The following is a 55,659-nucleotide window of genomic DNA, read 5'->3' as shown; positions in this document are numbered from 1 at the left end:
ACGGCCTGAGCAGGATCTCCAGGCGCTCCGGGCGAAATTGTTCGGCTGATCCATTGCGTTCGCTCGTCCTGGGCGAAGTCGCGGCAACGACTTTGTTCAGGCGGCTGCCTTCTGCCGCCTGAATAGGGCGCGGTCTTCCGGGCCGAAGCCCCAGCGCCAGATGACGAAGCCATAGACGCCAAGGATCGTGGCGACGCCGAAGACCAGTTCGACCCATTCATATTCGCGCGGCAAGGCGACGAAGGCCGCTCCAACGATACAGGCAACGCCACAAGCGCTGAGCAGCGGCCAGCGCCAGGCATTCACCTTCGCGCCCAGCAGATGCGAAAGAAGCCGCGCCTTGACCAGCGCGCCCGCGCCCAGCGCGATGCTGAGCGCCAGCGCGGGGGCCGCCGCAATCGCCATTGGCGACAGGCCGAAGCGCCGCGCCAGCAGGATGAGCCCGAAACTGAGCGCCGCCTGCAGACCGATCATGCACAGCGAGATCATGAGATTGCGATGGCGTGCGATGTAGACCAGCGCGGATTCGCTGACGACCGCCGTGGCGGCGACGACTTCGGCCAGCAACAGGAAGGCGAGTGCGCCGGTGCCGCCCACGAAATGCGGGCCGACCAAGCCCATGACCGCTTCGCCGGGGATGCCGAGCGCGAGGGCGATGCCCGCTTGCGCGGCGATGATCCAAAAGCCGACCTGGCTGACCTGCTTAGCAATCGCCGTCAGATTGCCTTCCGCCAGGTTGCGCGTGATGACAGGGCCAAGGATAGGGTCAAAGCTGGTCTTGAGCTTTTGCGGCAGGGAGGCGACCTGCTGCGCGACATAATAGATGCCCACAACCGCCGGGCTGACGAACAGGCCCAGAATAGCGAGGTCCAACCGGCGCGACCCCCATTCAACGCCATCGGCTGCGGCGAGCGGCAGGTTGCGGCGGGCAAGACGCCAGAGCCTGCCGCCGTCGGGCCGCCAGCCATAGGGTATGCCATAGTGGCGGGTCATCGGAATGATCGAGGCAATGAGGGCCGCGACCATCGACAGGACATAGGACAAGATGAGCCCGTCCCGTGTCGAATAAAATGAAAAGGCAAAGGCGCCGATGCTGATCGCCCAGGGCTCTATGATCGACCGCGCACGGACCGTCGCGCCGATGTCGAAACGGTAGGCGCAGGCAGCCAGCGCCACATCGGACCCAGCCACCGCGATGACGATCAGCGCGAGCAGTCGATCAAGGCCGTTGATGCCGCTGTTGGGAAACATCGCCTGCGGAAAAGCGACCAGCAGGACGCTGCCGAAAAGCGCGGCTATCATGGTGACCAGCATCGCGTCGGTGACGACATGATTGTGCGGACGTTCGGTCTGCGACAGCGCGCCCGCAAGGCCGCGCTTCAGCCCTAATGTCGCCAGTTGTGCAACGAACTCCACCACCAGCACGGCGTAGGCGAAGCGGCCCAGCGCGTCCGCCCCATACCAGCGGCCGGCGATGAACAGGAACGGCAGTCGCGCGGCAAGGCGCAGGAGGAAACCAAACACATTGGTCCGACCGCCCTTGGCCAGGGCTGCAATATCGTCCTGTTGCGAGGAGGAAGCCTGCTCAGCCGGCAAAATATTTGGGTCCCCCTGTCGCATCATCTTTCGTGCCGAATGGTAAACAATAAAGGATGCAAGGGCGACGGAATTATTCCGGCCGTAACGGGCGGGCGAGCAGAGCGTCGATGACCTGACCAAGCGGCGCTGCATCTTCGAGCAGGGCGCAGACCGCTTCGACCACTGGCATTTCAACCATGGCGGCGCGCGCCGCGTCACGCAGGACCGGTGCGGTGAAAGCGCCTTCGGCCACGGTGCGGCGGTTGGCGAGCAGTTCGGCGGCCGGACGCCCCTCCCCCAGCCCCTTGCCGAGCGAGAAGTTGCGAGAATTGGTCGAGGAGCAGGTAAGAACGAGGTCGCCAAGGCCCGAAAGCCCCGACAGCGTTTCAGCGCGCGCTCCCCGCGCAAGACCAAAGCGCGTCATTTCGGCAAAGCCCCGGCTGATGAGCGAGGCGCGGGCGTTGAGGCCAAGGCCTGCGCCCTCCGCGACACCGCAGGCAATCGCCAGGACATTCTTCACCGCGCCGCCAATTTCCGCGCCGACCACATCGTCGGACAGATAGGGGCGGAAGGCAGGCCGGGCGATGCGCGCGGCGATCTGGCGTCCAAGGTCAGCGTCTGCGCAGGCCAGGGTGATGGCAGTCGGCAAGCCCCTGGCCACTTCATGCGCGAAAGTTGGGCCTGAAAGGACCGCGATGGGGGATTTTGGCTGGGCCTGCTGCGCCACTTCCGACATCAGCAGGCTTGTCCCGGCCTCGATCCCCTTTGAGCACAGGATGAGCGGAAGGCCCGAGGGGAGACCCGCCACGACAGCCCGCAGATGCTGGGCGGGGCTGACGATCAGCAGCAGGTCGCGATCTGCCATTTCCGCCATGTCGCCGGTGGCGCGGACCGCAGGGCTTAGCGGGATGCCGGGAAGATAGAGCGGGTTGAGGCGATCGCGATTGATCGCGTCCACCACTTCGGGTTCGAGCGCCCACAGGAGGACATCGTCGCCCTGTGACGAAAGGGTTTGCGCCAGCGCGGTTCCCCATGCGCCAGCTCCGATAACGCCCGCCTTCATGCCTTTACACTCTTCATGCCTTGACCCCGGCGCCGCGCGCCTTTTCCGCGTCCGGATCGAGCGGCCAGCGCGGCCGGGCCGGGACAGTCAGATCGTCCACCAATCCCGCCGCATATCGCTCCGCCCCCGCCCAGGCGATCATGGCCGCATTGTCGGTGCAAAGCCAGAGCGGCGGCGCTACGAAGGGCAGGTCATATTTCGCGGCCAGCGACTGAAGCGCGGCTCGGATGGACTGGTTCGCGGCCACGCCGCCAGCGACGACCAGCGCCGTCACTCCCTGATGGCTGGATAGCTGCTTTTCCGTGCGGTCGACCAGGCAGTCGATGACGGCCTGCTGGAAGCTGGCGGCGATATCTTCGGTCGAATATTGGCCGGACTGCGCCGCACGCATGACGGCACTCTTGAGCCCCGCGAAGGAAAAATGGGGTTCCGCTGTGCCCACCAGAGGCCGGGGCAAAGGCACCGCCTTTGCATTCCCCTTCGCCGCCGCCTGTTCCACCGCCGGTCCACCGGGATAGCCAAGGCCGAGCAGCTTCGCCGTCTTGTCAAACGCCTCACCGGAGGCGTCGTCGATGGTGGTGGCGAGGCGGGCGTAGTCGCCGGGGCCACGAACGTGCAGCAGCTGGCAATGGCCGCCGGAAACCAGCAGCAGCAGATAAGGAAATTGCAGCGTTGGATCAGCCAGGCGCGGCGACAGCGCATGTCCTTCAAGATGATTGACGGCAATTAGCGGCTTGTTGGCGGCATGGGCCAAGGCCTTGCCCGTGACCAAGCCGACCATCACGCCGCCGATCAGCCCCGGACCCGCCGTGGCAGCAATGACATCGACCTGATCCAGCGTCAGATTGGCGTCGGCCAGCGCCGCTTCGACCAAGGGAGCAAGCGCCTCCACATGGGCGCGGGCGGCGATTTCGGGAACGACCCCGCCATAGGGGCGATGTGCTTCCTCCTGCGTGGCCAGGCGGTGCGCAAGTATTTTGCCCTCCGCCGTCACGAGCGCCGCTGCGGTTTCGTCGCAGCTCGATTCCAGGCCGAGGATGATCGTCATTGTTGCTTCCATCTAATGCCCACGGCCATTAGAGCAAGCGGCATATGACAACGCCTTCTTCCCTGCCTGATCGTCCGCTCCGCCTCGGTACGCGGGGTTCACCCCTTGCCCTTGCCCAGGCGCGCATGACGGCAGAGGCGCTGTGCGCCCGCCACGGCTGGGACGGGGATGCGATCCAGACGGTGATCGTCCAGACCAGCGGCGACCGCATCCAGGACCGCGCGCTTGCCGAGATCGGGGGCAAGGCGCTGTGGACGAAAGAGCTGGATCGCGCATTGCTGGCTGGCGAGATCGACTTCGCCGTCCATAGCATGAAGGATGTGGAAACCATCAGGCCGCATGAAATCCGGATAGCGGCGATGTTGCCGCGAGCGGATGTGCGGGACCGGCTGGTGGGCGCGGACAGCTTCGCCGCTCTGCCAGCCAATCCAGTGGTGGGATCAAGTTCGCCGCGCCGCGCCGCGCAGGTCAAGCGGTTGCGCCCCGACGCTCAGGTGGTGCTGTTCAGAGGCAATGTCGCGACCCGGCTGGCCAAGCTGGCGGCGGGGGAAGTCCATGCCACCTTGCTGGCGGCGGCGGGACTGGACCGGCTCGGTCAGGGCGACGTGGGGACCGGCATACCGTTCGACGTCATGCTGCCGGCACCCTCGCAAGGCGCTGTGGGGATCGAGGCGCTGGCCGACAATGCACCGATTCTGGCGATGCTGGCGGCAATCAATGACATCGACACGTTCGATTGCGTGATGGCGGAGCGGGCTGTGCTCAAGGGATTAGGGGGCACCTGCCATTCGCCGATTGCGGCGTGGGGGCGGCTGGAGGGTGGGAAAATCCGCCTGTCGGCCGAGATATTGAGTGCCGATGGACAGGAGCGGGTTAGCGACATCTGCGAGATTGCGCGCGGCGATACCAGCGCGGCCGAAACGATGGGGCGTGCGTTGCTGGATGGCGCCAGTGCGGAGCTGCGCGCCCTGTTCGAGGGGTGAGGCCAGTCATCATCCTGAGACCCGAGCCGGGGGCGAGCGAAAGCGCGGCGCGTGCAAGGCGGCTGGGCCTGCTTCCCCGCCTCTGTCCTCTGTTCGAGGCGCATCCGATCGACTGGGAAGCACCCCTGCGCGAGGACTTCGACGCGCTGTTGATGACCAGCGCACAGGCAGCGAGGCTGGGAGGCGCGCAACTCGCCCGCTATCACGGCCTGCCTGCCTATGCGGTGGGAAGCGCCACGGCGCGGGCGATGGCGGAAGCGGGTTTTCAAAACATCGTGCATGGCGATCTGGATGGCAGCGCCATTGCTACCCGGATCGCGGCGGACGGACACCGCCGCCTGCTGCATCTGGGCGGCACGACCGTAACGCCGATCGCGCAAGGCCCCCTCAGCATTCAGCGGGTGCCGGTATACACGATCGGCGAAAAGGCGGAGGCTGGGTTGCATGCGCTTCTCGAACCTGGCGCGGTGCTGCTGGTCCATTCGCCACGGGCCGGGCGCAGGCTGGCCGCCCTCATCGATCCGCTACAGCGGCGAGACCTGCACATCATCGCCATCAGCCCGGCTGCGCTCGCAGCCTGCGGGCAGGGATGGGCGAGCGACAAAGCGCCCGACCGGCCCGATGATGAGAGGATGCTGGCCCTCGCCGTCCGATTGTGCGAATGATCCGCCAAGATGGAAGAAAAGTCTCCGATGAGCGAAGAAGGCGGCGCGACAGGCGTCACGGCAATGCCGCCTGCATCCCCCCGTGGACGAAGCCCATGGCTGATGCCCGCCCTGCTCCTGCTCGCTTTTGCTATCGGTGTCGTGCTGACGGTATTGGCGGTGCCCTATGTGCAGGGACGGTGGAGCCGCGATGCGCGGCAGTCCGTTGTAACGGCCGATCCTTATTTGCGGCCTGGCGTCGCCATGAGGCCGTTGGCTACCGACACGGCCAAGATGCTGGATGACCGCGTAGTTCAGCTGGAGCAAAGGCTTAACCGCATCACCGTGGAAGCGCAGGCAGCGTCTGGCAATGCCGCACGGGCGGAAAGCCTGCTGGTGGCGTTCGCCGCGCGCCGCGCGCTCGATAGCGGCGCGCCGCTCGGCTATGTCGAGGGGCAATTGCGGCTGCGTTTTGGCCAGGCACAGCCGCGTGCGGTCGCAACGATCATCAATGCGGCAAGGGAACCCGTGACGCTGGCCGACCTGCGGGGCGGACTTGCCAACATCGCCGACCAGTTGACGACCCCCGGGCCGCAGACAAGCTGGTGGGAGGCATTTGAACATGAAGCGCGCGAGCTACTGACGATTCGCCGCGCATCGACGCCTTCACCCAGACCGCAGCTGGCGATGGATCGCGCGCTCCGATACATCGATGGAGGCCGGGTGAGCGCAGCGCTGACCGAAGTCGAGCAAATGCCGGGGCGCGCAGCCGCGGACCGATGGATGCAATATGCCCGCCGCTATCTGGAGGCGCGCCGCGCGCTTGACCTTATCGAGACGGCCGCGATCCTGGAACCGCGTCAGTTGCGCGCTGTCGATGGTGCGGCTGTAAGCCAGACGTCCCCACTGGCGCCCTGAAAACTGTCATAATCGACCAATGGTTGGCTCAGATGAGCGAAACCATTGGACGCGTTGAGCATTTGTCATGAGAATGTCATCTTTCGCCCATCGGGCCAGGGAGACTTATTTCTCGTGCCGCCATATGCCGATTCGATCACCAGCTTCTGGAAAGGACGCCTAGCCGCCGGGCCACGCGCGCCTGAACTGCCGCCGGTGAAGCATTTGTTGGCCAATGCCTCCATGCCCTTCGACCTGGCGCGCAGCCGGGCGCAGGCCGTTTCGCTGGCGAGAGCGATTCGGGGTGATGGCCGGCAAGTTCTTCTGATCCCCGGTCTTCTGGCGTCGGAACAGCGGATGGAGCCTTTGCGCGCTATATTGCAGGCGGCGGGCTTTGAAGCGCATGGTTGGGGAATGGGCCGCAATCTGGGGCCTCGTGCCGACAGCCTTGAAAAGATCGACCGGCGCGTGGATGAAATCCGGCGCGGCAGCGGCAAGCCAGTGACCTTGGTCGGTTGGAGCCTGGGCGGCCTGTTCGCGAGAGAATATGCCAAAATCGCGAGCAACAAGGTCGGTGGCGTCGTCACCATGGGGACGCCCTTTTCCGGTGATGTGCGCGCCAATCATGCGTGGCGGCTCTATCAGTTGGTAGCGGGCCATCCGGTCGATTGCCCACCCTTCGCCTGCAACCGCGAAATGAAGCCGCCAGTGCCGACTATCGCGCTTTGGTCACGCCGCGACGGCGTCATCCTGCCCGCATGCGCCATGGGACGCGCAGGAGAGCGCGACCGGGCGATAGAAGTCGATTGCACCCATATGGGCTTTGCCGTTGCGCCGGAAGGCATATTGGCCGTGGGCAAAGCGCTGGAGCGGCTGCGGGACTGACTATCCGGCCATACCCGCGATGGTTTCATCCCCGGTCAGGCGAGGCGCTCAAGCGCTTCCTCCCTGCCGATCAGGGGCAGCAGCTGGCTCATGTCGGGGCCATGATCCAATCCCGTGAGCGCGCGCCTTAGCGGAAGGAAGAGTTGCTTGCCCTTGCGCCCTGTCTGATCCTTCAGGCCGCCGGTCAGCGTGCGCCAGATATCCGCGTCGAAGGAAAGGTCCAGCAGCATTTCATGTGCGGCGGCAAGGAAGGCGCGATCTTCCTGCTCGGGTTCGGGCGCTTCGATCGGCCCGGTAACGATGCGCCACCAGTCGGCCGCTTGCGCAACCGTTTCCAGATTCGGGCGGATCGCTTCCCACCCGGCCTCGTCCATTCCCTCAGGAAGGCGGCCGGTTACGGCACGATAGGGCAGCATATGGACGATCTTCTGGTTCAGCGCTGCAAGCTCTGCTTCATCGAAGCGGGCGGGCGCGCGTCCGAAATGCGCAAAATCGAAACTGTCGATCAGCGGTTGCAGCTCGGTGACGGGTTCGATCGGCATCGATGTGCCCAGGCGAGCGAGAAGCGCTATAAGCGCGATGGGTTCAAGACCAGCCTCCCGGAAATGGGCCACGCCCAGCGAACCCAATCGCTTGGACAGCTTTCCTTCGCTGCCGGTCAGCAGGGCCTCATGGGCGAAGTGAGGCAGGGGCGCACCGAGGGCAGCGAACATCTGGATCTGCGTCGCGGTGTTGGACACATGGTCCTCGCCCCGCAGCACATGGGTGACCGCCATGTCTATATCGTCGATCACCGAAGGAAGCATATAGAGCCAGCTGCCATCGGCGCGGCGGATCACCGGATCGGACAGCAGCTTGGGATCGAAACGCTGATCGCCGCGAATGAGATCGGTCCAGGCGATGGGCTGGCCATGGTCGAGCTTGAAACGCCAATGGGGCTTGCGGCCTTCGGCTTCATAAGCAGCGATCTGGTCCGGCGTCAGGGACAGCGCAGCACGGTCATAGACCGGCGGCAGGCCACGACCGAGCAGCACCTTGCGGCGCAGATCCAGTTCCTGGCTGGTTTCATAGGCCGGGTAGACACGGCCCGATGCTTTGAGGCGCTCAAACTTCTCTTCGTAAAGGGCGAAGCGGTCGGACTGCTTCTCCTCACCGTCCCAGTGCAAGCCAAGCCAGCCAAGGTCGGCCTTGATCGCGTCGGCATATTCGGGACGCGACCGTTCAAGGTCCGTGTCATCGAGCCGCAGAAGAAATCGGCCGCCGCTTTTTCTTGCCCACAGCCAGTTATGGAGCGCGGCGCGGATATTGCCGACGTGCAGATTGCCGGTAGGCGACGGAGCAAAGCGGGTGATGACGGTCATTTTACAGCGTTCTGAAAGCGTTGGTGATCGGGTAACGGCGGTCGCGACCGAAATTGCGGATGCCGAGCTTCACGCCGGGAGGCGACTGGCGGCGTTTATACTCCGCGACATAGAGCAGACGCTCGATCCGGGCGACGGTGTCGCGGTCGAAGCCGCGGGCAACGAGTTGCTCGACGGAAAGCTCTTCCTCCACCAGGCCGTACAGGATTGGGTCCAGCACCTCATAGGGGGGCAGGCTGTCCTCATCCTTCTGATCATCGCGCAGTTCCGCGCTGGGCGGCTTTGTGATGACACGATCGGGCATCACTGGCCCTGTCGGCCCGAACGCCTCGCCCAGCGAGGGGACATTTTCGTTCCGCCAGCGGCTGAGGTCGAAGACGGTCGTCTTGTAGGCGTCCTTCAGCACGGAATAGCCGCCCGCCATGTCGCCATAGATGGTGGCATAGCCAACCGACATCTCGCTCTTGTTGCCGGTCGTCAGCAGCATGTGGCCGAATTTGTTGGAAAGGCCCATCAGCGTGACACCCCGGATGCGGGACTGGAGATTTTCCTCGGTCAGGTCGCGCTGCCGCCCTTCAAAGGCTGGACCGAGCATTGCGTCGAAGGCGGCGACGGCAGGCTCGATCGGGATGGTGTCATAGCGCACGCCCAGCAGCCGGGCGCATTCGACGGCGTCGTCCAGGCTTTCCTGGCTGGTGAAGCGGGATGGCATCATGACGCACCAGACGCGATCCGCGCCCAGCGCATCGACGGCGACCGCCGCCGAAAGGGCCGAATCGATACCGCCCGACAGGCCGAGCACCACCCCGGGAAAGCCATTGCGGTTCACATAATCGCGCAGACCCAGCACCATGGCGTTGTAGATGTCGGCCGGACGAGCGTCGAGCGCGTGCTGGTCACCGGGGATGCAGACCCATTGGCCGTCCCACTTTTCCCATTGGGTGAGGACGAGTGCTTCCTCCCAATCGGGCAGCTGGTGGGCGATGCTGCGGTCTGCGCCCATGACGAAGGAAGCGCCGTCGAATACCAGTTCGTCCTGGCCGCCGACGCGGTTCAGATATACGAGCGGCAGGCCGGTTTCACGTACGCGGGTGCCAGCGACTGCATTGATCCGGCGGTCGTCCTTGTCGATTTCAAACGGGCTGCCATTGGGGCTGATGAGGATTTCCGCGCCTTCGGCCCGCAGATGAGCGGTGACGAAGGGGAACCAAATATCTTCGCAGATGGGGACGCCGATCTTCACGCCCCGGAATTCGATCGGCGCGGGAAGCGGGCCGGGCGCGAAGAGACGCTTTTCGTCGAACGTCCCATAATTGGGCAGTTCGCGCTTCTGCCGGATGGCCGTTACTGCGCCGTTGTCCAGCAGGGCGACGACGTTGAACAGGACACCCTGCGACGCGACGACCGTGCCGACCAGCATCGCGGGGCCGCCGTCCGCCGTGGCCTGGGCGAGCCGGTCCAGCTCGTAATTGGCGCGGTCGACCAGAGCGGGCTTCAGCACCAGATCCTCGGGCGGATAGCCGATCAGTTGCAATTCGGGATAGACGATAAGGTCCGCGCCCGCAGCCCTGCTCCGCCATTCCAGCATCGCATCGGCATTGGCGGCAAGGTCGCCCACCGATTGCGTCATCTGGGCAAGGGCGATCACAAGTTTGTCGTTCATGGGCAGGCGCCCTAGAGCATTTTACCGCAGGGAGCAAAAGCGCCTTTCCACGAAGGAGATGCGCCGCTAAAGGGGCCGCGTTTCACACAGCGTCATTAATTCGTCACGGGGGGTTTGGCCATGAAACTCATGACCGGCAATTCCAACAAGCCGCTTGCGGCCGCGATTGCAGACTATATCGAGATCCCCCTGACCGATGCGAGCGTCCGCCGCTTCGCGGATGAGGAAGTTTTCGTTGAAATTCACGAGAATGTCCGGGGCGAGGACGTGTTCGTGATCCAATCGACGGCCTATCCCACCAACGACAATCTGATGGAATTGCTGATCATGATCGATGCGCTCAAGCGCGCGTCGGCCAAGCGAATCACTGCGGTTGTTCCCTATTTCGGCTATGCCCGTCAGGACCGGAAGCCCGGCCCCCGTACGCCGATCTCGGCCAAGCTGGTGGCCAACCTCATCACCACGGCGGGCGCCAATCGCGTGCTGTCGGTCGATCTGCACGCTGGCCAGATCCAGGGCTTTTTCGACATTCCCACCGACAATCTGTTCGGCGCGCCGGTCATGTCGGCGGACATCCAGGCACGCTTTGGCGACAAGAATCTGATGGTCGTGTCGCCGGACGTCGGCGGCGTGGTGCGCGCCCGTGCGCTGGCCAAGCGGCTGGACAACGCCCCCCTTGCTATCGTCGACAAGCGCCGCGAGCGGGCGGGCGAATCGGAAGTCATGAACATCATCGGCGATGTGAAGGGCCGTTTTTGCGTACTGATCGACGACATCGTCGATTCGGCGGGTACGCTGTGCAACGCGGCCAGCGCGCTGAAAGCCGCGGGTGCCGAGGAAGTGGTCGCTTATGTCAGCCATGGCGTGCTGTCGGGCGGCGCGGTGGCGCGCGTCGAGGCGTCGGAGCTGAAGGAACTGGTCATCACCGATTCGATCCAGGGCACCGATGCGGTGTGCAATGCCAAGAGCATCCGCCACCTGCCGATCGCACCGCTGCTGGGCGAGGCGATCAAGCGCATTGCTGACGAAAGCTCGGTTTCCAGCCTGTTCGACTGAATGGAAAGTTGCGCCGCGCGACTTTTAGGAAGCGCCCGGCAGCAACAGTATCGGCAGGCAGAACATCAGGATCAGCGCGCCCACAATGCGTTGACCTCGGGAAATGCCGAGCGGCTTGTCCTGCCAGAGCATTGGGCAGGCGAGCAGCGCCAGCAGGAACAGCATGTTCGACAGGCTGAACGATCCAGACATGGGCATGTCCTGCCGCAGCGCCAGAGCGCCCAGCAAAGCAGCGAAACTCAATATCCAGCCGATCAGCGCCACATCATGCCCCCTTGGATGAACGGAAGGCTAAGGGCATGATCTTGCGGAAGGCTTAAGCGCCGCCCGCCCAGGGATCGTAGGTGCCAAAGCTCCAGACATTGCCTTCGGGATCGAGCGCTTCATATCCCCGGCCGGGGTAACCCGGATTGTCATGCGGCTCGCTCACCACTACCGCGCCTTCATTGCGGGCGTGGAGGCAATGGGCGTCGGCATCCGGGACAACGACATAGATGCAAGCCGTGACACCGCCCAGTTCGCGCGGGGTCGTCCAGCTGTAAAGCGATTCTTCTTCGCCGTCGCGGGCGCTGCCCAGCATCACCATGCCGTCCCCCAGCGTCAGTTCGGCATGATGGATGATGCGCGGGTCGGCATCATCCTCATAGGATGCGCGCAGCTCGAAACCGAATGCGTCGCACAAAAAGCGTATGGCGCCAGGCGCATCGGCATAGCGCAGGCCAGGGATCACAGGCGAACCGGGCATCTTTCCCTCCTTCAAGCACGAGGAATCGGCTTGGCACAGCCTAGCGCGAGAGCCGCTTTACCGCTAGGCGGGGAGCCATGACGACCCGCGACGACCTGACCCTTGCCCATCGCCTCGCCGACGCCGCCGCAATGGCAATCCGGCCGTTTTTCCGTGCGCGCTACGATATGGAGTTCAAGTCCGACAAGTCACCGGTGACGGAAGCCGACCGCGCCGCCGAAGCGGCAATCCGGGCAATATTGGAGAAAGAGCGCCCGCAGGACGGAATTATCGGTGAGGAATATGGGGCAACGCGCGAGGATGCGGAGCGCGTGTGGATCCTCGATCCGATCGATGGGACGCGCAGCTTCATCGCGGGCCGGCCGATCTTCGGCACGCTCATTGCACTCACCCAGGCCGGATGGCCGACGATCGGCATCATAGACCAGCCGATCGCACAGGAGCGCTGGGCGGGCATGATGGGCCAACCGACGACCTTCAACGGACAGCCGGTGACGACCCGCGCCTGCAGGTCGCTGGAGGAAGCGATCGTCGCGAGTACGGGGCCGCAATATTTCCCCGGCTGCACGGGCGAGCATTTCTCCCGGCTTGCGGGGCAGTGCCGCGACACGGTGTGGGGCGGCGACTGCTATAATTACGGACTGATCGCATCGGGCCATGTCGATATCGTGATCGAGGCAGGGCTGAAGCTGCATGACATCGCCGCGCTGGTGCCGGTGGTCGAAGGTGCAGGCGGGCGCATGTGCGACTGGACGGGCGACCCGATCACCGCCGACAGCGACGGGCGCGTGATCGCGCTGGGCGATCCGGCACGGCTGGAAGATGTGCTGGAGGGCCTTGCCGACGAACATCATGACCACTGAGGTTTTCGCCCGGACAGCTTAGAAAATCCCCAGGAACTTCTTCTTCTGCGCCTTCTTCTCCGTGGCGTTCGACTTTCCTGATTCGTCCTTTGCGGTGGTGCCACGTCCTACGTCATCCCGAGGCTCGCCGCCCTTGGTACGCTGGGCAGCAGCCGTTGCGCCAGCGAGGACAGGTCCACAGGCAGCGCTTTTGGCATCACCCACATCCACGAAAGCAAGCACGGCGGCCAGCGGACTGGCAGCAACACCCAGCGCAGCCGCCGCGCCGCCCCTCGCCATCAATTCGGGACTGATGATGTCGATGCTGGGACGGGCGAAATAGCCGTTGATTCCGACCGGCGACTGCCCCGAGAAAAGGCTGAACTTCTTGCCATCGGCGCGGAAGGCCAGGTCCAGCCTTTCGTTGCGGAACGAAAAGCCGCCCCGGCCCAGCATCACATTCTTCCTGGTGTCGATAATGATAGGATCGGCGGCGGCGATCCCGTTTCGAACGGTGAAGGCGATGAGGCCGCAATTGATCTGCACTGGTTCCTTCAGCTTTTTTTCGAACATCTTCGTGATGAAGGTGCCGATATCAAGTTCGGACAGCTGCACATTGCGCGCCCACATGGTGCCAGCAGGCAGGATCACCGCGATGCGACCATCGGATGCGGCCAGCGAATCATGGACCGTGTCGCCCCGTCCAGTCAGCTGGGCGCGGGCCTTGATGATACCGGTCGTGCCCGATTGCTCCACGCCCCAGCGGCCCAGCAGCGTCCCCATGGGCGTCGGCGACAGGCGGATATCATAGCGCGTTCGCACCGGGCTGGTCCGCGCATTGATTTCTATGTCGGAACTCACATGGCCCCCCGACATGTCGAAGGTGAGAGGAGACAGCGTCAGCAGGCTCCGTTCCAGCGCAACGGTCAGCTCGACATTGGAAATCGGTACATTGGGCGCGCGAATGCGGCGCACATCATAACGGACATTGGCATCGAAATTCCGCAGCGCGTCTGCGCGCAGCTTTGCGTCAGGCAGGATGCGTGGAGCGCCGCCCACATTTTCGATCGCGCCGTCCGCTCCCTTCGCCTCCAGGCGTTCCGGGTCATAACCGATAAAAGGCCCCACATCGACGATGTCCAGCGTCCGGGTGGTAAGGTCCGCCTTAATATGCAGCCGGTTGTCGGGCCGCGATATGGTCATGTGACCCGCCAGATCGCTGTCGCCGAACCGGCCCTTCAGATGGGTAAAACGCCATGCGTCCCCCTGCCTGGTAAGCGCGGAGGTGAAGCGATAGGCGCGGGTTTCGGGAATGGCGACACCCAGAAAGTCGAACAGCAGCGCAAGATTGGGACCATGGGTCAAAAGGCGCAGGTCGGCTCCCTCGATCTCCGTAGCACCGGGCAGCGTCCCGCTGACCTCCAGCACGGTCGCGCCGGATTGGGCATGGAGAGCGAGGCTGTTCTTTCCCCCGGTCACGGTCTCATTAGGCGACAAAAGGCCACCGCGCAGGGTGAAGGGGCGGCCCCGCATCGTCCCGTCGCCTGAAAAGCGGATGTCGCTGGCAATACGCGTGTCCTGCGCCTTCACCGTTTCAAAGCCTATGTCGGTGGCGAGCAGCATGCGCGGGTCGCGATAGCGTATCGTGGTTCCGGCAAGCAGCGCACGGCGCACCAGTGGCAGGTCGAGCGGCTCGCCTTTCTTTCCCGGATCGCCAAAGGTCCAGCTGTTGCTCTTGCCATCGCGCGACCATTCAAGGTCAGCCGCGGCATTGCGCAGCTCAAGCCAGTGGATGCGATATTGGTCGCCGAAGACAAGGCTCAAAGGCGCGATGCGCGTATCGATCAGGTCGGCGTGAAAGAAGTCCGGGCGGCTGGCCCAGGGCGTGTTGGCGATCGCCATCTTTTCCGCGCGAAACTTGATGGTGAGAGGCGCGAAATAAAGCTGAAAGTCACCCTCAACATCGACCGTCCGTTCCAGCCTGCTGGTAAGGAAGCGTTCGAACGGATGTTTGAGGAACCGGCCCTTGGTAACGAAGAGGATCAGCCAGAGGAGAAAGAGGGCAGCGATGATATAGCCGATAATGCGCACGGGCAGCGGAACCTTGCGCCAGCGCGCACGCACCTGCGACCGGTAATGGCCCAAACCTCCCGACCAGCTGGGTGCCGGAGGAGCTTCTGTGGCAGGGCTGCCCAGCCGGGAGGGATCGGCGTCGGCCATGGCGCAACAACGCGGTCCCGCTGTTTTGGGTCCGAATCACCTTGCCTTGGACGGCGCATCCGATTATGGGCGCCCCTTCGCGATATTTGGAAGGACCGCCCGGCTAACTAGGGCTGCCGGGGCTGTCCGTAATCGTCGCGCTGAAAAAGGAGACGAAAATGCCCAAGCTCAAGACCAAGAGCGGTGTGAAGAAGCGCTTCAAGTTCACCGCTTCCGGCAAGGTCAAGCACGGCGTCGCTGGCAAGCGTCACCGCCTGATCAGCCACAATTCGAAATATATCCGCCAGAACCGCGGCACTTCCGTGCTGTCGGATTCCGATGTCGCTCACGTGCGCCTCTGGGCGCCCTACGGCCTGAAGTAAGGAGTAGAGGCACATGGCACGCGTAAAACGTGGTACGACCACCAAGGCGAAGCATAAGCGGCTTCTGCAACAGGCGAAGGGCTATTATGGCCGTCGCAAGAATACGATCCGCATCGCTCGCCAGGCCGTCGAAAAGGCCGGGCAGTACGCTTATCGCGATCGCAAGGTCAAGAAGCGGTCCTTCCGTGGCCTGTGGATTCAGCGCATCAACGCTGGCGTCCGCGCCGAGGGCCTGACCTATTCGCAGTTCATGCATGGCCTGAAGCTGGCCGGCGTCGATCTGGACCGCAAGGTTCTGGCCGACATCGCAATGCATGAAGGTGAAGCGTTCAGCGCCATCATCGCCCAAGCGAAGGCAGCGCTGCCCGCGGCCTGAGCCGGATCGGTCGCAAGACCGTCCAAAGGGGCGCCGAGGCAGATGCCTTCGGCGCCCTTTTTGTTTGCAGGCAACGCCCCTGCCCCCTCGCGAAAGGAGCAAGCCCATGTCGCTGCACATCTGGTGGCTCTATGCCACCGCAGTATTGCTGATCTCGGCCACGCCTGGCCCGAACATGCTGCATGTGATGACGCAGAGCATCGCCTACGGTCCTCGCAAGGCGCTGGCGACCATGGCGGGGCTTATGAGCGCGGTGCTGCTTTGCCTCGTCGCGTCGGCCCTGGGCCTGGGTGCACTGTTGAAGACATCGCCCCTACTGTTCGACGGCCTGCGCTATGCGGGCGTCGCTTATCTCATCTGGCTGGGCATCAAAGCCTGGCGCTCGCCGGTGACGCAGGGCACGGATGGTGGAGCGGCCCGTTCCCTGCGGGCCAGCAAGCTCTATGGCACGGCGCTGCTGACAGGGCTTTCCAATCCCAAGCTGATCATCTTTGCGGCGGCGCTGTTCCCCCAGTTCATCGACACGGCGCGGCCTTTCGGTATTCAGCTGGCGATACTGGTGGCGACCTTTGTCGTGATCGAAAGCTTCTGGTACGGCGCCTATGCGCTGGGCGGCCTGAAGCTCAAGCGCTGGCTGGAGCCGGCGAACCGGCAAAGGCTGTTCAACCGGGGCACCGGCCTGCTGTTTGTCGGTTTTGGAGGCGCGCTGCTGGGCGCGCGGGCCTGACCCTTTCCTTGCGCGGCGCACCCGGCTAAGGCGCGCACATATTGCGCCTTCGCGGGAATGACGAAGAATCATGAATGAAATCGCCAATCTGAAAGCCGGCCTGATCGCTGACATCGCTGCCGCCCACACGCTCGAGGCGGTGGAGGCTCTGCGCGTCGGCGCACTGGGGAAGAACGGGGTCGTGACCGGCCTGTTAAAAACCCTTGGCCCCATGAGCCCGGATGAGCGGTTGGAAAAAGGCCCGCCGATCCAGGATCTGCGTGAAAGCGTAACGGCGGCGCTGGCGGAGAAGAAGGCTGCGCTGGAGCAGGCGGCGCTCGACGCCAGGCTTGCGGCAGAGAAGATCGACATGACACTGCCCGCTGAGATCGGTCCGCAAGGATCGGTGCATCCCGTGTCGCAGGTCATGGACGAATTGGCGGAGATTTTCGCGGATCTCGGTTTCTCCGTAGCGACAGGGCCGGAGATCGAGGACGACTGGCACAATTTTACGGCGCTCAACATTCCCGAAACGCATCCGGCGCGGGCGATGCACGACACTTTCTACTTCCCCGATGGCGAAGACGGAAAACGGATGCTGCTGCGCACCCATACCTCGCCAGTACAGATCCGCACGATGATGAACGGTGAGCCGCCGATCCGCATCATTGCGCCGGGGCGGGTTTACCGGTCGGATTCCGACGCGACCCACACGCCCATGTTCCACCAGATCGAAGGGCTGGTGATCGACAAGGGCATCACGCTGGGCCACCTCAAATGGACGCTGGAAACCTTCCTCAAGGCCTTCTTCGAGCGCGACGATATCGAGCTGCGCCTGCGGCCCAGCTATTTCCCCTTCACCGAACCCTCGGTCGAAGTCGATGTCGGCTATACGCTGGTGAGCGGCCAGCGCGTGATTGGCGGCGACGGCGATGCGCCGGGCGGCGGCTGGCTGGAGGTGCTCGGCAGCGGCATGGTCAATCGCCGCGTGATCGAGGCGTGCGGGCTGGACCCGGACGAGTGGCAGGGCTTTGCCTTCGGCACCGGCGTCGATCGGCTCGCCATGCTGAAATATGGAATGAACGACTTGCGCGCTTTCTTTGACGGCGACCTGCGCTGGCTGAAACATTATGGCTTCTCCGCGCTCGACGTACCCACGCTGAGCGGAGGAGTGGGCGCATGAAATTCACGCTAAGCTGGCTCAAGACGCATCTGACCACAGATGCCGACCTGCCTACGATCCTGAAGGGCCTGACCAACATCGGCCTGGAAGTCGAGGGCGTGGAAAATCCCGCGGAAAAGCTCGCCCCCTTCCGCATCGCCAAGGTGTTGACGGCCGATCCGCACCCGCAAGCGGACAAGTTGCAGGTGTTGACCGTGGATGCCGGCGACGGCGCGCTTCAGGTCGTGTGCGGCGCGCCCAACGCCCGCGCGGGACTGGTGGGCGTATTCGGAACTGAAGGCGCGGTGGTGCCGGTCAACGGCATGGTCCTCAAGAAGACGGCCATCAGGGGCGTCGAATCCAACGGCATGATGTGTTCGTTCCGCGAGCTGGAACTGGGCGAGGATCATGACGGGATCATCGAACTGGCTCCCGACGCACCTGTGGGACAGGTCTATGCAGTCTGGGCCGGGCTGGACGACCCGGTCATTGACGTGTCGATCACGCCGAACAGGCAGGATTGCATGGGCGTGCGCGGGATCGCGCGGGATCTGGCAGCGGCTGGGTTGGGGACTCTCAATCCTATCATCGTGCCTGCTATCGAGGGTACGGGCGCCGGGCCTGATGTGCGGATCGAGGACGCAGACGGCTGCCCGGCTTTCTTTGCCCGGACCGTCAAGGGCGTGAGGAACGGCGCATCGCCGGAATGGATGGCGAAGCGACTGACGGCAATTGGGCAGAAGCCGATCAGCACGCTGGTCGATATCACCAACTATATCATGATCGACCTTGGACGCCCGCTGCATGTCTATGATCTGGCCACGCTGAAAGGCCCCCTGACCGCACGCCGGGGAAAGCCGGGCGAAGAGGTGCTGGCGCTTAATGGCAAGACCTACACCGTTGACGAGACGATGACCGTCATCGCCGATGACGAGGCGGTGCACGACATTGGCGGCATCATGGGCGGCGAACATTCGGGCGCCACGGAAGGCACCACCGATGTGCTGATCGAATGCGCCTATTTCACGCCGGAGCGGATCGCGGTCACGGGGCAGAAGCTGGCGCTGACCAGCGATGCGCGCGGCCGGTTCGAGCGGGGGGTCGATCCGGCTTTCCTGGATGATGGCCTGTCTATCGCCACCTACCTGGTGACGGAACTGTGCGGCGGCGCGCCGAGCGAGGCTACGCGGGCAGGAAGCCCGCCCGTCGCCGACAAGATCGTGATCTATGAACCGAGCCAATGCTTCGCGCTGGCGGGCGTCGATGTCGCGGAAGACGAGCAGCGCCAGATTCTGGAAAGCCTGGGCTTCGGCGTCGAAGGCAATGACGCGACCTTCAGCTATGAAGATGGCATGCCGGTGACGACACCCGCGAACTGGACGGTGAAAGTGCCAAGCTGGCGTCGCGATGTCGATGGCTGGCCCGACCTGGTCGAAGAAGTGGTTCGCATCGTCGGGCTGGACCAGGTGCCTTCCACCCCCCTGCCTCGCGCACCCGGCGTCGCGAAGGCGACCGCCACGAGCGAACAGCTGGTCGAGCGCCGGGTACGGCGAACGGCGGCAGCGCGGGGTCTGGCCGAAGCGATCAACTGGTCGTTCATTTCCGAAAAGGAAGCCGCTGCGGTCGGCGGTGGCGACTGGACGCTGGCCAATCCGATTTCCGAGGACCTGAAGGTCATGCGGCCATCGCTGCTGCCCGGCTTGTTGTCGGCAGCGCGGCGGAACATGGACCGGGGAGCGGCTTCGGTAAGACTGTTCGAGCTGGGACGGCGCTACTTCACCAGCAAGGAGCGGGCGACCGCGAGCTTCGTGCTGGCGGGCGAAAAGGTGGCGCGGGGCTGGCAGACAGGCAAGGCCCAGCCCTTCTCCGCCTATGACGCCAAGGCCGAAGTGATTGCCCTGCTGGCGGCGGCGGGCGCACCCGTGGCAAACCTGCAAAGCTTTGGCGAGGCTTCCGCTGCCTATCATCCGGGGCAGTCGGGCACTTTGCGGTTGGGCCCCAAGACAGTGCTTGCCGAGTTCGGCGTGCTGCATCCTTCGCTTGCTAAGCAATTCGGACTGACCGGCGCAGTGGTTGCCGGAGAGATCTTCCTCGACGCGATCCCGGCCAAGCGGGCCAGCGGGTTCATGCGCGCGCCCTATTCACCGCCCGCGTTGCAGGCCGTAAAGCGCGATTTCGCCTTTGTAGTGGATGACGCAGTAGAGGCGGATGCGCTGGTGCGCGCGGTCAGGAACGCGGACAAGAAGGCGATCGTCGATGCACGACTGTTCGACGTTTTCGCTGGACCCGGCGTGGACGAAGGCAGGAAGAGCCTGGCTGTCGAGGTTAGTTTGCAGCCGGGCGAGAAGAGCTTCAGCCAGGAAGAGCTGGACGCGATCAGCGCGAACATCGTGAAGGCGGCCGAAAAGCTGGGCGGAACGCTGCGGGCGTAAATCCTTGCAGCGATACAGGGGGAAGCCCGAGTGGACGAGTTTGTAACCATCGCTTCGGACGGGCTGACCGCCAGCATCAATCCGCTGGGCGCGGAATTGTGGTCGCTCAAGGACGCGCAGGGCCACCAGCTCATGACCGACGCCGATCCTCGCTGGTGGACCGGGCATGCGCCCCTGCTCTTCCCCTTTGTCGGGCGGTCGCGCGGGGACGTTTACCGGCTCGACGGTCATGAGTATCCGATGCCGCAGCACGGCTTTGCGCGCCGCATGGCCTTTGCGCAGATCGAGCATCTCCCTGGATCGGTCATCTTCCGGCTCGAAGCCGATGCGGCAACGCGCGCTGTCTATCCTTTCGACTTTCGGCTGGACATGCAGTTCGCGGCCGCCGGTAGCACATTGATGATGACGGCGACGGTCATGAATCGGGGCGAGGCGGACCTGCCCTTTTCCTTCGGCTACCATCCCGCCTTTGCCTGGCCGCTCCCCTATGGCGGGGAAGCGGAGGCGCATCGGGTCGAGTTCGATAAGGCGGAACCCGCGCCGATCCGCAAGGTGGGTGACGAGCCGGGGCTGATCGCGCGGGAGAGCGGAGCGTCACCGGTTGATGGCAACATCCTCGTGCCGACCCACGCAATGTTCGAAGGGGACGCGCTGATCTGGGACAGGCTGGAAAGTCACAGCCTGCTGTGGGGGGTGCCGGGGCGAACGCGGTTGAAGATCGACTTTCCCGACACGCCCTGGCTGGGCCTGTGGCAAAAGCCGGGCGCGCGCTACCTTTGCGTTGAGCCTTGGGCGGGCATGGCGGACCTTGTGGGCTTCGAAGGCGACGTTTGGGCCAAGCAGGGCATCATGCGATTGCTGCCGGGGGATGAACGGCGGTTCCGCATGGACGTGACGCTGGTGGACTGAACGCGCCTGAACCGGCGCGGCTGGCGAATCCTTTGAAAATCGCTATAGGGGCCGGCCATGACCATCCCATCCCGCCGTACCTTCGCGATCATCTCCCATCCTGACGCCGGCAAGACGACGCTGACCGAAAAGCTGCTGCTGGAAGGCGGTGCGATCCACCTCGCGGGCGAGGTAAAGGCGCGTGGAGCGAACCGGCGCGCGCGGTCGGACTGGATGAAGATCGAGCAGCAGCGCGGCATTTCCGTGACCAGCTCGGTCATGACCTTCGAGCGCGACGGAATTACCTTCAACCTGCTGGATACGCCGGGGCACGAGGATTTTTCGGAAGACACCTATCGCACGCTGACGGCGGTCGATTCGGCGGTCATGGTGATCGATGCCGCCAAGGGCATCGAACCGCAGACCCGCAAGCTGTTCGAAGTCTGCCGCCTGCGCAACGTGCCGATCATCACCTTCATCAACAAGGTCGACCGGGAAGGGCGCGACACGTTCGCGCTGCTGGACGAAGTCGCCGACGCGCTGGCGCTCGATGTATGCCCGATGAGCTGGCCGGTGGGCATGGGCGGCACGTTCGAGGGTATTTACGACTTTGCCAGGAACCGGCTGCGCCAACCTTCCGGTGCGAGCAAGGAGTTTGAGGGCAAGGAAGTCGTAGTCGAAGGCATCCATGACGATGCGCTGGCCGAGCATGTATCGCCGCAGGGTCTGGAGAAGCTGCGGGAAGAGGCGGAGCTTGCCGTTGGCGGCTATGCCGATTTCGACCTTGCCGCCTATCGGCACGGTGACCTGACCCCGGTCTACTTCGGATCGGCGCTCAAGCTGTTTGGCGTGACCGAGTTGATCGACGCGCTCGCCGCCCATGCGCCGCCGCCTCGCGCGCAGCCAGCCGAGCCTGCGCCGATCGAACCTGAGAATAGCGAAGTCACCGGCTTCATCTTCAAGGTGCAGGCGAACATGGACCCGCAGCATCGCGACCGTATCGCCTTCATGCGCCTTTGTTCCGGCAAGTTCCGGCGCGGCATGAAGCTGACGCCGTCGGGCAGCGGCAAGCCGATCGCCGTGCATTCGCCGATCCTGTTCTTTGCGCAGGATCGCGAAATTGCTGATGAGGCGTTTCCGGGCGACATCATTGGCATTCCCAATCACGGAACGCTGCGCGTAGGCGATACGCTGTCCGAAAAGGCCGGCGTGCGCTTTACCGGCCTGCCGAACTTCGCGCCGGAAATATTGCGGCGCGTGGCGTTGAAAGACCCGACCAAGACCAAGCAGTTGCGCAAGGCGCTGGACGACCTGTCGGAAGAAGGCGTGATCCAGGTCTTCTATCCCGAGATTGGCAGCAGCTGGGTGGTCGGCGTCGTCGGCCAGTTGCAGCTGGACGTTCTTATTTCGCGGCTGGAGGCCGAGTATAAGGTTGCGGCGGGGCTTGAGGCTTCACCCTTCGATACCGCGCGCTGGATTTCGGGGGATGAGGCGGCGGTCAAGGAGCTGGTGTCGTTCAACGGCGCCAATATGGCCAGGGACCGCGACGGCAACCTTGTCTTCATGGCCAAGAGCGCTTGGGACGTGACCTATCAGCAGGAACGGCATCCAAAGGTCAAGTTCAGCGCCACCAGAGAACGTTGAGTCATTGGCGGCGTTAAGATGACCGCCATCCTCTACAGCTTTCGCCGCTGCCCCTATGCCATGCGGGCGCGAATGGCGCTGATCGTCAGCGGGCAGCAGGTGGAGTTGCGCGAAATCCTGTTGCGCGACAAGCCTGATTCGATGCTCGCCATGTCGCCCAAAGGCACTGTGCCGGTGCTGGCGCTGTCCGGCGGAGAAGTGATCGACGAGAGCCTGGACATCATGCGCTGGGCGCTTCGCCTGCATGATCCCGAGGGCTGGCTAGAGGGGGATGATGCCGCGCTGATCGCGGCCAATGATGGATCGTTCAAGCAGCATCTCGACCGTTACAAATATGCGGCGCGCTATGGGTCCGACCCGCTGGAACATCGCGCGGCCGGGATGGCGTGGCTAGGCGAACTGGAAGTGCAGCTGGAGAGCCGTGCGTTTCTGTGTGGCATAGGAAGAACTTTGGCGGACATGGCGATCTTCCCCTTTGTCCGGCAGTTTGCGGCCGCTGACCAGGCGTGGTTTGACGCGCAACCCGTGCCACGGGTGCAGGCCTGGCTGCGGGGACTGATCGGATCGGCGCTGTTTGACCGGGCCATGACGCGCAGGGCTGCATGGCGATCCGGCGATGCGGCGGTCTTTTTGTAAGGGCCTCTCGCCTAACGGCGCAGGAGGAACACAGCGTGTTCGGCGAACAGGTTCGCGTTCGCGTGGGTGGTTTCCTTATCACCCTTCAAAAACCATTGGCCATCGATCGTCCAGCCGCGCTCTTTCACCAGAGCGCGGAAATCATCGACGGTCACATGGTGGATGTTGAGCGTGTCGTACCATGTGTCGGGGAGCAACCGTGTCACCGGCATGCGACCGCCCCACAGCAGCGACAGCCGACCGCGCCAATGGGCGAAATTGGGGAAGGATACGAATGCCTGACGGCCGATCCGCAGCAGTTCCTCAACCACCAGATCGGGTCGGCGGGTAGTCTGGAGCGTCTGGCTGAGGATTGCATAGTCGAAGCTGGCGTCGGGATAATAGGCAAGGTCGGTGTCGGCGTCGCCCTGCACCACTGACAGGCCGCGGCCAACGGCGGCGGCGACATTATCGCCGTCGATCTCCAACCCGCGCGCATCAACCTGCTTGGCATCACGCAGTGCAGCCATCAGCGCGCCGTCGCCACAGCCTACGTCCAGCACGCGCGCGCCGGGCGTGACGGTGCGGGCGATGAGCGCGAGGTCGGGGCGCAGCGCCTCACTCATGCGCGACCGCCTTTCAGGAAGCCGTCCACAACGCGGTTCAGTTCCGGGCATTCCAGCAGGAAGGCGTCATGGCCGAAGGGGCTGGACAGCTCGACAAAGCTCGCCTGCGCCCCGCTGGCGTTGAGCGCATGGACGATGATCCGCGATTCCGCCGTGGGATAGAGCCAGTCGGTGTCGAAGCTGACCAGGCAGAAGCGTGCCCTGGACGGTGCGAACGCAGTGGCGAGGCTGCCACCATGATCCTCCGCAATGTCATAATAATCCATGGCGCGGGTGATATAGAGATAGGAGTTGGCGTCGAACCGCTCGACAAAACTCAAACCCTGATGACGCAGATAGCTTTCGACCTGAAAATCGGCGTCGAAGCCGAAGGTCTTTGCGTCCCGCCCCTGAAGGCGGCGGCCGAATTTTTCGGTGAGACCGGCTTCGGACAGATAGGTGATGTGCGCGGCCATGCGCGCGACGGCCAGGCCTGCGCTCGGTACCTGCGCGTCGGCATAATAGTCGCCGCCGCGCCAGTTGGGATCGGCCATGATCGCCTGCCGCCCGACTTCGTGAAAGGCGATGTTCTGCGCGCTGTGGCGGGCCGTCGATGCGATCACGATGCAGCTTTCGACGCGATCGGGAAAGATGGTCGGCCAGCTCAAAGCCTGCATGCCACCCATGGAGCCGCCAATGACGGCCGTCAGACGATCGACGCCCAGATGATCGAGCAGCAGCGCCTGCGCCCGCACCATATCCGCGATGGTCAGCACCGGGAAACGCATCGCATAGGGCTCGCCGGTTGCGGGATCCGGGCTGGCGGGTCCGCTGGACCCCATGCAGCTGCCGATGACGTTGGCGCAGATGATGAAGTGCCGCGCGGGATCGACGGGCTTGCCATCCCCCACCATGCGCCACCACCAGCCGGGCTTGCCGGTTACGGGATGATCGGACGCCACATATTGGTCGCCGGTCAGCGCGTGGCAGATGAGGATGACGTTGGACTTGTCCTCATTCATCCGGCCATAGGTTTCGTAGGCGATATCCACCGGCGCAAGTGCCGCGCCGCTGTCCAGCCGCAGGGGGCCGGTCAGGCGGACCTGACGGCGGAGGCCGAAACGGCTGTCATCGGATAGTGGGGCGCTGGCCATGGTGGATGGGGGCTAGGACCGTGGACGAAGGCTGTCAATCGGTGGAAAGTCGGCTGGAACGGGGCAATGACCCTGACCCGGACCATTCCGGCGCTATGGGCCGCTATTCCCGGACATCCAGTCCGCACGCGAGCCGCTGGTGACACCCCTCGTGTAGCGGCGCTTTGCCTTTGGCGCGGATGGCGCTAAAGCCCGGCCCATGACGAAACCTGCTCCCAAGGAATGGATCCTCGGCATTTCGCCCTATGTGCCGGGCAAGGCGGCAGCCGATGACGGTCGCCCGCTGATCAAGCTCAGCGCCAATGAAAACCCCCTTGGCACAGGCGAAGCGGCGCGCGCGGCGCTGGTCGCGGCTACCGCGGACCTTGCCACCTATCCCGATCCGGGCGCGGCGAAAATGCGCGAGGCGATTGCAGCGGTCCATGGGCTGGACCCGGCGCGGGTAATCTACGGCACCGGGTCGGATGAGTTGCTTCACATCGCCGCGAGCGCCTATGCCGGGCCGGGGGACGAAATCCTTTACGTCCATTACGGCTTTTCGGTCTATGACATCGCGGCGCGGCGCGTGGGCGCAACGCCGGTGATCGCGCCGGACAAGGATTATGCGACCGATGTGGACGCCCTGCTCGCCTGCGTGACAGACAGGACGAAGGTCGTCTTCCTCGCTAATCCCAACAATCCCACCGGCACGATGACGCTGCGCGCGGAGATTGCGCGGCTGCACGCGGCGCTGCGACCCGATATCCTGTTCGTACTGGATCAGGCCTACGCCGAATATCTGGACGCGGACGAGGATGATGGCGGACTGGAACTGGCGAAGACCGCCGCCAATGTCCTGGTCACCCGGACTTTTTCAAAAATATATGGACTTGCGGCGGAACGGATCGGCTGGGGCTATGCCAGTGCGGAGATCATCGACGCGCTGCACCGCATCCGCGCGCCATTCAACGTCACCACGGCGGGCCAGGCGGCGGCCATCGCGGCGGTGAAGGACCAGGCATGGGTGGAGGCCAGCCGGACCCATAACCGCCAGTGGCGGCAATGGCTGGCCGATGAGGTGGCTTCGCTGTCCAACCACGGGCTGCGCGCAGTGCCGAGCAAGGCGAACTTCATTCTCATTCTGTTCGATGGAAAGCTGTCGGCCGAAACGGCGATGAAGGGATTGTGGGACGAAGGCTTCGCAACGCGCTGGCTGCCGGGGCAAGGCTTGCCCAACGGTCTGCGCATCACCATCGGCACCGAGGAACAGGTGCGCGCGGTTGCGGCGAAGCTGCGCGCGATGGCGGAGGCTGCCTGAATCATGCTGCCCTTTTCCCGCGTCACCATCATCGGCCTCGGCCTGATCGGATCCTCGCTGGCGAGGGCGATCCGCGAATATATGCCGACCGTGCAGGTCACGGGGCATGACGCCGATCCACGCGTACGGGAAATCGCACGCGCGATCGACCTGTGCGACGATGTGACCGACACAGCCGGGGCCAGCGTAACCGACGCCGATCTGGTGGTGCTTTGCGTGCCCGTGCGGGCGATGGGCGTGGCAGCGGCGGAGATCGCCGACGACCTGCCAGTCGAGGCGATCGTCAGCGACGTCGGATCGTGCAAGGCCGATGTGCTCGCGCAGTTGACGGCGGCACTGCCGGGCCGGACGATCATCCCCGCACATCCGGTCGCCGGGACAGAAAATAGCGGGCCGGAGGCGGGCTTTGCCAGCCTGTTCCAGGGGCGCTGGTGCATCGTCACGCCGCCCGCCGATGCCGATCCGGCAGCGGTCGCGCGGGTTTCGGAACTGTGGCACCGGGTGGGCGCGGACGTGGAGACCATGGACCCGCAGCATCACGATCTGGTACTCGCGGTGACCAGCCACCTGCCCCACCTGATCGCCTACACCATCGTCGGCACGGCGAGCGATCTGGAGGATGTGACCCAGTCGGAGGTCATCAAATATTCCGCAGGCGGCTTCCGCGACTTCACCCGCATCGCCGCGTCCGATCCGACCATGTGGCGCGACGTTTTCCTGGCGAACAAGGAAGCGGTGCTGGAGATGCTGCAACGCTTTTCGGAGGATTTGTCCGCGCTGCAACGGGCGATCCGCTGGAATGATGGCGACACGCTGTTCAACCTGTTCACCCGCACCCGTGCTATTCGCCGGTCGATCATCGAACAGGGGCAGGATGATCCCAAGCCGGACTTCGGGCGGAGCCACTGATTTTTCGCGCGGTGACGCGAGGGGCAATGTCCAGCGGATCTGGGGCCTGCGCCTGCGAACTTACATATCTGCGTCTTCGCGTCTCTGCGTGGCCTCCGAAGGAACCGTCGGGTTGAGCGCGTTGATCGCCGCATGAACGCGCGCTTCGGCCTCCCGGCGGTCAAGGCCGGTAGGGACGATTTCGCCGACCTTGTAGGTGATGGTGCCCGGCCGCTTCATGAACTTGCCGCGCGGCGACAGGCGGCCGCTGTCGATCGCGATCGGCACCACAGGCATGCCGAGCAGCGAATAAAGACCTGCAAAGCCCGCGCGTAGCGGCGGCGCTTCACCGTGCGGGACGCGCGTGCCTTCAGGGAAGAGGCAGACAGCCCGCCCCTGATCGGTAGCCGCCCGCGCGGCGGCGCGTAGCGTACGCATGGCGCTCGCCCCGGCGCTGCGCTCGATCGGGATCAATCCGTAGAGGCGCGCGATCCGCCCCCAGGCTGGCATGTCGAGCAATTCGCGCTTGGCAGCTATGACCGGACGATCGAACAGGCAAAGCAGATCGATCGTCTCGAACATCGATTCATGCTTGACGATATAGAGATAGCGCCCATGGGGCAGTTCACCCTCGATCCGCACCTTCTGCCCCAGCAGCCAGCGCGCGCAGAGTCGGTGAAAACGGCTCCATACGGTCGCGATGGCGGGAACAGCGGAAGGCCAGGGCCAAGCGGCAAGGAGCGCGCTGAACACCAGCAGGGCCGATCCGCTGTAGAAAGCCAGCATGAAGGCGAGCGAACGCATGGCGGTAATCATGTTGTTCATCAGATCCCGACCAGCGCCGCTGCCCGGCGGAGCAGATATTTATTATATTCGCGCATCAACATGGTGAGGCTGGGGCGGCTGGGTACGGCGTCATAGATGATCGTCAGGCTGCCGGGCAGCGCCTGGCGCAGTTCCAGCGCCGCGCGGCGCATGTGCCAGTCCGTTGTGATCAGGCGGACGGTCTTGAAATGCCGGCGCTCCAGCCAGCGGGATGTTTCGATGGCGTTGGACCGCGTGTCGATCGCTTCGCGGCCAAGGGTGATGCAACAGGAGAAAAGCCGCTCCGGCGCGTCATATTGGGCGGCGAGTTCGGACGGACGGACAGAACGATCCACGCCGGAAATCAGCATCCGCTTGGCCGCGCCTTCCTGAAGCAGCGCAAGCCCCCGATCGATGCGGCCTGCACCGCCGGTCAGCACGACGATGGCGTCCGTAGGGCGGCCATCGAGCGGCTGGGGCAGGAAGATGGCAAACCAGGCGAAGCCCAGCATCCAGGCAAGCATCGTCACGGCGAAGAGGCGTACAATCACAGCAGTCGCCCCAACGACCGCAGTACGGTCCAGCGCGCGGCAAGCGTCGAGAGCAGGACGCCCCCGACAGGCAGGGCGGCAAGGATCAGCCAACTGCTCCACGGCAGGCTAATCGCCGCCAGCAGGTCTGATCCAGTGGCGGCGAGGCGCGTGCCGAGCAGGATGATGACGAGCAGGGCCGTGACGAACCCCAGCAGCCCGCCGAACAGCGCATCAAGGCCGATGCGGCGCTGGAACAGGCGGGCAATCTGCACGTCGGTCGCTCCCATAAGGTGCAGCACATCGATCGTCCCGCGATGGCTGTCATGCGCGGCGCGCGCCGCCAGCACGACGATCGCGGCGGTCGCGAGCGCCATCAGCAACACTATGCCCGCTGCGAGCCCGCCGAGCGCCGCGAGCAGGCGGGCAAGCGGCCGAAGAAAGGATGCGTGCGGCTCCACACGGATCTGGGGCGAAAGAGCGGCAAGTGCCCGGCCAATCCGCTGAACCTGAACGTCGGTCGGGCCTGGCTTCAATTCGACGTCGATCAACGCGGGGATCGGCAAATCGCCACTGGCGGCGTCCTGACCCAGCCAGGGACGAATCTGCTCCGCCAGCGCGGTCGGATCGACGGGATGGACGCTCTGCACATCGGGCGACTTGCGCAGCAATCGCGCCGCCTCTCCGCTCAGCGTCTCGCGCCGGTCGGCGTTCGCCTCGACAATCTGCACGGTTGCGCGCCCGGCAAGGTCGGCGCCGACCGACTGCACGGCGGCGGCAAGGCCAAGCCCCGCGGCAGCGGCGAGAACCGTCAGGAACATCATGATCGCAATGACCCAGGGCATGGGTCCGGCAACGCGGCCTTCGGGCAGAAGACGGTTTCGCGCAGCGGCGGCGGCGCGGCGGTCTGCACCGGTCATGACGCCGCCACGCCCTGTGGCCGGGGCGGATAGCGCAACGATCCGGTCGGATCGGATAGCCGTCCCTTGTCCAGCCGCATCATCTGCGCGCCGTCCACCTGACCGATCAGCGGCAAATCGTGCGTGGCAACGACGATGGTCGTGCCCAGCCGGTTAAGCGCCTCGAACAGGGTCAGCAGACGGCGGGCCATGTCCGCATCGACGTTGCCCGTGGGCTCGTCGGCGACAAGGATTTCGGGCCGGGCGATGACGGCGCGGGCGATGGCGACGCGCTGCTGCTCCCCGCCCGACAGCGTTGCCGGGCGTGCCTGCCCCCGGTCGCCCAGGCCCACCCAGTTCAGCATTTCCGAAACCGATGCGTCGATCTCGCTTTCCGCCATGCCCGCGACCCGCAGCGGCAGGGCGATATTGTCATAGGCGGACAGGTGCGAGACCAGCCGGAAATCCTGGAACACGACGCCGATGCGGCGGCGGAAGCCCGGCAGGCGCTTGCGGGGAAGCGTCACCACATCCTCGCCGAACAGGCGGATGACGCCACGGCTGGGACGCTGGGCAAGATACAAGAGCTTGAGCAGCGACGTTTTGCCAGCGCCCGACGCGCCGGTCAGGAAATAGAAACCGCCGCCATTCAGGGAGAAGCTGACGTCGGACAGCGTTTCGCTATCCAGACCATAGCGCAGGCCGACATTTTCGAACTGTACGATCGCCGACATGCCTCAATGAATGCGCCTGCGCGCCCCCTTTTGCCCCCGTAGCGATAGCCATGGCACAGCGGGCAGGCAGGCGTAAAGCCCAAGTGGCGGAAACCGCCGAGTCGCGGCATCTCAACACTGCCCCTTCAATGCCGCTTGCCCTCGAGTCCAAGCCGTGCCTATGAAGCGTCATGATCCTGGTGTGTCCCAATTGCGCCACGCGCTATATTGTGCCGGACAGCGCCGTCGGCCCCAATGGCCGCCAGGTTCGCTGCGCCTCGTGTAAACATAGCTGGTTCCAGGAGGGACCGGTGCTTGCGCCTCGCGAAGAAGCCGCAGCTGTTGCCGAGGCACCAGTCGAAACGGTGGCGCCAACCGCGCCGTCCGCCCCGGTCGTGGCTCCATCTCCGCAGGTTGCTCCGCCGCCAGCGCCCGAGCCGGTGATGGCCGATCCTGTCGCAGCAGAGCCTGTGGCCGAACCCGTCATGGCATCCCCGATCGCGCCTGTTCAATCAGCGCCGGCAGCCGCACCCCAAAGCGACTATCGTTATGATGACGTTTATGGGCGCGGGCGGGACGATGTCGAGGAAAGCAGCGCTGCCCCAGTCAAGCCGAGGCGCAATCGCCTGAAGCTGTGGACCTATGCCGCTGTCCTCTTCTGCCTGGTGATCGGCGGCGTGGGCGGCGCGCTCTGGTATTTCGGCACGCCCAGCTGGGCCATCAATCTGGGTCTGGTCGCAGAGGAAGCCGATCCGGACCTGCTCTTCTACCTGTCAAAACCCGCCGAACGGCGCAAGCTGCCGACGGGCGAAGAATATTTCGCCTTTGGCGCGCGGATCGTGAACAGCGGCAAGGAGACGTTGCCGGTGCCCCCGGTCCTGGTCCAGCTGCGCGACCAGCAAAACCGTCTGGTGTTCAGCTGGACGACGAAAGCGGACCGCACCAGCCTGAAGCCCGGCGAGGAAGCGTCGATCAATGAAAGCCGGATCGACATTCCGAAAAATGCCGAGAATCTTTCGCTGACCTTCGCGCAGTAATCGGTCCTACGGATAGCTGACGGTCTTGGGGCGGCCCTGAGGAATGGGGATGAATTCCTGATCATCGCCAGGGATCAGCGGAAAGCGCATCGCTTCCCAATCCTCGCGCGCCTGATAGAGGCGATCCTTGCTTGAAGAGACGAAATTCCACCACACATGACGAGGCGTGGTGAAGGCTTCACCGCCGCAATACATTACGCGGCCGCCGTCGACGCTCATCAACGTGGCGCGGGTGCCGGGACGCAGGACGTAGAGCGTTTGCGGCAGCAGCGCGACGCCATCGAGCGCCGCGTCGCCGCCCGCCACATAAAGGGCCCGCTCGTCGGCATCCGTATCGATCGGCACAGTACCGCCGGGTGAAAGCTGGATGTCCGCATAGATGGTGTCGGCATAGGTGGTGACCGGCGAGGTTGCACCCCAGAGACTGCCCATGATGACGCGGGCGCTGGCGCGGCCGCAGTCGATGACGGGCAATCCCCCTTCGCTGACATGTTCGAAGGCCGGGGCCATTTCCTCCACCGCCTCCGGCAGCGCGAGCCAGGTCTGGATCGCCGAAAGCTTGGACTCTTTGGCCCGATCGCTGTCGGGAGAACGCTCGGAATGAACAATGCCGCTGCCCGCCGTCATCAGGTTGACCGCGCCCGGCTCGATCAGTTGCTCCGTCCCCAGCGAGTCCCGGTGCAGGAAGGCGCCCTCGAACATATAGGTGACGGTCGCGAGATTGATGTGTGGATGCGGGCGCACGTCAATGCCCTGCCCCGCGCCGATCTTTGCAGGTCCGGCCTGATCGAAAAATATGAACGGTCCCACCATCGTCCGGCCGGGAGCAGGAAGCGAGCGATGGACGCGAAAATCACCCAGGTCATGGGTCGTAGGCGTAATGGTCTGGATAACGAGATCGTCGAGGATCATGGGCCTTCCCTTCACTATTCGCCGGGCGCACGCACCTTGATGGCCAGGGCATGCACTTTTTCGCGCAGCAGGTCAGCAAGCGCCGCGTTCACAAGGCGCTGGCGCGCGACGCGGTTCTTGCCCGTGAAATCGGCCGAAACGATCTCCACCGTAAAGTGGCTTTCGCCCGATCCATCATGTCCCGCATGACCGCGATGCTTTTCGCTGTCATCGATCACGGCGAGATGCTCTGGCGACAAGGCGGCGCGCAGCCGATCCTCGATCTCTGTGGCCACCGGGCCTTTCAGTTGAGTGCTCATCGTCCCTATATAAGGCCTTTCTTTCACCATGCATCAGGGCAATCTTGTCTACCGACCCCTTCTCGACCCGCCGTTTCAACCGTTTCCATGGCCGCGTGGAAAGCGACCGCCCCTGCGCCGTCGATGGCTGCATCGAGCCGGGCGAGTTTCGCGCGCCGCCGCTGGAGGGATCGCGTTCAAATCTTGAAGGACCGCGCTGGCGCTGGCTGTGCCTTGAGCATGTCCGCCAGTTCAACCAAGGTTATAATTTCTTCACTGGCATGAGCCCGGACGAGATCGCTGCCGCTCAGCGCCCCTATGCAGGATGGGAGCGCGAGACTCGCGCCTTTGCCGCCAACGGCGCCAGCCCGCCACCGCGCTGGTCCGATTTCCAGGATCCGCTCGACGCGATCGGCGCGAAGTTCAAGGAACGGGTGGCAAAAGCCCGTGCCGACAATCAGATGCGACAGGATGGCAAGTTCCTGTCCAACGAGGATCGCAAGGCGTTGTCCGTCATGGGCCTTGGCATCGACGCGGATCGCAAGGCGCTACGCCAGCGTTATACCGAACTGCTACGCCGCTATCATCCCGATCATAATGGCGGCGATCGCAGTCATGAAAGCGCCTTGCTGGGTGTCATCGAAGCCTATGGCCTTCTGCGCAAGGCGCCCGCCTTCGCCTGAACAGGCCAATCCATGCAAAGGGGCCGCTTGATCGGCGGAGAAGGAGGCCCCACTCTATCGACATGCCCTTCCCCTATCGTTTAGGGGCTGGAGTGACATGACCAGAAAGATCAGGAAATGACCGACATTCCCAACGTCCAGCCCGATACCCGCGCCGAAACGCTGCTGGCGGCGCCCGACCGCGAGGTGGATGCGCGCGAAATTTTCGGCGTGGACGTCGATCTCAAGATCCCGGCCTTTTCCGAAGCCGATGAGCGCGTGCCAGACCTCGACCCCGCCTATGTGTTCGACCCGGACACTACGCTGGCGATTCTGGCGGGCTTTGCTTTCAACCGGCGCGTCATGGTGCAGGGCTATCATGGCACCGGCAAGTCGAGCCATATCGAACAGATCGCGGCGCGGCTGCGCTGGCCCTGCATCCGCATCAATCTGGACGCGCATATCAGCCGTATCGACCTGGTCGGCCGTGATGCCATCGTGCTGAAGGACGGCCAGCAGGTCACGGAATTCCGCGAAGGGCTGTTGCCCTGGGCATTGCAGCGGCCGGTCGCGCTGGTGTTCGACGAATATGATGCGGGACGTCCAGACGTGATGTTCGTCATCCAGCGCGTGCTGGAAACCGATGGCAAGATGACGCTGCTCGACCAGAACCGGGTGATCCGTCCGAACCCCTGGTTCCGCCTGTTCGCGACCGCCAATACGGTTGGCCTCGGCGACACCACCGGCCTTTATCACGGCACGCAACAGATCAACCAGGGCCAGATGGACCGCTGGAACCTGGTCGTGACGCTGAACTACCTGCCCGCCGCGACGGAGGCGCAGATCGTCCTCGCCAAGTCGGGCGAATATGACCATGAAGGCGGCCGCAAGGAAGTCGAAAACATGATCAAGGTGGCGGAATTGACCCGCCAGGGCTTCATCAACGGCGACATATCCACCGTCATGAGCCCGCGCACTGTGATCAGCTGGGCGCAGAACGCCCTTATCTTCAATAATGTCGGCTTCGCCTTCCGCCTGTCCTTCCTCAACAAATGCGACGAGGCGGAGCGGGCGCTGGTGGCGGAATATTATCAGCGCGTGTTCGGCAAGGATCTGCCGGAGAGCGTCGCTCACCGGGCGGCGTGACGGCCATGATCGTCGTCGAACGCATCGCGCCCGATGGCAGCGCACACCGGATCAGCATCCGTGGGCATGAGCTGATCGCGGACATGACCGCGCCGGACGGGCATGATGAAGGCCCCGATCCGCACGATCTCTATGATTCGGCGCTCGGCGCGTGCAAGGCGATGACGATCCTGTGGTATGCGCAGCGCAAGAGCATCCCGGTGGAAGGCATTCATGTCGGCGTGACCCGCGACGCAAGTCAGGAACGGGATGGCATCTACAAGCTGACCACGCGCATTGCGCTGAGCGGTCCCCTGACCGACGAGCAGCATGACACGCTGATCGGCGTTGCGGCGCGCTGCCCGGTCCATAAGCTGATGAGTGAAGTGGAGACGCGGATCGAGACCATCGCTGTTCCATATGTGGGCGAAGGCGAACGACCGTGAGCAGCGCGAGCGCCAACATCGATGGCTGAACGGTCGCCCCTCGACGCGTTCAAGGATGTGCTGTCCGGCGCGGCCCGCTCGATCGCGCGCGACGCGGAAGTGGAAGTCGGCTTCACAGCCGACGCGCCGCATATGGCTGGCAAGGCGATCAAGGTGCCAACGCCGGGCCGCAACCTGCCCGCCGATCAGGTCGCACTCGCCCGCGGATTTGCGGACGCCAATGCGTTGCGCCTGCGGCACCATAATCTGCGCATGCATAATGCGGCAGCCCCCGCCGACGCCACCGCGCGCGCTGTCTATGACGCGGTCGAGCAGGCGCGGGTGGAGGCGATCGGCGCGCGGGCGATGGAGGGCGTGCGCGCCAACCTCAATCACGCGCTGGAACTGCGGCTGCGGTCAGACCCGCTGCGGCGGGCACGTTCAGCGGACGAAGTGCCACTGTCCACCGCGCTGGCGCTGAAGGTGCGCGAGCGGCTGACGGGGCAGGAAATACCCAAGGACGCAGCCGGTGGGATGGCGATGGTGGACGCGTGGATCGAGGAAAAGGCAGGTGCCGATCTCGACGCGCTCACCATGGCGATCGACGACCAGCGCGCCTTCCAGAAGCTTGCCCAGGCGATGCTGGAACATTTGCAGCTGGTCGAAAGCGATGTGCCGCCCGAAACCGATGAGGAAGAGCCGCAAGAAGGCGAAGACCAGGAAGAGCAGCAGGAAGAAGGCGACTCCGGCGAAGAGGAGGCCGGCGACAGCGATATGAACGCCGAGGCCCGCGCCGAAGACCAGGGCGGCGAAACCGAGGACGGCGAAACCGAATATAGCGACGATTTCGACGCCGACAGTGAGGAAGGCGCCGACGATATGGGCGATGAGGGCATGATGCCGGTCCGCCCGAACCGTCCGCTATCCGACCTGCCGCCCGGTTTCGACTACAAGCCCTACACGACCAGGCATGACGAGGTGGTGACCGCTGACGACCTGTGTGATGAGGATGAGCTCAATCGGCTGCGCGGGTTCCTCGACCAACAGCTTGTCAGCCTGCAAGGCGCGGTCACCAAGCTGGCGAACCGGCTGCAACGGCGACTGATGGCGCAGCAGTCGCGCTCCTGGGATTTCGATCAGGAAGAAGGCCTGCTCGACGCAGCGCGGCTGGCCCGGATCGTGATCGATCCGACGCGCTCGCTGTCCTACAAGGTGGAGCGGGATACGGAATTTCGCGATACGGTGGTCACGCTGCTGATCGATAATTCGGGATCGATGCGGGGGCGACCGATTTCGATCGCCGCGATCAGTGCCGACATCATGGCGCGCACACTGGAACGCTGCGGCGTCAAGACCGAGATATTGGGCTTTACCACCCGCGCCTGGAAAGGGGGCCAGAGCCGCGAGGACTGGTTGGCCGCCGGGCGGCCGCCGATGCCGGGACGGCTGAACGACCTGCGGCACATCATATACAAAAAGGCCGATGAGCCCTGGCGCCGGGCGCGCAGGAATCTGGGCCTGATGATGCGCGAGGGGCTGCTGAAGGAAAATATCGACGGCGAGGCGCTGCTTTGGGCGCACAGCCGATTGATTGCGCGTAACGAAGAACGCCGTATCCTGATGGTGATTTCCGATGGTGCGCCGGTCGATGACTCAACACTGTCGGTCAACAGCGGCACCTATCTGGAGCGTCACCTGCGGCAGGTGATCGAGTGGATCGAAAATCGGTCGCCCGTTCAACTCGTGGCGATCGGTATCGGTCATGACGTCACCCGCTATTACAGGCGCGCGGTGACGATCATGGACGCCGAGCAGCTGGGCGGCACGATGGTCGAGCAGCTCGCCGGGCTGTTCGACGAGGATTGAAAGCCCGCCTGGGGCACCCAATCTCGAACGGATATTCTCAGGAGATTTTTATGAGCGTCGCCTTTCGCCGCGAAAGCGATGAGGAGCATCTGGAGCCCACCTTCGAAATCCCACTACCGCCCGGTCCCAATTGGGTGACGCAGCGCGGGCTTCGGCTGACGCGCGAAAAAGTCGAGGCGCTGGAAGCCGCCGAGACCGCGGACATGACGGAGGATGAGGCAAAGAAGCTGAAGCGCGAGTTGCGTTACTGGCGCACCCGGCTGGCGACGGCGGAACTGCGGCCAGTGCCGGATGGAGGAGCAGTGGCATTTGGGACGCGCGTGGCCTACCGCCTCAACGGCCAGACGAAGACCATCTATATTGTCGGCGATGATGAAGCGGATCCCAATGATGGGCGCATCAGCTTCTCTTCGCCCCTTGCCCGCGCAATGATGGATGCCGAAGCTGGGGAGCAGGTGGATTTTGGCGGGAAAGCAAACTCTGTAGAGATACTTTCGATCAGCCCTGTCGAGGAGGCCTGATCCCTTTCATGCGCGCGGAGGGAGCCGGCTATGTCCCGGCCCCTCCGCGTCGAACGGCTGATCAGGCGTTCCGACCTGCTTCGAACAGGAACCAGGCGCGCTCTTCGGCCTGGTCGGTCCAGTCGTCGATAATGCCTTCGGTCGCATTATCGCCCGCTTCGGTGGCCGCGCTCTTGGCGGCGCGCAGCGATTCCACGAGCCGCAGATTATCCTCGCGCAGTTCGTTCAGCATGTCGCCGGGGCTGACATACTCCGCGTCATTATCCGTGATCGACTGGTGGCGGCCAATGTCACCCACGGAACGCAACGTGGTATTCCCGGTCTTGCGCACGCGCTCGGCAATCGCGTCGGTCGTGGCCAGAATCTGAGTCGCCTGCTCGTCGAACATCAGATGATAGTCCCGGAAATGCGGGCCGGACACATGCCAGTGGAAATTCTTGGTCTTGAAATACAGCGCATAGCTGTCCGCCAGCACGCCGTTAAGCGCCTGGGCCACTGACTTGGTGGCGTTGCTGCGCAGGTCCGTGGGGGTCTTGAGGTCGGGGGCTGTCATGCTGTGCTCCTGGCTCGTCAAATTGGTTTCGGCAGTATAATGATCTGATGCCGATATGGTGCCATGGCCAGCTGCGAATTTCCTGCTGAAATCCTCGTTCAGTCTGATGCAGCCGCTCGATCAGACCAGCCGCAGCGCGGTGACGGCAAGCATAACCGCCAGAATCAGGGTCAGCGCACCGCCGCCATAACGAATGGCGCGAACAGGCAGGACATGCAGCAAGCGATCCCGCAGCAGCACGGCCGGAACCAGCGCAGCCATCACACCTATCGCACCTCCAGTGGCGGCAAGGACAGGATCAGCGGTGCGCGTGGCGACGCCCAGGATCAGGAATTGCGATCCGTCACCGAACCCGAGGATGAAGAGCCCCAGCGCATTCGTCAAAAACGGGCCGGTCGGCCACTGGTCCAACGGATCGGGCTCCTTCACTCGCCAGAGCAGACCAAGGCCAAGGAACAGCAGGGCGAGGGCGAGGAACAGCAGCCGGGCATCCGCGCCAAGCATCGGCGCAACGAAGGCGCCAGCGGCTGCGGCAATGGCGGCATTCGCGACGACGGCCACCAGCACCCCCGCGATAATCGCGCCGTCCCTTCCGAAACGGGCGGCAAGCGCCATGACCAGCAGCTGGTTCCTGTCACCTATTTCCGCCAGGAAGCATCCGAGCAACGTGGTCAGCAATGCATCCATAAGCGCCGGTTGTGCGCGTCAGAGAGAAAGCGAAGATCCGGCCACGGCGGCCGGCTTGACCGCGATAGTCATGGGAATGACCTGCGCATCGGGCATCTCTGCGGCGATGGCGTCGCGCATCAGGTCGAGATAGGACAGGATGACCGGCCCGGTTCCCTGAAGGGACAAGGCGGACTGAAGCGTGTCGGCAAGACCTTCCACACCGTCGATCTGATAGGCGCGGGCAATATGACGAATCTGGTCCACCTCATCTCGCAGCCGTACAAGACTGACATGCCCCCGCTCGCTAGCGAGGCCGTCTACACGGCGCAGCAAGTCTGCAAGAATGGCCAGCATCGGATCATGTCGCATGGGAAGTCTCCCCCTATCCTGTCGCTCCGATGGCATCATGCAACGGAACGGGTTAAGGCCGCGTAAAGTCTAGCATGGCGGCTCGACTCTCGCCACGCGCGCCTTGACATTATCCCGAATCTCCCTCATGGGCGGCTGCTGAAACGGGGCGGCCCTTTTTCGAAAGAATTGGGGGGCCGCTTTTCTTTTTCACGATATTTACGACCAGGAACCAGGGCCATGGCCAAGCCAGCAACCGTCAAGATTCGCCTCGTCAGCTCGGCTGACACCGGATTCTTCTATGTTACCAAGAAGAATCCGCGCACGAAGACCGAGAAGCTGAGCTTCCGCAAATATGACCCGGTCGTGCGCAAGCATGTCGAGTTCAAGGAAGCCAAGATCAAGTGATTTGATGGCGGGTCCGCCCGCCTCAATCCATTTGATCAGCTGAAAGAAGAGGCCCGTCCCCATGAGGGAGCGGGCCTTTCCTTGTTGCCGTGCCACGTCTGCGCCCTTGCGGATCGGAATTGCCGGGAAGCCTGATATGCAGGCTTCCCGGATCCGTCCGAACGGCAGGCGGGACGACGATCAGTTACCGACTGGCTGGCCGTCGGTCCGCGTGATCACCACGGTCGATGAACGCGCCACTTCCCCAGCGACCGGCCAGTCGCCCGTGGGATGCTGGATGTTGACGAAGAAGGTCTTAAGGTCGGGCGTATAGGCAAGGCCGGTGATCTCGCAGCCCAGCGGCCCCACCAGGAAGCGCTTGGACTCCTTGCTGGTCTGATCGACATAGAACATCGCATTATGGCCGAAGGCCTGGTCGATGGTCGTCCCGGTCACGCCCGAATTGCCGGGCACGCTGTGGTCGGTCTGGACCCACAGGCGACCCTGGGGGTCGATGCGGATGCCGTCGGGGCTGGAGAAGGTATCGCCATTGATGTTGCCCACCAAGTTGGCGCCGCCCGAAGCGAGGCTGGGATCGCCCGCCAGCAGGAAAATTTCCCAGGTAAAGCTCGTCGCCAGGGGCGAATCATTCTGTTCCTTGAACTTGATGATGTGGCCATGGAGGTTGCGGGTGCGGGGGTTGGCCGCGTCCGTGACCTGACGGCCGCTATTGTTGGTGAGCGTGCAGTAGATCGCGCTGTTATCCGGCGCGACGGTCAGCCATTCGGGACGGTCCATCACGGTGCCGCCTGCCACGCGCGCCGCTGCCTTCGTATTGATGAACACATCGGCCCGGCTGTTGAAATCGATGGTGACTGGCGTGGGAGGCGTAGTGCTCTGGCTGATATTGCCGGGGTCGGACGCGCCGGGAAGCAGGCCATTCTGCCCCTGTTCCAGCGCACGCCATTCGCCCGTGCCGTCGGCGTTGAAACGCGCGACGTAGAGCGTGCCATAGTCGAGCAGCTCGGCATTGGCCGCCCGGTTGGATGCGCTGTAGGCGCGATCGGGCACGAATTTGTAAATGCAGCCCGGCGTAGCATCATCGCCCATGTAAAAGGCCGTACGACGGTCGCTGTCGGCCATGTAGGCAACATTTTCATGGTCGAATCGGCCCATGGCGGTGCGCTTGGTCGGGGCGGCCAGCTCCTGATAGGGATCGATCTCGACAACCCAGCCGTAATTTTGCTCAGGCTGAGTGGGATCGAGGTAATTGTCGGTCGTTTCCTCACAGGTCAGGTAGGTGCCCCAGGGCGTACGGCCCGAGGCGCAGTTGTTCAGCATGCCCTTGATGGTGCCGGACAACTGGCCAGCGGCGGGACCGCCCGCCCGATAGCTGCTGTTGCCGGTGTAGCGCTTGTTGAAGGTCGATCCGGCCTTGACCGCCCATTTCCCGTCAGCACCCTTGGCCACTTCGACGACCGAAATACCGACCGCCGAAAGCGCCAGCGCCTTCTGATCCGCCGTGGCGGTCGCGGCATCGTAGCTGCCCGAAAAGAGGATGTTGACGTCCGGGAACTCATGGTTGATGGCCAACAGGCCGCCGACATTGGCGTCTGTTCCCGACAGTTCAAAATATTCCATGCCGTCATGATTGCCGCCGGCCCATTTTTCGGCGTCTGCGGGCGTCGGGAAGCTGCCCGAATAGGCAGTGCCTGCCTCAACCGAATCACCAGCCTTCAGCAGCACATCGACGGTGTAGCCGGTGGGCACGGTGACCGTATCGTTCTGGTTCGCGGCGACCGGGGCAAAGGCGATGGCATAGCTGGGCGCGGGCGTAGGAGTCGGCGTGGGGCTGGGCGAGGGTGTCGGCGACGCGGATTCGTCGTCATCGTCACAGGCGGCCAACGCACCGAGCATCGGCAGCATGGAAAGGCCAAAAATGCCGTTCTTCAGAACGGAGCGGCGACCGGGATTGGCGGCAACGATGGCCTCCAGGCAATTGTCGCCAGCGTCGATCGTGGGTTCGGCAGCGCGAAATTGCGCGCGCGCCTCGTCGGTGAGGTGAGACATGGATATACCCTTTTGCGGATCGGACTATCGACGAGATGCCGCGTCCTTGCCACCGGGCTTGGCAGGAGTGCGTGAAATCACGGCTTCATTTGAGGGACATAGCCGTGAAATGCCGATGACGATCCTGTGACAGCCATCATAGCCTGCCCTACAGCAGGGCGTTCACCTGCTCGATGAAGCGAAGCACGGAAATAGGCTTCGATACATAGGCCTGCGCCCCAGCGCCGCGTATCCGGTCTTCGTCTCCCTTCCCGGCATAGGCGGTGACAGCCATGATCGGCACAGGCGCCAGCCGGGGGTCTCGCTTCAGCGAGATGATGAGGTCAAGGCCGCTGACGTGGGGAAGATGAATGTCGGTGATCACCAGGTCGGGGCGAAAATCCAGCGCTTGTGCCACGACGTCGCGGCCATCGCGCAGCGGCAACACATCATGGCCGTGCGCGCGCAGCAGATCGCAAAAAAGTTTGAGATTGAGTTCGTTGTCCTCGACAACGAGCACGCGCTTTGCCACCAGTCACCCGCGTTCAATGATGCGCATTTGAAAAGCGCGCTGATACAACTGCCCCTTGCCGAGAATCAATCATGCGTCCCGAAAATCCCGATGGCAAGCAGCAAGCCCCGGCCGATGGTGAAGAAGCTGGCACGCTGGCGCTGATGGCGCTGGCCTGGACCCTGAATGATGAGCGGCGGGCCGAGCGGCTGCTGGCGCTGACGGGCCTCGACGCCGACGCGCTGCGGGCCGGGATCGGCAACCGGGCAGTGTTGAGGGCGGTGCTCGAATTCCTGGCGGATCACGAGCCGGACCTGATCGCCTGCGCCGATGCGCTGGGCATCGAACCGGCGGCGCTGATCGCTGCCAGACGGGAGTTAGGCCGATGAGTCGGCCCTTGATCATCACGGATTGCGACGAGGTGCTGCTGCACATGGTCGTGCCCTTCCGCGAATGGCTGGACGAGCATCATGACGTCCATTTCGACATGCGCGAGCGCGGCTTTGCCGAAGCGCTGCGTCACAAGGACAGCGGCATCCCGCTGGAGCGCGAGCTGGTTTGGCAGCTGCTGGTCGGGTTTTTCGACACGGAAATGCACCGGCAAAAGCCGATATCGGGCGCAGTGGAGGCGATAGCGCGGCTGTCGCGCATCGCCGACATTGTGGTGCTGACCAATATTGGCGAGCGTCACCATGAGCAGCGCGTAGAACAGCTGGCGGCTCACGGGCTGGATTTCCCGGTTCATTGGAACCATGGACCGAAGGGACAGCCGCTCGCAGCGATCGTGGAAGAACGCCGTCCGCCTGTCGCCCTTTTCATCGACGATCTGGCCGAACATCATCAATCGGTCGCACAGCATGCGCCGGGCATATGGCGACTGCACATGGTCGGCGAGCCGGAGATCGCGGGAGAAATCGACGCCGCCCCGTTCGCCCATGCCCGTATCGATGATTGGGCATCCGCCGAAGCATGGATAGCCGCGCGCATAGGTGAAGGCCCCGCCCCTTCAAACCTTGATCTCTCCGATGGAGCCACTGCATGAGTATTGAAGCCCGCATCGCCGAACTCGGCATCACCCTGCCGCAGGCCGCCGCACCCGTGGCCGCCTATGTTGCGACCATAGAGGTCAACGGCCTGCTGCATATCTCCGGCCAGATTTCGCTGTCCGATGGCCAGTTGATGACGGGCCGCCTTGGCGAAGATCGGGATCTGGACTTTGGCGTCGAGGCGGCACGCGCCTGCGGGCTGAATCTAGTCGCCCAGATGAAAGCCGCGCTCGGCAGTCTCGATCGGGTCGAACGGATCGTGAAGCTGGGCGCATTCATTTGCAGCGCGCCCGACTTCACCGACCAGCCTAAGGTCGCCAACGGCGCGTCCGAACTGATGGTCGAGATATTCGGCGAGGCGGGCAAGCATACGCGCAGCGCGGTCGGCGTCTCCGTACTGCCGCTTGGCGCGGCGGTTGAGATCGACGCGGTTGTCCTTGTCCGGCCCGCGGCCTGACCTTTCCTTCCTGACCGCCCGGCCCTTCGCCCATCGCGGGTTGCATGGGCCGGGGATCAGCGAAAATGGCTTGGTCGCCTTTCGCGCCGCCGCCGCGCAAGGCTATGGCATCGAATGCGACGTTCGGCCCAGTCGCGATGGCGTGGCGATGGTCTTTCATGATGCTGCGCTGCTGCGAATGACCGGTGCTGACGGGCAGCTTTCGAATTTTTCGGCGGAAAAGCTGGACCAGATACCGCTGACCGACGGCAGTTACATTCCCCGGCTGGGTGCACTACTGCAATTATGCGGATCGACCGTGCCGCTGCTGATCGAACTCAAGGTGACGGGTCGCCATGTCGGTCCGCTCTGCGCCGCCGTCGCCCGCGATCTGGCGCGCCATCCCACCGCCCTGGCGGCAGTCATGTCCTTCAACCCCGTCGCCATGCGCTGGTTCGCACGGTGCATGCCGGGAACCTTGCGAGGGCTGGTCGTAACGGAACAGGGCTCCCAGGGCTGGCGCGGCGCGGCTCGCCGTGGCCTTGCACTTTGGGTGGCGAAACCCGATTTTATCGCCTGTGACATCCGCGACCTTCCTTCTCCCTTTTCAAAAGCAGCGCGCGACCGGGGCATGGCCGTGCTGACATGGACCGTCCGCACGCAGGATGATCGCGCCACTGCGGCGGCGCACGCCGATCAGATCATATTCGAGATCGCGCGTGACTGAATGCGTGGCGCGGGTGGCCGGGGGCGTGGCGGATGTGCCGCGTGATCAGTGGGATGCCTGCGCCGGGACCGGCAATCCGTTCATGAGCTGGGATTTTCTGACCGCGCTGGAGCGATCAGGCAGCGTCGGCCCCGGCACCGGATGGCAGCCCTTGCCGCTGTTGATCGACAACGCCGATGGGCAGGTTGCCGCCGCCGCTCCGCTCTATGGCAAAACGCATAGCCATGGCGAATATGTGTTCGATCATGGTTGGGCCGATGCATGGGAGCGCGCCGGGGGGCAATATTATCCCAAGATTCAACTAGCCGCCCCCTTTTCGCCGGTTCCCGGCCCCCGCCTGTTGCTGCGCGATCAGGCGCTCGCCCCGGCGCTGATCGCGGGCATAGAGACGCTCATCGAGCAGAACGATTTGTCGTCCGCCCACGCAACTTTCATCGAGCCGGGCCAGGTGCCGCTTTTCGAGGCGGCGGGTTGGCTGATCCGGGAAGACAGCCAGTTTCACTGGGTCAATCGCGGCTATAAGGATTTCGACGATTTTCTCGCGACATTATCCAGCGCCAAACGGAAAAATATCCGCAAGGAGCGGGCGCGGGCTGTAGAGGGGTTGGAAATCGTCCATCTGACAGGCAGTGATCTCGATGAAACGCACTGGGACGCCTTCTGGCAATTCTATCAGGATACCGGGTCGCGGAAGTGGGGACGGCCCTATCTTACCCGATCCTTCTTTTCGATGCTGGGCGAAAGCATGGCCGATCGCGTGCTGCTGATGCTGGCGAACAGGCAGGGCAGGCCGATCGCCGGGGCGCTGAACCTGATGGGAGCGGATGCCCTCTATGGCCGCTACTGGGGCTGCGTTGAGGACGTACCCAATCTGCATTTCGAACTATGCTATTATCAGGCGATCGATGTAGCCATCGCGCGCGGCCTGTCGCGGGTAGAGGCTGGCGCGCAGGGCAGTCACAAGCTGGCGCGGGGCTATGGGCCTGAACCCACCTATTCCGCGCATTTCCTGCCCAATCCATCTTTCCGGCGGGCGGTGGCGGATTTTCTGGCGGCGGAGCGAACAGGCGTTCAGCGCGACCGCATCTGGCTTTCCGAACGCGCGCCCTTTCGCAAGGGCGGGTGAAATTCAGGCGGCGCGCAGCTGGGTCGATGCGATCCACGCGCGGGCCTGCCGCTGGGCTTCCGCGATTTCGCGCGCGGTCATCTCTTCGGCAATCTCCGCCCGCATCGCCTGCCCTTCCTCGCTGCCGCGCAGGGCCGCAAGGTTGAACCATTTGTGCGCTTCGATAAGGTCAACCGGCTTGCCACCGGTGCCGCAGCTATAGGCGACGCCGAGGTCAAAACAGGCCTCCGCCGACTCCCGTCCTGTGCTCGACAGGCGGCTTTCCATCAGAAATTGTGCGCTCTTCAAACTGTTCGCCACGACCGAATCCCCTCTATGGACTTCGACATAATGGTTTTCGACAGGCGCCACGGTGCACCGGCAGGCGATAAAAAATGGTTAACGCATATTCGCCGTTGCGAAAGGAAGGCCGCATAAAAGCGCGGTCAGCACGGTTAATACGACGGATCGTCCGATCTATGACTGGCATACGGGATGGATTCTCCCCATAGCCGCCCGATGACCAACCTTCCTTCCTCGGTCGCCCCCGCACAAACGGTAAAGGACATCGGCTTCCGCGAATTTGTGGTGTTGAGCGCCTGCCTGATGGCCATGAATGCGCTGTCCACCGACCCCATGCTGCCTGCGCTGCCGGACATTGGCCGCGATCTGGCGATCAAGGTAGCCAATGACCGGCAGCTCATCATAAGCATCTATTTTCTGGGCCTGGGCATCGGTTCCCTGCTGTTCGGGATCCTGTCTGACCGCTTCGGACGCAAGCCTGTGCTGGGGAGCGCCCTTGCGTTGTTCATTGTGTCCACCATCGGCTGCGCGGCGGCGCAAAGCTTTCCCATGCTGTTGACGGGTCGTTTCCTGGCGGGCTTTTTTGCAGGCGCGAGCCGGGTGATCGCCGTCGGGATCATCCGCGATCGGTTCAAGGGCGATGCGATGGCCAAGGTCATGTCGCTGATCCTCGCCGTGTTCATGCTGATCCCGGTGATGGCGCCCAGCTTCGGCCAGGTCATATTATGGTTCGCGCCATGGCGATGGATCTTCTGGGTCCTGGCAATCCAGGCGGCTTTGATCCTGCTGTGGATGATCGTGCGCATGCCGGAAACATTGCGGCTGGAGAACCGGTTGCGGATGGACGCTTCGACCATTTTCCGCACCATGGGCGCGGTGATCACCCATCGCAGCGCGGCGAGCTATATGCTTGCCAGCGGCATGATGATGAGCGGGCTGATCGGCTTCATCCTGTCGGTGCAGCAGATATTCTTCGACATTTTCCATGCACAGACCATCTTTCCGATCGCGTTCGCGGTGATGGCTGGCAGCATGGGCGTCGGCAGCCTGCTGAACAGCCGGCTGGTGTCGCGCTTTGGCGCGCGGCGGCTGAGCCAGGGCGCCGTGCTGTCGATGATCTTGATCGGCTTCATCCATGTGGCCGTGATCGTCACCGGGCAGGAGACGATATTCACCTTCATGTTCTTTCAGTCAGCGACGATGATGGCGGTGGCCTTCACGGCCTCCAACTTCGGCGCGATCTCGATGGAACCCTTCGCCAAGGGCGCGGGCGCGGCTTCGTCCTTTCAAGCCTTTCTGACGACGGCGGTTTCCAGCGCATTGGGCAGCGTGGTGGGGCGCGCGTTCGACGGCACCACCCTGCCTTTGGCCCTGGGCATGCTGATATTCGGCAGCGCGGCGTTACTGATCGTACTGTTCGCCGAAAGAGGCAAGCTGTTCACCCGCCCCCGGCATGACGCCCTGCGGCAAGCGGAATTTGATACGCCCCATTGAAGAAAAGGCGGTGGATCGCTCCACCGCCTTTCCAAGTCGTCAGGCGTCGTGGCCACCCGGCGTGTGCGCGCCGGGCATGGGCGGCACGGGCTGGGGAGGAATGCCGGGATCCTGTTCATGCGTTTCAACGACGCCACGCGCCACATGGCTCTTGTGATAGCCATAGAGGAAATAGAGCAGCAGCCCCACCCCGCCCCACAGCGGAAGCACCATCTGCGCATCGACGGGCAGGTTGAAGAACAGGAACAGACAGCCCAAACCAGCCGTCGGCGCAATGACCCAAACCATCGGGGTGCGGAAGGGGCGAGGACGATTGGGATCGCGCACGCGCAATACCAGCACCGCGATCGACACCATGAAGAAAGCGAAAAGCGTGCCCGAATTGGAAATGTCCGCCAACTGGCCGACGGGCAGCAACGCAGCGCCGATCGCCACGAACACGCCGGTCACCATGGTCACGATGTGCGGCGTCTTGAAACGGGGATGGATGCTGGCGAGCTTTTCGGGCAGCAGGCCATCGCGCGCCATCACGAAGAAGATGCGGGTCTGGCCGAACATCATCATCAGGATGACCGATGGCAGAGCCAGATTGGCGGCTAGCCCAAGAGCATTACCCACGACCGTCCAGTTGATCGCACGCAGGACATGAGCCAGCGCCTCGTTGGAGCAGACCAGATCCCCAGCATGGGCCGCGGTGGCGCAGGCGTCGACGAAACCCTTCGAGCCGGGCGCGACGACCGATCCGTCCAGGCCCAGAACTGGCTGCGCGCCGATCGCACCGATCGCACCGGCTGCCACCAGCAGGTAGAAGATGGTGCAGATCACAAGGCTGCCGATCAGGCCAATGGGCACGTTGCGCTGCGGGTTCTTGGTTTCTTCCGCCGCCGTGGACACGGCATCAAAGCCGACATAGGCAAAAAAGATCGAGGCAGCAGCGCCAACGACCCCCATCCCGCTCGTGCCTTCCGGCCCGAACCAGCCATTGGGTGTGAAGGGCGAGAAATTACCGGTGTCGAGTACGGGGAGCGTCAAGGCGATAAAGGCGGTCAGCGCGGCCACCTTGATCGCGACCAGTACGGCATTGACCCGCGCGCTTTCGGTCGTGCCGAGAACCAGCAAAGCCGTCACGGCAAGAGCCACCACGATCGCGGGGATGTTGACGACGCCATGGGAAAAATCGGCGTGGGGAATGAAGCCGTTCATGGTCCACGTTGGCCCGGCAGCCAGCGCCTGTGGCAGCTCAAATCCAGTAAGACTTTTCATCAGTCCCATGAAATAGCCGGACCATCCGACCGAAACCGCGCTGGCGGCGACGGCATATTCCAGGATCAGCGCCCACCCAACCATCCAGGCAAGCAGCTCGCCGACGACCGCATAGGTGTAAGTATAGGCAGAACCGGAAACCGGCACCATCGACGCAAGTTCGGAATAGCAGAGCGCGGCAAAGGCACATACCGCGCCCGCGATCACAAAGCTCCACATCATGCCCGGGCCAGCCTTTTGCGCGGCGGCGGCGGTCAATACGAAAATGCCGGTGCCTATGACAGCCCCGATACCCAGAAGAGTCAGCTGTACCGGCCCCAATGTGCGGGTCAGCGATTTTTTCTCCGCCGTGGCCAATATGGCGTCCAAAGGCTTGATGCGCCCGAAAATCATGCGTGGAGCCCTTTATCTTTGATGTCTTTTGCCCGAACGACGCATTGGCCGTTCCCCAACATTATGGGAGTGGAGACTATCGCTTAATATGGCGCGCGCAAGTATGTTGCGCGGTCATTGCCACACTTGTCCGAAGGAGCCCTTGATGGTCGAACTGCTGCGTGCCGCCAGCCTGCAGGATGTGCTGCATGGTTTTGCGGGCCGCGGGGGCGGAGTATCTACGGGCGTGCATGCAGGGTTGAATGTAGGGCTGGGGTCTGAAGACGAACGCGACGCCATCCTGCGCAACCGCGACCTTGCGCGGGACGCGCTGCTTCCCGGCGCGACCCTGGTGACTGTGCGGCAGGTCCATTCGCCAGATGTGGTCACGGTGACCGGCCCCATCGCCGAAGCAGATCGCCCTGCCGCCGACGCAATGGTGACAGACCGGCCAGGCTTGATCCTTGGCATTTTGACTGCGGACTGCGTTCCTGTCCTCCTCGCGGATCGCGAAGCGGGGGTAGTGGGCGCCGCGCATGCTGGCTGGAAAGGAGCGATGGCCGGCGTGACGGACCGATCGGTCGCCGCGATGGAGAAACTGGGCGCCCACCGCGATCGGATCGCCGCTGCAATCGGGCCCTGTATCGGCCGCGCCTCTTATGAAGTGACGCTGGATTTCGCGCGCAACTTTGAAGAGCAGGATGGCGAGAACAGCCGCTTTTTCACGGCAGGGCGAGAGGGCCATTGCCAGTTCGACATCGCTGCCTATGTGGCCGCCCGCCTTGCTGGTGCGGGTGTCGAGCGGATCGAAATGCTCGATCAGGACACCTATAGCCAGCCTGAGCGCTTCTTCAGTTATCGCCGCGCCTGCCACCGCGGCGAGCCGAGCTATGGACGACAGATTTCCATGATCGCCTTGCGCTGATAGCGATCGGGGAAGGCAATTCCTCACGCTTGCCTTCCCTTGGCCGCGCTCGGGCATAACGGGTCAGCTAGCGGACAGGCCCGGATTGACCCCTGTGACCTGAATGGAGAGATCCCAAAGCCGTCGGGTGGCTTCGATGTCGCGGGCATCACGATTACGGGACCAGCGCTCCGCGCCTATCGGCGGCTCGGCTTGCTCGACAAGATCAGGGAAAGGGGCACGATCACAGACAGGTCCCGAAGCTACCATTACGACGAGCTGATCAGCGACATGCCAGCTTGGCCGACAATCGTCCTTCCGTGCCCGCGCGATCGACAACCGTGATCTGCACCATCACCGCGCTCCCTGGGTGAGCCGTTCCGCATGCCAGCGCAGATGATCGGCCATGAACGTGGAAATGAAATAATAGCTATGGTCGTAACCCTCGCGCATGTTGAGCGACAGGTTGATGCCAGCGGCGTTGCAGGCGGCGCGCAGATATTCGGGTCGCAGTTGTGCCTCCAGAAACTGGTCGGCTTCGCCTTGGTCCACAAGAAGGTCGGGAACACGCGCGCCATCCTCGATCAACGCAACGGCATCATGCTGGCGCCACGCGGCACGATCATCCCCAAGATACGCGGCCAGGGCTTTGCGACCCCAAGGCACCTGCGAGGGAGCGACGATCGGCGCAAAGGCACTGACGGCCTTGAAACGTCCCGGATTGCGCAGAGCGATCGTCAGGGCACCGTGGCCGCCCATGGAATGGCCCATGATCGACTGCCGGCCCATATCCGCCGGAAAGTTCGCAGCCACGACCGCGGGCAATTCCTCCGTGATGTAGGACCACATGCGGTAGTGGCGGGCAAACGGCTCCTCACGCGCATCGACATAGAAGCCAGCGCCAAGGCCAAGGTCATAGGCGCCATCGGGATCGTCCGGAACATCTTCACCGCGGGGCGATGTGTCGGGCGCGACCAGGATCAATCCCAGCTCTGCGCACGCCCGCCGGTACTCGCCCTTTTCCATGACATTTGCATGGGTGCAGGTCAGCCCCGAAAGATACCAGACGACCGGCAGGATCTGGCCTTGCTCATGCGGAGGTACGTAGACCGCAAAGGTCATGTCCGTGCCCGTGGATGAGGAGGCGTGCCTGTATACGCCCTGCAGCCCACCAAATGCGCGATTGGCGCTGACCTGTTCCACAATCATCCGTCAGTTGCCGTCCACAAAGGCGTAGGCGCAGACCTTGTTGCCCGCAGGGTCGCGCAGATAGGCGGCATAGGCGCGGGGCAGATGCGCGCGTGGGCCAGCGGCACCTTCGTCCCGGCCGCCAGCGCCGAGACCCACGGCATGGAAAACATCGGCTTCGGCCGGACTGCTCGCGGCAAATCCAACGGTCACGCCATCGCTCGACGGCGCTTCGCCATTGCCGGGACGCAGCACCAGCAGGGTGGGCTGGTCCTTGCCATGCAGTGTTATGCTATCACCGAACGGACATATTCCGTACACCCAGCGGAGCCAGCGCGGCGTCATAAAATGCGGCTGATGCAGCAAGGTCTCTCGCGCCAAGACAGGTGTGCGAAAATAGGCCGTCACCAGATATCACTGCCATTCCATCCTCCATCTCGTTCGAAATTGGGCCTGCCCAGCGGGAATGCACTGCTGTTGTGTTGATGACGTTCCCTTTCGCCAAGCTGCGAGACGTCAGCCGGGCATATTCTGGTCGGGGCGATTGCCTGCTGCTGCTGATCGCCCCTGAAAGGACGGGCGGATCAGAACACTACGACGCTGCGTATGCTTTCGCCGGCATGCATCAGGTCGAACCCCTTGTTGATCTCCTCCAGGGTCAGCACATGGGTGATCATCGGGTCAATCTCGATCTTGCCGTTCATGTACCAATCGACGATCTTTGGAACATCCGTGCGCCCCTTCGCACCGCCAAAGGCGCTGCCTTTCCATACGCGGCCGGTGACAAGCTGGAACGGCCGGGTAGAGATTTCCTTGCCCGCTTCGGCGACGCCGATGATGATGCTTTCGCCCCAACCCCGATGACAGGCTTCCAGCGCCGTACGCATGACGTTCGTATTGCCGGTGCAGTCAAACGTATAGTCGGCGCCGCCGCCGGTCAGTTCGACCAGATGCTGGACGAGGTCGCCATCAACCTTCCCCGGGTTAACGAAATGGGTCATCCCGAAGCGGCGACCCCATTCTTCCTTGGAGCCATTGATATCGACGCCGATGATCATGTCGGCACCCGCCAGCTTTGCGCCCTGAATGACGTTGAGGCCAATGCCGCCAAGCCCGAATATGATGACGTTTGAACCGGGCGTCACCTTCGCGGTCTTGACAACTGCGCCCACGCCGGTGGTGACGCCGCAACCAATGTAGCAACTCTTGTCGAAGGGCGCGTCTTCCCGGATCTTCGCTACCGCGATCTCCGGCAGCACGGTGAAGTTGGAAAAGGTCGAGCAGCCCATATAGTGGAAGATCGGCTGTCCCTTGTAGGAGAAGCGGGTGGTGCCGTCAGGCATCAACCCTTTCCCCTGGGTCGCGCGGATGGCCGTGCACAGGTTGGTCTTGCCCGACAGGCAGCTTTTGCACTGCCGACATTCGGGGGTGTAGAGTGGAATGACATGGTCGCCAGGCTTCACCGAAGTCACGCCCGGACCAACTTCACGGACGATCCCCGCCCCTTCATGCCCCAGGATCGACGGGAAAATGCCTTCGCTGTCGAAGCCGTCGAGCGTATAAGCGTCAGTATGGCAGATGCCGGTCGCCATGATTTCGACCAGCACTTCGCCAGCCTTGGGGCCTTCCAGATCGACTTCCACGATTTCCAGGGGCTTCTTTGCTTCAAAGGCAACGGCTGCGCGCGTCTTCATTTATGAGATTTCCTCAAGTCATTGGCTGTCGATCAGAAGCGGGTCGCAGATAGCAGGAATCTGCGGCACAGGCGAACATCTCCCGCAAGCTGTTCATGCAGATGTAGAGCGCCTTCAACACACCCTCTCTCCCTATTTTTATTACTAATCCCAGCAGCCTGATCGCTGCCAGCTGATAATAAGCTATTTTCGTAAACCATTATGTCACAATTGGGATAAATCATGTCGCAGTGGTAGGGGCTTGACGAGTTCATGGCCGTCGCGAGCGCCAGCTCCTTTACAAAAGGCGCCAGGGCGATCGGCAAGTCCCCCACTCATGTCAGCCGCGTCATCCAGGCGCTGGAATGGCGGGTGCAGGCGCAGCCTTTCCATCGTACGACCCACATCGTCCAGCTGACCGACACAGGCCACGTCTTCTATGAACGCTGCCAGAGAATATTGCAGGAAACAGAGGAAATCATTGCCCCCGTCCAGCTACCCTGCGCGCACGGGACTTCCCGTCAGCATAGAGGATCTCGCACAGCATGAGTGTATCGCGGGGACCAGCGGCTCCTGGCATTTCAATGCCGCCGGCCAGGACGTGGTTCACCATCCCAAGGGCCGCTTTCGCTGCAACAGCGGACAGGCCGTCATCCACGCGTGCGTATCGGGCTTCGGCATTTGCCAGCTGCCTCATTTCTATGTTCTGTCCTATCTGGATCATGGCATGGTGACGTTGATATTGGAGAAGTTCCAGCCGGAAAATGAGACGATCTGGGCTGTTTATCCGCAGCGCCGCCATCTTTTGCCAAAGGTTCAGCAGGTTGTTGAGAGGCTTGAACTGGAATTGGGCCAGGCAATCAACTCATCGAAATCGTATCCGGCTGCATGAACAGCTGATCGGAGACAATGGATCGATCGAAGCTCGTGCTGCTCTCCAGCTTTGGGTAGAGTCCGACGACAAGGATTTGGATGGGCCACCGTCCGTGATTTTGGGCCGCATTGTCAGCAAACGAAAACGCCGCCCATGAGGGCGGCGTTTTCGGTCTGGGTATTGGTTGCGGGAGCAGGATTTGAACCTGCGACCTTCAGGTTATGAGCCTGACGAGCTACCGGGCTGCTCCATCCCGCGTCACCGATATTGTGCTTTGAGGGACCGGGTGTCCGGTTTTTCCCTTGAAGCGCAAAAGGGCGGCTTTATGGGCCGCCCTTTTTTTGAGATGTGAATGGGTTTGTTGTTTCAAAGCGCAAGCTTCAATGCCTGGCGACGCCCTACTCTTCCGGGGCTTGAGCCACAGTACCATCGGCGCAGACTGGTTTCACGGCCGAGTTCGGGATGGGATCGGGTGGGTCACAGACGCTATGGTCACCAAGCAATGAAGCTTGCGCTTTGGGTTGTTAATCGATGCCGTGCACGCATGTTTGTACTTGTATCTGGCTTGAGGTGATCACCACGCTCAATGACTGATGCTGTGTCCAGCATTGTCATTGATGGTGGGACTCTCAGGCGCGATCAGAGCAATTAGGACCGGTTAGCTCCATATGTTACCACACTTCTACATCCGGCCTATCAAGGTCGTGGTCTACGACCGCTCGAAGAAATCTTATCTTGAGGGAGGCTTCCCGCTTAGATGCTTTCAGCGGTTATCCCGTCCATACATAGCTACCCTGCTGCGCCCTTGGCAGGACGACAGGTACACCAGAGGTATGTTCAACCCGGTCCTCTCGTACTAGGGTCAACTCCTCTCAAATTTCGACGCCCACGGCAGATAGGGACCAAACTGTCTCGCGACGTTCTGAACCCAGCTCACGTACCACTTTAATTGGCGAACAGCCAAACCCTTGGGACCTGCTCCAGCCCCAGGATGTGATGAGCCGACATCGAGGTGCCAAACGATTCCGTCGATATGAGCTCTTGGGAATCATCAGCCTGTTATCCCCGGCGTACCTTTTATCCGTTGAGCGATGGCCCTTCCACGAGGGACCACCGGATCACTATGACCGACTTTCGTCTCTGCTCGACTTGTCAGTCTCGCAGTCAGGCGGGCTTATGCCATTGCACTCTAACAGACGGTTTCCAACCGTCCTGAGCCCACCATCGCGCGCCTCCGTTACTCTTTAGGAGGCGACCGCCCCAGTCAAACTACCCGCCACAGAGGGTCCCTGCACCGGATAACGGTGCGAGGTTAGACATCAGAAAACAACAGGGTGGTATTTCACCTATGGCTCCACCAGATCTGGCGACCTGGCTTCAAAGCCTCCCACCTATGCTACACAGTTCTTTCCTAATGCCACTCTGAAGCTGCAGTAAAGGTGCACGGGGTCTTTCCGTCTAACCGCGGGTACTCCGCATCTTCACGGAGAATTCAATTTCGCTGAGCATATCCTGGAGACAGTGGGGAAGTCGTTACGCCATTCGTGCAGGTCGGAACTTACCCGACAAGGAATTTCGCTACCTTAGGACCGTTATAGTTACGGCCGCCGTTTACCTGGGCTTCAATTCAGTGCTTGCACACCTCCTCTTAACCTTCAGGCACCGGGCAGGCGTCAGGCCCTATACGTCGTCTTGAAGCCGACTTAGCAGAGCCCTGTGTTTTTGCTAAACAGTCGCTACCCCCTGGCCTGTGCCCCCCACAAAAAGTTGCCTTGATGTGGGGCCTCCTTCTTCCGAAGGTACGGAGGCAATTTGCCGAGTTCCTTCAGGATACTTCTCTCAAACGCCTTGGTATACTCTACCATTCCACCTGTGTCGGTTTAGGGTACGGTCTATACGGAGGGGCTATTTCCTGGGACAACTTCCCTGCCTGGACCAATCCAATAAGGCCAGACAAGTTACGCCATCCGTCACACACCTCCAGGCCCACGAATATTAACGTGGTTCCCATCGACTACCCCCTTCGGGCTCGTCTTAGGGGCCGGCTTACCCTGCTCAGATTAGCTTTAAGCAGGAACCCTTGGAATTTCGGCGACAGTGCATCTCACACTGTTAATCGCTACTCATGTCTGCATTCGCACTTCCGATACCTCCACGACCCATTACCAGATCGCTTCAACGGCCTACGGAACGCTCCGCTACCGCGTGCAGTAAACTGCACACCCTAAGCTTCGGTGCATCACTTTAGCCCCGTTACATCTTCGCCGCAGGATCTCTTATTTAGACCAGTGAGCTGTTACGCTTTCTTTAAAGGATGGCTGCTTCTAAGCCAACCTCCTGGTTGTTTTGGAAATCCCACATGCTTTCCCACTTAGTGATGACTTGGGGACCTTAGCTGTAGGTTAGGGCTGTTTCCCTTTTGACGACGGACCTTAGCACCCGCCGTCTGTCTGCCGGACTAGACTCGTTGGTATTCGGAGTTTGGTTAGAGTTGGTAGATCTCGCGACCCCCGCATCCATCCAGTGCTCTACCCCCAACGGCAATCATCCGACGCTCTACCTCAATAGATTTCGCGGAGAACCAGCTATTTCCCGGCTTGATTGGCCTTTCACCCCTAAGCACAACTCATCCGATAATTTTTCAACATTAAACGGTTCGGTCCTCCAGTGCGTGTTACCGCACCTTCAACCTGGTCATGCATAGATCGCCGGGTTTCGGGTCTAATGCATCATACTCTGTCGCCCTGTTCAGACTCGCTTTCGCTGCGCCTACACCTAACGGCTTAAGCTTGCATGATACACTAAGTCACAGACCCATTATGCAAGAGGTACGCGGTCAGGTCTCAAGGACCCTCCCACTGCTTGTAGGCA

Annotated in this window: 59 protein-coding genes, 1 tRNA gene and 2 rRNA genes (2 of these 62 cut by a window edge); 33 read left to right on the top strand and 29 right to left on the bottom strand. The window is 62.9% G+C overall.

Translation table 11 applies throughout. The annotated features are described in order from the left end of the window. A protein-coding gene (locus K663_RS00645) for an adenosine kinase (protein ID WP_062112831.1) crosses the window boundary here: on the top strand, positions 1-49 show its final stretch. Its footprint begins 953 nt before the window's first position; the window shows 49 of its 1,002 coding nt (coding positions 954-1,002); its start codon lies off the left edge, out of view; it ends in the stop codon at positions 47-49. Between the two features lie 47 nt (positions 50-96). On the opposite strand, the gene K663_RS00640 is transcribed toward K663_RS00645, so the two are convergent. From K663_RS00640 to tsaD, 3 genes are read right to left on the bottom strand one after another with little or no spacing between them, the layout of a single operon-like run. Continuing rightward, positions 97-1,620, bottom strand: a complete 1,524-nt coding sequence (locus K663_RS00640) for a lipopolysaccharide biosynthesis protein (protein ID WP_062120085.1) — start codon at positions 1,618-1,620, stop codon at positions 97-99. A 49-nt stretch (positions 1,621-1,669) separates the two neighbouring features. Then, positions 1,670-2,641, bottom strand: a complete 972-nt coding sequence (locus tag K663_RS00635; protein ID WP_062112828.1) for an NAD(P)H-dependent glycerol-3-phosphate dehydrogenase — start codon at positions 2,639-2,641, stop codon at positions 1,670-1,672. A gap of 13 nt (positions 2,642-2,654) precedes the next feature. Continuing rightward, positions 2,655-3,689 (bottom strand): tRNA (adenosine(37)-N6)-threonylcarbamoyltransferase complex transferase subunit TsaD, encoded by a 1,035-nt coding sequence (tsaD, locus tag K663_RS00630; RefSeq protein WP_062112825.1) that lies wholly within the window; start codon positions 3,687-3,689, stop codon positions 2,655-2,657. Between the two features lie 44 nt (positions 3,690-3,733). Here tsaD and hemC point away from each other — a divergent pair, with 44 nt between their 5' ends. From hemC to K663_RS00610, 4 genes are all read left to right on the top strand, one after another. Continuing rightward, the gene (gene hemC, locus K663_RS00625; protein ID WP_062112822.1) at positions 3,734-4,672 is read left to right on the top strand and encodes a hydroxymethylbilane synthase; all 939 of its coding nucleotides are present in this window, start codon (positions 3,734-3,736) and stop codon (positions 4,670-4,672) included. After that, a complete protein-coding gene (locus K663_RS00620; protein WP_062112818.1) occupies positions 4,669-5,337 on the top strand; it encodes a uroporphyrinogen-III synthase in 669 nt (222 codons plus the stop codon). Before hemC ends, K663_RS00620 begins: the two co-directional genes overlap by 4 nt. Positions 5,338-5,346: 9 nt before the next feature. Beyond that, a complete protein-coding gene (locus tag K663_RS00615; RefSeq protein WP_062112815.1) occupies positions 5,347-6,234 on the top strand; it encodes a hypothetical protein in 888 nt (295 codons plus the stop codon). A gap of 114 nt (positions 6,235-6,348) precedes the next feature. Continuing rightward, positions 6,349-7,098 carry an esterase/lipase family protein gene (locus K663_RS00610; protein WP_062112812.1) on the top strand — a complete coding sequence of 250 codons (750 nt, stop codon included), beginning with the start codon at positions 6,349-6,351 and terminating at the stop codon, positions 7,096-7,098. 35 nt (positions 7,099-7,133) lie between these two features. On the opposite strand, the gene gltX is transcribed toward K663_RS00610, so the two are convergent. After that, positions 7,134-8,459, bottom strand: coding sequence for a glutamate--tRNA ligase (gltX, locus tag K663_RS00605; protein ID WP_062112809.1), 1,326 nt, complete (start codon positions 8,457-8,459; stop codon positions 7,134-7,136). 1 nt (position 8,460) lies between these two features. Further along, positions 8,461-10,122 (bottom strand): NAD+ synthase, encoded by a 1,662-nt coding sequence (locus tag K663_RS00600; protein WP_062112806.1) that lies wholly within the window; start codon positions 10,120-10,122, stop codon positions 8,461-8,463. Positions 10,123-10,242: 120 nt separating this feature from the next. On the opposite strand from K663_RS00600, the gene K663_RS00595 reads away from it, so the two are divergent. Then, a complete protein-coding gene (locus K663_RS00595; RefSeq protein WP_062112803.1) occupies positions 10,243-11,178 on the top strand; it encodes a ribose-phosphate pyrophosphokinase in 936 nt (311 codons plus the stop codon). A gap of 24 nt (positions 11,179-11,202) precedes the next feature. Here K663_RS00595 and K663_RS00590 read toward each other — a convergent pair whose 3' ends face one another. Both K663_RS00590 and K663_RS00585 read right to left on the bottom strand, forming a co-directional pair. Beyond that, the gene (locus tag K663_RS00590) at positions 11,203-11,442 is read right to left on the bottom strand and encodes a hypothetical protein (protein WP_062112800.1); all 240 of its coding nucleotides are present in this window, start codon (positions 11,440-11,442) and stop codon (positions 11,203-11,205) included. Between the two features lie 52 nt (positions 11,443-11,494). After that, positions 11,495-11,923, bottom strand: a complete 429-nt coding sequence (locus K663_RS00585; protein WP_062112797.1) for a VOC family protein — start codon at positions 11,921-11,923, stop codon at positions 11,495-11,497. A gap of 77 nt (positions 11,924-12,000) precedes the next feature. Between K663_RS00585 and hisN the strand changes: the two genes are divergently transcribed. Next, positions 12,001-12,786, top strand: coding sequence for a histidinol-phosphatase (gene hisN / locus K663_RS00580; RefSeq protein ID WP_062112794.1), 786 nt, complete (start codon positions 12,001-12,003; stop codon positions 12,784-12,786). An 18-nt stretch (positions 12,787-12,804) separates the two neighbouring features. Here hisN and K663_RS00575 read toward each other — a convergent pair whose 3' ends face one another. Then, complete coding sequence (locus K663_RS00575; RefSeq protein ID WP_062112791.1) at positions 12,805-14,985, bottom strand: AsmA family protein; 2,181 nt, start codon at positions 14,983-14,985, stop codon at positions 12,805-12,807. Between the two features lie 158 nt (positions 14,986-15,143). Between K663_RS00575 and rpmI the strand changes: the two genes are divergently transcribed. The 8 genes from rpmI (at position 15,144) to K663_RS00535 (ending at position 23,191) form a co-directional block, all read left to right on the top strand. After that, on the top strand, positions 15,144-15,347 hold the full coding sequence (gene rpmI / locus K663_RS00570) for a 50S ribosomal protein L35 (protein ID WP_037468852.1): 204 nt from the start codon (positions 15,144-15,146) through the stop codon (positions 15,345-15,347). A 13-nt stretch (positions 15,348-15,360) separates the two neighbouring features. Next, complete coding sequence (gene rplT, locus K663_RS00565) at positions 15,361-15,723, top strand: 50S ribosomal protein L20 (protein WP_062112787.1); 363 nt, start codon at positions 15,361-15,363, stop codon at positions 15,721-15,723. A gap of 106 nt (positions 15,724-15,829) precedes the next feature. Then, entirely contained in the window at positions 15,830-16,450 is a 621-nt protein-coding gene (locus tag K663_RS00560; RefSeq protein ID WP_062120082.1) for a LysE family translocator, read from the top strand. A gap of 70 nt (positions 16,451-16,520) precedes the next feature. Next, a complete protein-coding gene (gene pheS, locus K663_RS00555; protein ID WP_062112783.1) occupies positions 16,521-17,612 on the top strand; it encodes a phenylalanine--tRNA ligase subunit alpha in 1,092 nt (363 codons plus the stop codon). Next, positions 17,609-20,023 (top strand): phenylalanine--tRNA ligase subunit beta, encoded by a 2,415-nt coding sequence (pheT, locus tag K663_RS00550; protein ID WP_062112780.1) that lies wholly within the window; start codon positions 17,609-17,611, stop codon positions 20,021-20,023. The genes pheS and pheT overlap by 4 nt, the downstream gene beginning before the upstream one ends. A 30-nt stretch (positions 20,024-20,053) precedes the next feature. Then, a complete protein-coding gene (locus K663_RS00545) occupies positions 20,054-20,932 on the top strand; it encodes an aldose 1-epimerase family protein (protein WP_062112777.1) in 879 nt (292 codons plus the stop codon). A 57-nt stretch (positions 20,933-20,989) separates the two neighbouring features. Further along, positions 20,990-22,555, top strand: coding sequence for a peptide chain release factor 3 (locus K663_RS00540; protein WP_062112774.1), 1,566 nt, complete (start codon positions 20,990-20,992; stop codon positions 22,553-22,555). Positions 22,556-22,573: 18 nt separating this feature from the next. Then, on the top strand, positions 22,574-23,191 hold the full coding sequence (locus K663_RS00535; RefSeq protein ID WP_062112771.1) for a glutathione S-transferase: 618 nt from the start codon (positions 22,574-22,576) through the stop codon (positions 23,189-23,191). An 11-nt stretch (positions 23,192-23,202) separates the two neighbouring features. On the opposite strand, the gene metW is transcribed toward K663_RS00535, so the two are convergent. Both metW and metX read right to left on the bottom strand, forming a co-directional pair. Beyond that, positions 23,203-23,796 carry a methionine biosynthesis protein MetW gene (metW, locus tag K663_RS00530; RefSeq protein ID WP_062112767.1) on the bottom strand — a complete coding sequence of 198 codons (594 nt, stop codon included), beginning with the start codon at positions 23,794-23,796 and terminating at the stop codon, positions 23,203-23,205. Beyond that, positions 23,793-24,929, bottom strand: a complete 1,137-nt coding sequence (gene metX, locus K663_RS00525; protein ID WP_062112764.1) for a homoserine O-acetyltransferase MetX — start codon at positions 24,927-24,929, stop codon at positions 23,793-23,795. The genes metW and metX overlap by 4 nt, the downstream gene beginning before the upstream one ends. A 199-nt stretch (positions 24,930-25,128) precedes the next feature. Between metX and hisC the strand changes: the two genes are divergently transcribed. Then, positions 25,129-26,226 carry a histidinol-phosphate transaminase gene (hisC, locus tag K663_RS00520; RefSeq protein WP_062112761.1) on the top strand — a complete coding sequence of 366 codons (1,098 nt, stop codon included), beginning with the start codon at positions 25,129-25,131 and terminating at the stop codon, positions 26,224-26,226. Between the two features lie 3 nt (positions 26,227-26,229). Beyond that, positions 26,230-27,135 (top strand): prephenate/arogenate dehydrogenase family protein, encoded by a 906-nt coding sequence (locus tag K663_RS00515; RefSeq protein ID WP_062112758.1) that lies wholly within the window; start codon positions 26,230-26,232, stop codon positions 27,133-27,135. 60 nt (positions 27,136-27,195) lie between these two features. Here the strand turns inward: K663_RS00515 and K663_RS00510 are convergent, their stop codons facing one another. Genes K663_RS00510 through ftsE form a run of 4 tightly spaced genes read right to left on the bottom strand, consistent with a single transcriptional unit; the run spans position 27,196 to position 30,081 of the window. Further along, entirely contained in the window at positions 27,196-27,930 is a 735-nt protein-coding gene (locus K663_RS00510; protein WP_062120079.1) for a lysophospholipid acyltransferase family protein, read from the bottom strand. Between the two features lie 8 nt (positions 27,931-27,938). Then, positions 27,939-28,469: a YdcF family protein gene (locus K663_RS00505; protein WP_062112755.1), complete on the bottom strand. Its 531-nt coding sequence runs from the start codon at positions 28,467-28,469 to the stop codon at positions 27,939-27,941. After that, on the bottom strand, positions 28,466-29,368 hold the full coding sequence (locus tag K663_RS00500) for a cell division protein FtsX (RefSeq protein ID WP_062112751.1): 903 nt from the start codon (positions 29,366-29,368) through the stop codon (positions 28,466-28,468). Before K663_RS00500 ends, K663_RS00505 begins: the two co-directional genes overlap by 4 nt. Continuing rightward, positions 29,365-30,081 carry a cell division ATP-binding protein FtsE gene (gene ftsE, locus K663_RS00495; RefSeq protein WP_062112748.1) on the bottom strand — a complete coding sequence of 239 codons (717 nt, stop codon included), beginning with the start codon at positions 30,079-30,081 and terminating at the stop codon, positions 29,365-29,367. Before ftsE ends, K663_RS00500 begins: the two co-directional genes overlap by 4 nt. Before the next feature lie 170 nt (positions 30,082-30,251). Between ftsE and K663_RS00490 the strand changes: the two genes are divergently transcribed. Continuing rightward, a complete protein-coding gene (locus K663_RS00490; RefSeq protein ID WP_062112745.1) occupies positions 30,252-31,097 on the top strand; it encodes an MJ0042-type zinc finger domain-containing protein in 846 nt (281 codons plus the stop codon). 6 nt (positions 31,098-31,103) lie between these two features. On the opposite strand, the gene K663_RS00485 is transcribed toward K663_RS00490, so the two are convergent. Then, positions 31,104-32,009, bottom strand: a complete 906-nt coding sequence (locus K663_RS00485; RefSeq protein ID WP_062120066.1) for a pirin family protein — start codon at positions 32,007-32,009, stop codon at positions 31,104-31,106. A 14-nt stretch (positions 32,010-32,023) separates the two neighbouring features. Next, positions 32,024-32,308, bottom strand: a complete 285-nt coding sequence (locus tag K663_RS00480) for a BolA family protein (protein WP_062112743.1) — start codon at positions 32,306-32,308, stop codon at positions 32,024-32,026. 44 nt (positions 32,309-32,352) lie between these two features. On the opposite strand from K663_RS00480, the gene K663_RS00475 reads away from it, so the two are divergent. The 5 genes from K663_RS00475 (at position 32,353) to K663_RS00455 (ending at position 36,886) form a co-directional block, all read left to right on the top strand. Beyond that, on the top strand, positions 32,353-32,970 hold the full coding sequence (locus tag K663_RS00475; protein WP_062112740.1) for a DnaJ domain-containing protein: 618 nt from the start codon (positions 32,353-32,355) through the stop codon (positions 32,968-32,970). Positions 32,971-33,087: 117 nt separating this feature from the next. Next, a complete protein-coding gene (gene cobS / locus K663_RS00470) occupies positions 33,088-34,095 on the top strand; it encodes a cobaltochelatase subunit CobS (protein WP_062112737.1) in 1,008 nt (335 codons plus the stop codon). A gap of 5 nt (positions 34,096-34,100) precedes the next feature. Next, complete coding sequence (locus K663_RS00465; RefSeq protein ID WP_062120063.1) at positions 34,101-34,520, top strand: OsmC family protein; 420 nt, start codon at positions 34,101-34,103, stop codon at positions 34,518-34,520. 21 nt (positions 34,521-34,541) lie between these two features. After that, positions 34,542-36,365 (top strand): cobaltochelatase subunit CobT, encoded by a 1,824-nt coding sequence (gene cobT / locus K663_RS00460; protein ID WP_062112734.1) that lies wholly within the window; start codon positions 34,542-34,544, stop codon positions 36,363-36,365. A 50-nt stretch (positions 36,366-36,415) separates the two neighbouring features. After that, positions 36,416-36,886 (top strand): GreA/GreB family elongation factor, encoded by a 471-nt coding sequence (locus tag K663_RS00455; RefSeq protein WP_062112731.1) that lies wholly within the window; start codon positions 36,416-36,418, stop codon positions 36,884-36,886. Positions 36,887-36,947: 61 nt separating this feature from the next. Here K663_RS00455 and K663_RS00450 read toward each other — a convergent pair whose 3' ends face one another. The 3 genes from K663_RS00450 to K663_RS00440 all read right to left on the bottom strand — a co-directional run bounded on the left by K663_RS00450 (position 36,948) and on the right by K663_RS00440 (position 38,477). Then, entirely contained in the window at positions 36,948-37,439 is a 492-nt protein-coding gene (locus K663_RS00450; protein ID WP_062112727.1) for a Dps family protein, read from the bottom strand. A gap of 120 nt (positions 37,440-37,559) precedes the next feature. After that, on the bottom strand, positions 37,560-38,126 hold the full coding sequence (locus tag K663_RS00445; protein WP_062112724.1) for a TMEM165/GDT1 family protein: 567 nt from the start codon (positions 38,124-38,126) through the stop codon (positions 37,560-37,562). A gap of 18 nt (positions 38,127-38,144) precedes the next feature. Continuing rightward, positions 38,145-38,477 (bottom strand): hypothetical protein, encoded by a 333-nt coding sequence (locus K663_RS00440; protein WP_062112721.1) that lies wholly within the window; start codon positions 38,475-38,477, stop codon positions 38,145-38,147. A gap of 219 nt (positions 38,478-38,696) precedes the next feature. Between K663_RS00440 and rpmG the strand changes: the two genes are divergently transcribed. Next, the gene (rpmG, locus tag K663_RS00435; RefSeq protein WP_007687342.1) at positions 38,697-38,864 is read left to right on the top strand and encodes a 50S ribosomal protein L33; all 168 of its coding nucleotides are present in this window, start codon (positions 38,697-38,699) and stop codon (positions 38,862-38,864) included. Positions 38,865-39,044: 180 nt separating this feature from the next. Here the strand turns inward: rpmG and K663_RS00430 are convergent, their stop codons facing one another. Further along, a complete protein-coding gene (locus tag K663_RS00430) occupies positions 39,045-40,913 on the bottom strand; it encodes a PhoX family protein (protein WP_062112718.1) in 1,869 nt (622 codons plus the stop codon). Between the two features lie 148 nt (positions 40,914-41,061). Beyond that, on the bottom strand, positions 41,062-41,424 hold the full coding sequence (locus K663_RS00425; protein ID WP_201026657.1) for a response regulator: 363 nt from the start codon (positions 41,422-41,424) through the stop codon (positions 41,062-41,064). Positions 41,425-41,495: 71 nt separating this feature from the next. Here K663_RS00425 and K663_RS00420 point away from each other — a divergent pair, with 71 nt between their 5' ends. The 5 genes from K663_RS00420 to K663_RS00400 are packed head-to-tail and all read left to right on the top strand — an operon-like array spanning position 41,496 to position 44,738. Beyond that, a complete protein-coding gene (locus tag K663_RS00420; protein ID WP_062112714.1) occupies positions 41,496-41,792 on the top strand; it encodes a DUF3572 domain-containing protein in 297 nt (98 codons plus the stop codon). Beyond that, the gene (locus K663_RS00415) at positions 41,789-42,445 is read left to right on the top strand and encodes a hypothetical protein (RefSeq protein ID WP_062112711.1); all 657 of its coding nucleotides are present in this window, start codon (positions 41,789-41,791) and stop codon (positions 42,443-42,445) included. The genes K663_RS00420 and K663_RS00415 overlap by 4 nt, the downstream gene beginning before the upstream one ends. After that, positions 42,442-42,906, top strand: a complete 465-nt coding sequence (locus K663_RS00410) for a RidA family protein (RefSeq protein WP_062112707.1) — start codon at positions 42,442-42,444, stop codon at positions 42,904-42,906. The genes K663_RS00415 and K663_RS00410 overlap by 4 nt, the downstream gene beginning before the upstream one ends. Next, positions 42,887-43,612: a glycerophosphodiester phosphodiesterase family protein gene (locus K663_RS00405; RefSeq protein ID WP_083535783.1), complete on the top strand. Its 726-nt coding sequence runs from the start codon at positions 42,887-42,889 to the stop codon at positions 43,610-43,612. Before K663_RS00410 ends, K663_RS00405 begins: the two co-directional genes overlap by 20 nt. Then, entirely contained in the window at positions 43,605-44,738 is a 1,134-nt protein-coding gene (locus K663_RS00400) for a GNAT family N-acetyltransferase (RefSeq protein ID WP_062112703.1), read from the top strand. The genes K663_RS00405 and K663_RS00400 overlap by 8 nt, the downstream gene beginning before the upstream one ends. 3 nt (positions 44,739-44,741) lie before the next feature. Here the strand turns inward: K663_RS00400 and K663_RS00395 are convergent, their stop codons facing one another. Then, entirely contained in the window at positions 44,742-45,038 is a 297-nt protein-coding gene (locus tag K663_RS00395; protein WP_062120054.1) for an SEL1-like repeat protein, read from the bottom strand. Positions 45,039-45,236: 198 nt separating this feature from the next. On the opposite strand from K663_RS00395, the gene K663_RS00390 reads away from it, so the two are divergent. Next, positions 45,237-46,514: a multidrug effflux MFS transporter gene (locus K663_RS00390; protein WP_062112699.1), complete on the top strand. Its 1,278-nt coding sequence runs from the start codon at positions 45,237-45,239 to the stop codon at positions 46,512-46,514. 39 nt (positions 46,515-46,553) lie between these two features. Here the strand turns inward: K663_RS00390 and K663_RS00385 are convergent, their stop codons facing one another. Next, positions 46,554-48,170 carry an amino acid permease gene (locus tag K663_RS00385; protein WP_062112696.1) on the bottom strand — a complete coding sequence of 539 codons (1,617 nt, stop codon included), beginning with the start codon at positions 48,168-48,170 and terminating at the stop codon, positions 46,554-46,556. 145 nt (positions 48,171-48,315) lie between these two features. Here K663_RS00385 and pgeF point away from each other — a divergent pair, with 145 nt between their 5' ends. Beyond that, positions 48,316-49,074: a peptidoglycan editing factor PgeF gene (pgeF, locus tag K663_RS00380; protein WP_062112693.1), complete on the top strand. Its 759-nt coding sequence runs from the start codon at positions 48,316-48,318 to the stop codon at positions 49,072-49,074. A 333-nt stretch (positions 49,075-49,407) separates the two neighbouring features. Here the strand turns inward: pgeF and fghA are convergent, their stop codons facing one another. From fghA to K663_RS00360, 3 genes are all read right to left on the bottom strand, one after another. Continuing rightward, positions 49,408-50,256 (bottom strand): S-formylglutathione hydrolase, encoded by an 849-nt coding sequence (gene fghA / locus K663_RS00370; protein WP_062120052.1) that lies wholly within the window; start codon positions 50,254-50,256, stop codon positions 49,408-49,410. Positions 50,257-50,265: 9 nt separating this feature from the next. After that, positions 50,266-50,649 carry a VOC family protein gene (locus K663_RS00365; protein ID WP_443018980.1) on the bottom strand — a complete coding sequence of 128 codons (384 nt, stop codon included), beginning with the start codon at positions 50,647-50,649 and terminating at the stop codon, positions 50,266-50,268. 176 nt (positions 50,650-50,825) lie between these two features. Continuing rightward, positions 50,826-51,935, bottom strand: coding sequence for an S-(hydroxymethyl)glutathione dehydrogenase/class III alcohol dehydrogenase (locus tag K663_RS00360; protein ID WP_062112686.1), 1,110 nt, complete (start codon positions 51,933-51,935; stop codon positions 50,826-50,828). 252 nt (positions 51,936-52,187) lie between these two features. On the opposite strand from K663_RS00360, the gene K663_RS24735 reads away from it, so the two are divergent. Beyond that, positions 52,188-52,463, top strand: a complete 276-nt coding sequence (locus tag K663_RS24735) for a LysR family transcriptional regulator (protein WP_235589472.1) — start codon at positions 52,188-52,190, stop codon at positions 52,461-52,463. Further along, complete coding sequence (locus K663_RS24730) at positions 52,396-52,806, top strand: LysR substrate-binding domain-containing protein (protein ID WP_062112683.1); 411 nt, start codon at positions 52,396-52,398, stop codon at positions 52,804-52,806. The genes K663_RS24735 and K663_RS24730 overlap by 68 nt, the downstream gene beginning before the upstream one ends. 163 nt (positions 52,807-52,969) lie before the next feature. Here K663_RS24730 and K663_RS00350 read toward each other — a convergent pair. From K663_RS00350 to K663_RS00340, 3 genes are all read right to left on the bottom strand, one after another. Continuing rightward, positions 52,970-53,046, bottom strand: a tRNA-Met gene (locus K663_RS00350). A 127-nt stretch (positions 53,047-53,173) separates the two neighbouring features. After that, positions 53,174-53,288: ribosomal RNA gene (gene rrf, locus K663_RS00345) — 5S ribosomal RNA — on the bottom strand. 128 nt (positions 53,289-53,416) lie between these two features. After that, positions 53,417-55,659: ribosomal RNA gene (locus K663_RS00340) — 23S ribosomal RNA — on the bottom strand (it continues 552 nt past the right edge of the window).

Source organism: Sphingobium sp. MI1205, assembly GCF_001563285.1.
In the GTDB taxonomy this organism is placed as follows: Bacteria; Pseudomonadota; Alphaproteobacteria; order Sphingomonadales; family Sphingomonadaceae; genus Sphingobium.
Note: the sequence above shows the minus strand (reverse complement) of the source record. Positions and strands in the feature narration are given on the sequence as shown.

Excerpts from the sequence above, each read along its gene's own strand:
- rpmI (WP_037468852.1), top strand. The coding sequence starts at position 15,144 with ATGCCCAAGCTCAAGACCAAGAGCGGTGTGAAGAAGCGCTTCAAGTTC.
- cobS (WP_062112737.1), top strand. The coding sequence starts at position 33,088 with ATGACCGACATTCCCAACGTCCAGCCCGATACCCGCGCCGAAACGCTG.
- K663_RS00410 (WP_062112707.1), top strand. The coding sequence starts at position 42,442 with ATGAGTATTGAAGCCCGCATCGCCGAACTCGGCATCACCCTGCCGCAG.
- pgeF (WP_062112693.1), top strand. The coding sequence starts at position 48,316 with ATGGTCGAACTGCTGCGTGCCGCCAGCCTGCAGGATGTGCTGCATGGT.
- metW (WP_062112767.1), bottom strand. The coding sequence starts at position 23,796 with ATGAGTGAGGCGCTGCGCCCCGACCTCGCGCTCATCGCCCGCACCGTC.
- K663_RS00440 (WP_062112721.1), bottom strand. The coding sequence starts at position 38,477 with ATGCGACATGATCCGATGCTGGCCATTCTTGCAGACTTGCTGCGCCGT.
- K663_RS00420 (WP_062112714.1), top strand. The coding sequence starts at position 41,496 with ATGCGTCCCGAAAATCCCGATGGCAAGCAGCAAGCCCCGGCCGATGGT.
- rpmG (WP_007687342.1), top strand. The coding sequence starts at position 38,697 with ATGGCCAAGCCAGCAACCGTCAAGATTCGCCTCGTCAGCTCGGCTGAC.
- K663_RS00360 (WP_062112686.1), bottom strand. The coding sequence starts at position 51,935 with ATGAAGACGCGCGCAGCCGTTGCCTTTGAAGCAAAGAAGCCCCTGGAA.
- K663_RS00595 (WP_062112803.1), top strand. The coding sequence starts at position 10,243 with ATGAAACTCATGACCGGCAATTCCAACAAGCCGCTTGCGGCCGCGATT.
- K663_RS00535 (WP_062112771.1), top strand. The coding sequence starts at position 22,574 with ATGACCGCCATCCTCTACAGCTTTCGCCGCTGCCCCTATGCCATGCGG.
- K663_RS00455 (WP_062112731.1), top strand. The coding sequence starts at position 36,416 with ATGAGCGTCGCCTTTCGCCGCGAAAGCGATGAGGAGCATCTGGAGCCC.
- K663_RS00430 (WP_062112718.1), bottom strand. The coding sequence starts at position 40,913 with ATGTCTCACCTCACCGACGAGGCGCGCGCGCAATTTCGCGCTGCCGAA.
- K663_RS00415 (WP_062112711.1), top strand. The coding sequence starts at position 41,789 with ATGAGTCGGCCCTTGATCATCACGGATTGCGACGAGGTGCTGCTGCAC.
- cobT (WP_062112734.1), top strand. The coding sequence starts at position 34,542 with ATGGCTGAACGGTCGCCCCTCGACGCGTTCAAGGATGTGCTGTCCGGC.
- K663_RS00500 (WP_062112751.1), bottom strand. The coding sequence starts at position 29,368 with ATGACCGGTGCAGACCGCCGCGCCGCCGCCGCTGCGCGAAACCGTCTT.
- K663_RS00445 (WP_062112724.1), bottom strand. The coding sequence starts at position 38,126 with ATGGATGCATTGCTGACCACGTTGCTCGGATGCTTCCTGGCGGAAATA.
- metX (WP_062112764.1), bottom strand. The coding sequence starts at position 24,929 with ATGGCCAGCGCCCCACTATCCGATGACAGCCGTTTCGGCCTCCGCCGT.
- tsaD (WP_062112825.1), bottom strand. The coding sequence starts at position 3,689 with ATGACGATCATCCTCGGCCTGGAATCGAGCTGCGACGAAACCGCAGCG.
- K663_RS00480 (WP_062112743.1), bottom strand. The coding sequence starts at position 32,308 with ATGAGCACTCAACTGAAAGGCCCGGTGGCCACAGAGATCGAGGATCGG.
- K663_RS00390 (WP_062112699.1), top strand. The coding sequence starts at position 45,237 with ATGACCAACCTTCCTTCCTCGGTCGCCCCCGCACAAACGGTAAAGGAC.
- pheS (WP_062112783.1), top strand. The coding sequence starts at position 16,521 with ATGAATGAAATCGCCAATCTGAAAGCCGGCCTGATCGCTGACATCGCT.
- ftsE (WP_062112748.1), bottom strand. The coding sequence starts at position 30,081 with ATGTCGGCGATCGTACAGTTCGAAAATGTCGGCCTGCGCTATGGTCTG.
- K663_RS24735 (WP_235589472.1), top strand. The coding sequence starts at position 52,188 with ATGGCCGTCGCGAGCGCCAGCTCCTTTACAAAAGGCGCCAGGGCGATC.
- K663_RS00575 (WP_062112791.1), bottom strand. The coding sequence starts at position 14,985 with ATGGCCGACGCCGATCCCTCCCGGCTGGGCAGCCCTGCCACAGAAGCT.
- K663_RS00515 (WP_062112758.1), top strand. The coding sequence starts at position 26,230 with ATGCTGCCCTTTTCCCGCGTCACCATCATCGGCCTCGGCCTGATCGGA.
- pheT (WP_062112780.1), top strand. The coding sequence starts at position 17,609 with ATGAAATTCACGCTAAGCTGGCTCAAGACGCATCTGACCACAGATGCC.
- K663_RS00585 (WP_062112797.1), bottom strand. The coding sequence starts at position 11,923 with ATGCCCGGTTCGCCTGTGATCCCTGGCCTGCGCTATGCCGATGCGCCT.
- gltX (WP_062112809.1), bottom strand. The coding sequence starts at position 8,459 with ATGACCGTCATCACCCGCTTTGCTCCGTCGCCTACCGGCAATCTGCAC.
- hisN (WP_062112794.1), top strand. The coding sequence starts at position 12,001 with ATGACGACCCGCGACGACCTGACCCTTGCCCATCGCCTCGCCGACGCC.
- K663_RS00560 (WP_062120082.1), top strand. The coding sequence starts at position 15,830 with ATGTCGCTGCACATCTGGTGGCTCTATGCCACCGCAGTATTGCTGATC.
- K663_RS00385 (WP_062112696.1), bottom strand. The coding sequence starts at position 48,170 with ATGATTTTCGGGCGCATCAAGCCTTTGGACGCCATATTGGCCACGGCG.
- hisC (WP_062112761.1), top strand. The coding sequence starts at position 25,129 with ATGACGAAACCTGCTCCCAAGGAATGGATCCTCGGCATTTCGCCCTAT.
- K663_RS00450 (WP_062112727.1), bottom strand. The coding sequence starts at position 37,439 with ATGACAGCCCCCGACCTCAAGACCCCCACGGACCTGCGCAGCAACGCC.
- hemC (WP_062112822.1), top strand. The coding sequence starts at position 3,734 with ATGACAACGCCTTCTTCCCTGCCTGATCGTCCGCTCCGCCTCGGTACG.
- K663_RS00485 (WP_062120066.1), bottom strand. The coding sequence starts at position 32,009 with ATGATCCTCGACGATCTCGTTATCCAGACCATTACGCCTACGACCCAT.
- K663_RS00615 (WP_062112815.1), top strand. The coding sequence starts at position 5,347 with ATGGAAGAAAAGTCTCCGATGAGCGAAGAAGGCGGCGCGACAGGCGTC.
- K663_RS00540 (WP_062112774.1), top strand. The coding sequence starts at position 20,990 with ATGACCATCCCATCCCGCCGTACCTTCGCGATCATCTCCCATCCTGAC.
- K663_RS00635 (WP_062112828.1), bottom strand. The coding sequence starts at position 2,641 with ATGAAGGCGGGCGTTATCGGAGCTGGCGCATGGGGAACCGCGCTGGCG.
- K663_RS00465 (WP_062120063.1), top strand. The coding sequence starts at position 34,101 with ATGATCGTCGTCGAACGCATCGCGCCCGATGGCAGCGCACACCGGATC.
- K663_RS00490 (WP_062112745.1), top strand. The coding sequence starts at position 30,252 with ATGATCCTGGTGTGTCCCAATTGCGCCACGCGCTATATTGTGCCGGAC.
- K663_RS00510 (WP_062120079.1), bottom strand. The coding sequence starts at position 27,930 with ATGATTACCGCCATGCGTTCGCTCGCCTTCATGCTGGCTTTCTACAGC.
- K663_RS00640 (WP_062120085.1), bottom strand. The coding sequence starts at position 1,620 with ATGCGACAGGGGGACCCAAATATTTTGCCGGCTGAGCAGGCTTCCTCC.
- rplT (WP_062112787.1), top strand. The coding sequence starts at position 15,361 with ATGGCACGCGTAAAACGTGGTACGACCACCAAGGCGAAGCATAAGCGG.
- K663_RS00600 (WP_062112806.1), bottom strand. The coding sequence starts at position 10,122 with ATGAACGACAAACTTGTGATCGCCCTTGCCCAGATGACGCAATCGGTG.